Source organism: Rhizobium pisi, from assembly GCF_003938655.1.
Taxonomy (GTDB): Bacteria; Pseudomonadota; Alphaproteobacteria; order Rhizobiales; family Rhizobiaceae; genus Rhizobium; species Rhizobium pisi.
The window spans coordinates 1-55,630 of record NZ_RJJT01000014.1 but is presented as its reverse complement, the minus strand read 5'-3'; the positions used below and the strand labels follow the sequence as shown (position 1 = coordinate 55,630).

The following is a 55,630-nucleotide window of genomic DNA, read 5'->3' as shown; positions in this document are numbered from 1 at the left end:
TACGCAAAACAATAAGCCGACCCTATCGCTCGGCTATCCAGAACGCCGTTGCAAGCCTTGCGCCCGCGCGAAAGCCCGGTTTTGCTCTTGCGCTCGGCCAAATCCGGCCTAGATTTGCGCGGACCTTCCCAAGGCTTTCACCTCTCTCCCAAGGTTTTCACATGAAGTACAATTCACTAGGCCGCACCGAGATTTCCGTTTCAGAGATTTGCCTTGGCACGATGACCTGGGGTTCGCAGAACAGCGAAATCGACGCCCATGCGCAGATGGATTATGCCGTCGAAAAGGGCGTCAATTTCTTCGATACCGCTGAAATTTACCCCACAACCCCGGTTTCGGCCGAAACGCAGGGCTGGACCGAGGACTATATCGGCAGTTGGTTCAAGAAGACCGGCAAGCGTGGAGATATCGTCCTCGCCACCAAGGTCGCCGGCCGTGGCCGTGATTATCTGCGCGGCGGCGAAGGCGCGGATGCGAAGAACATCCGCCTGGCGCTCGAGGCCAGCCTGACGCGGCTGAAGACGGATTATGTCGATCTCTACCAGGTCCACTGGCCGAACCGCGGCCATTTCCATTTCCGCCAGAACTGGAGCTACAACCCCTTCAAGCAGGATCGCGAGGCGGCTGCCGCCAACATGCTCGACATTCTGGAAACGCTGGGCGCATTGGTGAAGGAAGGCAAGATCCGCGCGATCGGCCTTTCCAACGAAACCACCTGGGGCATACAGAAATATCTGACGCTCTCTGAACAGAAGGGCCTGCCGCGCGTTGCCAGCGTCCAGAACGAATACAATCTGCTCTACCGCCACTTCGACCTCGATCTTGCCGAGCTTTCGCATTACGAGGACGTCGGGCTGCTCGCCTATTCGCCGCTCGCCGGCGGTATCCTGACCGGTAAATATGTCGATGGCATCAGGCCGAAGGGCTCGCGTGCCTCGATCAATCACGACATCGGCGGCCGCCTGCAGCCGTTGCAGGAACCGGCGACCAAAGCCTATCTGCAGATCGCCGCAACATACGGCCTCGACCCGGCGGCAATGGCGCTCGCCTTCTGCCTCTCGAGGCCCTTCATGGCCTCGGCCATCATCGGAGCGACCTCGATGGAGCAGTTGAAGATCGACATCGGCGCGGCCGACCTGGCGCTTTCAAGTGATGTTCTGGCAGAGATCGCCAAGGTGCACCGGCAGTATCCGCTGACGCTTTGATCGCATTCTCGTTGCACCTGCCCGACGCCGGCCATCGGCCTGCATCGGGCTCGAATGTCCGAATGCGCTTGCCTTTCGCGCAAAAATCCGTATAAGCCGCGCTGTTCGTTGACCCGGTCTTCTGGCTGGTGGCTGAACGGAGGGCCGGTTTCCATTCGGAAATCGTTCGGAACGGAAGCGTTCCAGCCTCCCGTGTCTCCGCTCTCGACCGTCTCGGAAACGCTTTTCTTGCCTGGGCCAGCCCAATCAGGAGCAGTCGTTGAGGCTTAGCCGCCGAATATCGGGTTGAACCAAACGCAAGAAAGGCAAAGCTGTCATGGCTCTTTATGAACATGTATTCCTTGCCCGGCAGGATATTTCCGCTCAGCAGGTCGATGCCCTCGTAGAACAGTACAAGGGTGTGATCGAAGCTAACGGCGGTAAGGTCGGGCGTATCGAGAACTGGGGCCTCAAGTCCCTCACATACCGCATCAAGAAGAACCGCAAGGCGCACTACGCCCTGATGGACATCGATGCACCGGCTGCTGCGATCCAGGAAATGGAACGCCAGATGCGCATCAGCGAAGACGTTCTTCGCTACATGACCATCGCTGTTGAAAAGCACGAAGACGGCCCGTCTGCCATGATGCAGAAGCGTGACCGCGACGACCGTGGCCCGCGTGAAGGCGGCGACCGTGGCCCGCGCCGCGAATTCGGCGATCGTGATCGCGGCCCGCGTCCGCCGCGCGAAGGTGGCTTCGGCGACCGTGAAGACCGTCCGCGCCGTCCGCGCGAAGACCGTGTATAAGGGAGATCTGAGATATGGCTGAAACTTCCTCCGCTCCGGTCCGCCGCCCGTTCCATCGCCGCCGCAAGACTTGCCCGTTCTCCGGCGCAAACGCACCGCGGATCGACTACAAGGACGTACGTCTGCTGCAGCGCTACATTTCCGAGCGCGGTAAGATCGTTCCGTCCCGCATCACGGCCGTTTCCCAGAAGAAGCAGCGCGAACTCGCCCAGGCGATCAAGCGCGCCCGTTTCCTCGGCCTGCTGCCCTACGTCGTCGCCTGATCGGCTGACGTAACCACCTTTGAGGGAAGGCATTCGTGCCTTCCCTTCTCCCTTTCGCGATGGGCGCGGATCGGAACTCCTAAAACCCATGTTGAGACGTTTCAGAATTCGATTCCGGAACATCCTCTAACTGCTTGATGAAGCAGGACAGCGACCTTGAAACGACCGAACCTTAGAACGCTGCTGATCGGCGCACTTGCCGGATTGACTGCCGCCCTGCTGGTGCTGGGCGCGAGCGTGCAGCCGTCGTTTTTCAGCGCGCTTCTCTACACTGCCTCGGCGCTGCCGATCCTGCTCGTCGGCCTCGGCTGGGGCAATGCCGCCGCAATCTCCGCCGTCGTCACGGCGGCAGCGCTCGGCGCAGTTTTCATCTCTCCTTCCTTTGCGCTGATCATGACGCTGGTGACGCTGCTGCCGGCCGGCTGGCTCAGCCATCTCGCCAATCTGGCGCGTCCCGCCTCCGAACTTGGCGGCCCCGACCATCTGCTTGCCTGGTATCCGCTTTCCGATATCCTGCTGCATCTCTGCGGTCTTGTGACGATCGCCGTCATCGTCATCGGTGTGATCATCGGCTACGGGCCCGAGATCACCGATCCGATCGTCGATCTGCTAATCGCCTCGGTCAAACAGCAGCAGCCGGAATTCTTGCCCGATCCGGCGGCGACCGCGCAGACCAAATCGCTGATCCTGCTGATGCTGCCGGCCGTGCAGGGCGGCATGTGGGTCAGCATGCTGTTTGCCGCCTATTATTTCGCCGTGCGCATCGTTGCAGCGTCCGGCCGGGGCCTGCGCCCGCGCGAGGACATTCCCTCATCGCTGCGCATGAACCGCAATTCGATCTTCATCTTTCTGGCAGGGCTTGCTGCCTGCTTCTTCGGCGGCGTTCCGGCGCTGGTCGGCGCCACCGTGATCGGCACCTTCGGCGCGGGTTTCATGCTCTCCGGCTTCGCCTCCCTTCATTTCCGCACACGCGGCAAGGATTGGCGCATACCGGCTCTCATCCTCTGCTATCTGGCTTCGATGCTCATGCTTCTGCCAGTTTTCCTCATCCTCGTCCTGGGTCTCAGCGATACGCGCAAGGCGATCGCGCTGACCCCGACGAAAGATGCCGATGCCCCCAAACAATCCGATACGAAAATCTGAGACACAAGAAAGGAAAAGAAAATGGAAGTCATCCTTCTCGAACGCATCTCCAAGCTCGGCCAGATGGGCGAAACCGTAAAGGTTCGCGACGGCTTTGCCCGTAACTACCTGCTGCCGCTCGGCAAGGCGCTGCGCGCCAACGCAGCAAACAAGACCCGCTTCGAAGCCGAGCGCGCGACGCTCGAAGCCCGCAACCTCGAGCGCAAGTCGGAAGCCCAGAAGGTCGCCGACGTTCTCGACGGCAAGTCCTTCATCGTCGTGCGTTCCGCCGGCGAAACCGGCCAGCTCTACGGTTCTGTCGCTGCCCGTGACGTCGTCGAGATCCTCGCTGCCGAAGGCTTCAACATCGGCCGCAACCAGGTTCACCTCAACACGCCGATCAAGGCGATCGGCCTGCACAAGGTCGAGCTGCAGCTGCATGCCGAAGTCGAAATCCACGTCGAACTGAACGTTGCCCGTTCCGCCGAAGAGGCAGAGCGTCAGGCCAAGGGCGAAGAACTCACCTCGGTCGACGCAATCTACGGCGTCGACGAAGACGCGCTGCGTCCTGAGGATTTCTTCGATCCGGAAGCCGACGGCGTCGACGAAGACGAAGCATAATTCTCGCCGGAGTCATCCGCGACAGGAAAGCCCGGCCACCGCGCCGGGCTTTTTCGTTTCCATCCACCTGACAGGAGGCAGCCGTAGGTTGGTTTTTTTAAAGGGGATTTGGGGATGTTTTTGCTGCGGGTCTGATGTCGTCGCGCTAGACTATGCTTCTCCGGAACGGATGGGCGTGAGTCGCGCCAAACCGTGTCGTGCGGGTGACACTGCCAGTATTTCTCCTTTTCGTCGCCCGGGACTGTGGAGAAGTCGAACAATGGGCACAGCGTTCAGTATTTAGGCAAAGCGAGCCCCCGCCCCTTTCGCGGGCCCTTGATTTTCTCCATCCGGAATTGCAAATCCGGAGTTGGAAAAAACAGAACGGATGATGATGAACGACGCCGCTCGAAAGATTGCAGCCGTTGCTCCGTCGGAGCAGCATTATCGCGAAGCACCCAACAACATTGAAGCCGAGCAGGCGCTTCTGGGTGCCATCCTCATGAACAACGACGCCTATTACCGGGTGTCGGACTTCCTGAAGCCGATCCATCTCTACGAGCCGCTGCACCGGAAGATCTTCGAGGTTGCCGGCGATATCATCCGCATGGGCAAGATCGCCAATCCGGTGACGATCAAGACCTTCCTGAAGGCCGACGAGAAGGTCGGTGACATGACGGTTTCGCAATATCTGGCGAGCCTCGTCAGCAATGCCGTCACCGTCATCAATGCCGAGGACTACGGCCGGGCGATCTACGATCTGGCGCTGCGCCGAGCGCTGATCACCATCGGCGAGGACGTCGTCAACATCGCCTATGACGCGCCGCTCGACATGCCGCCGCAGTCGCAGATCGAGGATACCGAACGCCGCCTCTTCGAACTGGCGGAAAACGGCCGCTACGATGGCGGTTTCCAGTCCTTCAACGATGCCGTGGCGCTCGCCATCGACATGGCGGCTGTCGCCAAGGAACGCGACGGTGGGCTTTCCGGCATTTCCACCGGCATCCATTCGCTCGACTCCAAGATGGGCGGCCTGCAGCGTTCGGACTTGATCATCCTTGCCGGACGCCCCGGTATGGGCAAGACATCGCTGGCAACAAACATTGCCTACAACATCGCGGCCGCCTACGAGGGCGAAGTACAGTCGGACGGCAGCATGAAGGCCAAGAACGGCGGCGTCGTCGGCTTCTACTCGCTCGAAATGTCGTCCGAACAGCTCGCCACCCGTATCATCTCCGAGCAGACGGAAGTCTCCTCCTCGAAGATTCGCCGCGGCGACATCAACGATGCCGATTTCGAAAAGCTCGTCGCCTGCTCGATGATGATGCAGAAGGTGCCGCTTTACATCGACCAGACGGGCGGCATCTCGATTGCCCAGCTTTCGGCGCGGGCGCGCCGCCTCAAGCGCCAGCGCGGCCTCGACGTGCTCGTCGTCGACTACGTGCAGCTGATGACCGGCTCGGGTAAGTCAAGCGACAACCGCGTCCAGGAAATCACTCAGATCACCACTGGCCTGAAGGCGCTCGGCAAGGAGCTCAACGTACCGATCATCGCGCTGTCACAGCTCTCGCGCCAGGTGGAAAGCCGTGACGACAAGCGTCCGCAGCTCTCCGACCTTCGCGAATCCGGCTCGATCGAGCAGGACGCCGACGTCGTGCTTTTCGTGTTCCGCGAGGAATATTACGTCAAGAACCAGGAGCCGCGCGATCCCCACGATCCGAAATATCCGGAATGGGAAGCACTGTTCGACAAGGTGAAGGGCACGGCCGACGTCATCATCGCCAAGCAGCGCCACGGACCGACAGGCACGGTGAAGCTCGCCTTCCAGGCGGAATTCACGCGGTTTGCAGATCTCGCCGATCCCTCTTTCACACAGTACGAGGAACATTGACGCGGTTTTCCGGGTCAATATCCCTTTAGAAACCTGCGGCCCGCAACAGGGCCACGGTCGCGACGCCGAGGGTTACGCTGGCAAGCATCGGCAGCCGGCGGGCGGCGAGCGCCGTTGCGGCGCATGCCAGTGTTTCCGCCCAGCCGGTCGCAAAGGCGGTCGGGGCTATTACGGCCATCAGCACCGCCGGTGGGATCGCCTCGATTGCCGTTTTCCAGCGCTCGTCCAGCTTTATATGACGGATGAGGACGAGACCGCTGATGCGCGTGGAAATCGTCGCAAGCGCCATCGCGAGGATGGCAAGCAGGGTATTGATATCGAGCGTCATGCGGCCTGCTCCCGTACCTTGCCCTTCCAGAGGGCCATCGCCAGTCCGGCCAACGCGCCGGCTGCGATATACCAGACGCCCGGCACGAAATGATGGGTGGCAACGGCCGCAACTCCGCTCGCGGCCAGGATGGCGCCCGTTTCCGGCCCCTTCCAGAAGCCCATGACCAGCACGACAAAGACGGCAGGAAAGGCGAAGTCGAGACCGATGACCGCCGGATCGCCCAGAAAGGCGCCAAGCAATGCGCCTGCAAGCGAAGAACCGACCCAGGCGGCGTAAAACGGCGTGACGATGCCGGCATACCAGGCCGGCGTCAGCGTTCCACTACCGGCGCGGAACTCCGCCATGGCCCAGAGCTCGTCGGCAAGGAACAGCATGGCGGCATAGCGTCTGATGGTGGAGAAGGACTGCATCTTCGTGCCGATGGAGGCGCTCATCAGCACGTGGCGGATGTTGACCAACAACGCTGCGAAGCCGACGCCGATCCAGCTTGCCGGATGCGTCCATATGTCCATTGCCACGAACTGCGAGCCGCCGGCAAAGACCAGCGCGCTCATCAGCGTTGTTTCCAAGGCCGAAAGACCTTTGGTGGCGGAAACCGCGCCGAAAACCAGACCGATCGGAATCACGGCGATGACAAGCGGAAAGATGGCGCGTATTCCGGCAAGAAATTCGCCGGCCGGCCGGCTTTGCTGCAACATGGCAACCTCCTGATTGAGATCGCCAAGCAGTAGCCCAGCATGACATGGCCGTATTGAACGAAAGTGATCAGCCCGTGCGGAATTGACCGGGCGTTACGCCCGTGCGCGCCTTGAAGTGCCGGGTGAAATGCGCCTGATCGGCAAAACCGCACTCAAGTCCGATATCGGCCGGCATGCGCCCCTGCCGCAGCAGCCGGCGAGCCACCTGTACGCGCCGGTCCGTCAGGAAGGCATGCGGCGTGATGTGGTATTCCTTGCGGAAAGCGCGGATGAGGTGAGCGCGGCTCAAGGCCGCCACTCCGGCCAATTCCTCGAGCCCGACGTCGCTGTCGAAGTTCTCGATGAGGTATTCGCGGGCGCGGGCAACGGCGCTTCGCTCCTGCGTATCGACAGGCACGACGATGGTGCTGCCGTGACGCGCAAAGATCGCCGCCAGCACCGTGAACATGCTTTCATCGGACTCCAGCGCACCGGCGCCCCTTTCGAGCGTGCGATGGGCGGCATGAAAGGCATTGGCGAGCTGTGGATCGCGCGGAAGCCAGCCGGAAAAGGACGGTGTCGCGTGGAACGCCCTGCCCGTCACATCTTCCAGAATATCGATGAACAGCTTCATGTCAGGATAGATCATGCGGTAGCGATATCCCTCGCCGCCGGGGGTGCCGTCATGAATGACGCCGGGATCGATAAGATAGAGGTCGCCCGGGCCGGTTTCCTCCCGCCTGCCGCTCAGCGTGGCGATCTGGCTGCCGCTTTCTATCGCGCCGATGCTGAATGTATCGTGCGCATGCGGCGCATATTCATGCGTGAGGAAGGTGGCGCTCAGGCACTCCATGTCGCGAAAGCGGCTGTCCCGCCAGAAGCGGGCCGATTCCACATTGGCAAGCGGCATGGCCTCCGCCGCTTCTTTCTGCGATACGTTCTGCATCCGGCGAGATTAGCGCGGAAGGCGGCATGCGTCTTGAACAAAAGTGATCATGCAGGCTTCAAACGGCGGTATGTGATCGCCGGCGCTTTCCCTTCGTCACAATGCTCTTTAGACTGGGTGAACTGGTTCTCCCTTCATTTCTTCACGGCGGTTCATGACAGATTTTCCTATCCCCTTCGAAGACGACGATCTTTTCGCTTCCGCAGGCCTGCGGCTGACCGTCGACCTGACGGCACTCACGGAGAACTGGCGCGACATGGCGCGCCGCTCGGGTGCCGCGCGCGCCGCAGCCGTCGTCAAGGCGGACGCCTATGGCATGGGGATCGAGGATGCCGGCGAAGCCCTCTATCTCGCGGGCGCGCGGGATTTCTTCGTCGCGACCGTCGACGAAGGGGTGACGCTTCGCCTTTATGCGCCCGAGGCGCGCATCTTCGTGCTTTCGGGCATATGGCCGGGCACTGAGCGGCGCTTCTTCGACAACGATCTGGTGCCGGTGATTTCCTCCGACGAACAGCTCGCCTTCTGGATGGCGGTGCTTGCCGATTACGGCGACTACCCCTGCGCGCTGCATGTCGATACGGGCTTCAATCGGCTGGGACTGCGCATCGACGATGCGCTGGCGCTCGCCGACGACGTCTCGCGGCCGGCGAGCTTCGCGCCTGTACTCGTCATGAGCCATCTCTCCTGCGGCGACGATCCCACCCATGCGATGAACCGGCGACAGCTCGAATCATTCCGCAGGGTTAGCGCCGCCTATGAAGGCATCGATTCAAGTCTTGCCGCCTCGGCCGGCATCTTTCTCGGCGAGGACTACCACTTCGACCTGACCCGTCCCGGCATCTCGCTCTATGGCGGCGAAGCGGTCAGCGGCATGGCGAACCCGATGCGGCCGGTCGCGACGGCGGAAGCGCGCATCATCCAGGTGCGCACCGTCGAGGCGGGTGAGACCGTCAGCTACGGGCGGGCGCTGCAGCTTCATCGCGAAAGCCGGCTGGCGGTCGCCTCGGCCGGTTATGCCGACGGCTACATGCGCAGCCAGTCGAGCGGCGGCGTGCCGCTGCGCCAGGTGGTGTCGCAGGGCGGGCAAGGCTTTATCGCCGGTCACAAGGTGCCGGTCGCGGGCCGGATCACCATGGATCTGACCATCTTTGACATCACCGACCTGCCTGAGAATGCGGTGCGCTCCGGGGATTATGTCGAGCTGTTCGGCAAGAACATGGCCCTCGACGAGGTAGCGCGGGCGGCCGGCACGATCGGATACGAGATCCTGACAAGCATGGGGCTGCGCCACGAGAGGCGCTATGTAGCCGAGGAGTAGGGTTCGCCTATCAGCGGCTGCTGAGAGCAAGGCGGACGCCGAGCGCCACGAAAAGCGCGCCCAGACCACGATCGAGCCACAGACCGATCCTTTGATTGTTCCGGAGTGCGTCGGCAAGCCGCCCTCCGAGCAGGACGAGCGGCGGTTCGATGAAGGCAGCAACGACGATAATGAGCCCGCCATGGAGCATGAGCTGGGCCCATGTCGGCCCTGCCCCTTCGACGACGAACTGCGGCAGGAAGGCAAGGAAGAAGATCGCCACTTTCGGATTGAGCAGCGACACCAGGATTCCCTGCCGGTAGATCTTCGCGATCGGCATTTTTTCGCCGGCAGCTTTTACCAGGCCACTCCCGCCGCTGGCGCGCAACGCCTGGATGCCCAGCCAGACGAGATAGGCGGCGCCGATCCATTTGACCGCGGAGAAGGCGGCGGCGGAAGCGGCAAGCACGGCGGAGAGGCCGAGTGCGGCCATCATTACATGCAGACACGCGCCGGACCAGACGCCGAACAATGCGGAAAAACCGGCGCGTTTTCCGCTTTTCATCGTGTGACCGAGGATGAAGGCGATGTCGGGACCGGGCGAGAGGTTGAGCAAAACCGCCGCCGACAGAAATGCAAGCCAATGCGTGAGCGAATAATCGAACATCTTCCACCGTTCCGGATGAGCAGAGACAAAGGATAGGCACCGGCGCACTGATGGGGAAATCATTAGTTTTGATCCGTCGTGATAGCCATTATCTCAAGCACCACAATGATTCGATGAAGCGGCGTGTCTGCTTCACTCGGGAACCCGGACTGAAAGAGTAACTGATGGCGAAGGCCAGGACACAATTCATCTGCCAGAATTGCGGCACGATCCATAACCGCTGGGCCGGCAAATGCGAGAACTGCGGCGAGTGGAACACCATCGTCGAAGAAGACCCGATGGGCGGGATCGGCTCCGGTCCGGGCAAGACGCCGAAGAAGGGCCGGCCGGTGGCGCTGACGGCGCTGTCGGGCGAGATCGAAGAAGCGCCGCGCATCCACACCGCCATGTCGGAACTCGACCGGGCGCTCGGCGGCGGCTTCGTGCGCGGGTCGGCGGTGCTGATCGGCGGCGATCCCGGCATCGGCAAATCGACCTTGCTGATGCAGGCGGCAGCCGCCCTTGCGCGGCGTGGCCACAAGATCATCTACGTCTCCGGCGAGGAAGCCGTGGCGCAGGTCCGGCTGCGGGCGCAGCGCCTTGCAGCGGCCGATACCGACGTGATGCTGGCGGCCGAGACCAATGTCGAGGATATTCTGGCGACGCTCGCCGAGGGCAAGCGGCCGGATCTCGTCATTATCGATTCGATCCAGACGCTGTGGAGCGAACTGGCCGAATCCGCGCCGGGAACGGTGACGCAGGTGCGCACCGGCGTGCAGGCGATGATCCGCTTCGCGAAACAGACGGGGGCCGCCATGGTGCTCGTCGGGCATGTGACCAAGGACGGGCAGATCGCAGGCCCGCGCGTCGTCGAGCACATGGTCGATGCCGTGCTCTATTTCGAAGGCGATCGCGGGCATCACTACCGCATCCTGCGCACCGTCAAGAACCGCTTCGGCCCGACCGACGAGATCGGCGTCTTCGAAATGTCCGACGGAGGCTTACGCGAAGTCGCCAACCCGTCGGAGCTCTTCCTCGGCGAGCGCAACGAAAAATCGCCGGGCGCCGCCGTCTTTGCCGGCATGGAGGGCACCCGCCCCATTCTCGTCGAGGTGCAGGCGCTGGTGGCGCCGACTTCGCTCGGTACGCCGCGGCGCGCCGTGGTCGGCTGGGACTCTGCCCGTCTGTCGATGATTCTCGCGGTGCTGGAAGCCCATTGCGGCGTGAGGCTCGGCCAGCACGACGTCTACCTCAATGTTGCCGGCGGTTACCGCATCTCCGAACCGGCGGCCGATCTCGCCGTCGCCTCGGCGCTCGTTTCCTCGCTTGCCGGTATTGCCCTTCCCGCCGATTGCGTCTATTTCGGCGAAGTCAGCCTGTCGGGCGCCATCCGGCCGGTTGCGCACACCGGCCAGCGCCTCAAGGAAGCCGAGAAGCTGGGGTTTTCTGCAGCGCTGCTTCCATCCGCCTCCGCCGAATTGCCGAAGGGCTCCGGCGGGCGCTGGAGCGAAGTCGAGAGCCTGCCGGATCTGGTCGCGCGCATCGCCGGGTCGAAGGGAGCGCTGCGTGTGGAAGACGAGGTTTGATCCTTTCATTGCCAAGATTGGTAATGATATAGGAGGCACACGATAAGGCACGACACGGCCGCCAAGCGGCAGTCCTGGAGTTGAATTTACATGCCCATTACGATTTTCGACGGTATTGTCATCGGCGTCGTGCTCTTCTCCGCCGTGCTGGCGATGGTCCGCGGCTTTTCGCGCGAGATCCTTTCGATTGCGAGCTGGGGCGGTTCGGCCGCCGCCGCTTATTACCTCTATCCCTACCTGCTGCCCTACGCGAAAAAATACACCGATGACGACCGCATCGCGACCGTCGGGTCGGCAGCGGTCGTCTTCCTTATCGCGCTCATCGTCATCTCCTTCATCACGATGAAGATCGCCGATTTCATCATCGACAGCCGTGTCGGCGCGCTCGACCGCACGCTCGGCTTCCTGTTCGGGGCAGCGCGCGGCGTGCTGCTGCTGGTCGTCGCTGTGGCCTTTTGGAACTGGCTCGTCGACGTCGACCACCGTCCGGCCTGGGTCAATAACGCGAAGTCGAAGCCGTTCCTGGATTCGATGGTCGTGAAGCTGAAATCGGTTCTGCCGGAACAATTTGCCCAGATGATCCCGGCAAGCATCCGTGATAAGCTTCAGCCGCAGGCACAGGGCGAAGGCGCCACCCCGCCGCCGGCCGATCAGGCTCCGGCGGAAGACGCGCCGACCGCGCCTGCCGACGGTGCACAGCAGCCGGCGAATTGACACAGTGTTCAAGAGCTTGACCCGCCTTAAGGCAATCGCCATTTGAGCGGGACGTGAAATGAGGGTCCGGCCGGGCATTCCAGCTCAGCCGGGCTTAGCTATTTCTGGAAATGCCGATCCATTCTTGTGAGAGCAGAGGCCCGCAGAAATGAACCAGTCCCATTCCTTCCCGACCGACGATCCGCTCGACGGAGATACACTGCATGAAGAATGCGGCGTTTTCGGAATTCTGGGACATCCTGATGCAGCGGCGCTGACGGCCCTCGGCCTGCATGCCCTGCAACATCGCGGGCAGGAAGCGGCAGGCATCGTCTCCTTCGATGGCAAGCGCTTCTACCAGGAGCGCCATATGGGCCTCGTCGGCGACCACTATACCAACCCTGTGACCCTCGCCCGCCTGCCGGGCGGCATGTCGATCGGCCATACGCGCTATTCGACGACAGGCGAAGTGGCGATGCGCAACGTGCAGCCGCTCTTTGCCGAGCTTGAGGAAGGCGGCATTGCCATTGCCCATAACGGCAACTTCACCAACGGCCTGACGCTGCGCCGCCAGATCATCGCGACCGGCGCCATCTGTCAGTCGACCTCCGATACCGAAGTCGTCCTCCACCTCATTGCCCGTTCCCGCCACGCCTCCACAACCGATCGCTTCATCGATGCCATTCGCCAGATGGAGGGCGGCTATTCGATGCTTGCCATGACGCGCACGAAGCTGATCGCCGCGCGTGATCCCACAGGTATCCGCCCGCTGGTCATGGGCGAACTCGACGGCAAGCCGATCTTCTGCTCGGAAACCTGCGCGCTCGACATTATCGGCGCCAAGTTCATCCGCGACGTGGAAAACGGCGAAGTCGTCATCTGCGAAATCCAGCCTGACGGGTCGATCAGCATCGATGCGCGCAAGCCCAGCAAGCCGCAGCCGGAACGCCTCTGCCTGTTCGAATATGTCTATTTCGCCCGGCCGGACTCGGTCGTCGGCGGCCGCAACGTTTATACGACGCGCAAGAACATGGGCATGAACCTCGCCAAAGAATCGCCCGTCGATGCGGATGTGGTCGTGCCGGTACCGGATGGCGGCACGCCTGCTGCTCTCGGCTACGCGCAGGAAAGCGGAATTCCCTTCGAATACGGCATCATCCGCAACCACTATGTCGGCCGTACTTTCATCGAGCCGACACAGCAGATCCGCGCCTTCGGCGTGAAGCTGAAGCATTCCGCCAACCGGGCGATGATCGAAGGCAAGCGCGTGGTGCTGGTCGACGATTCCATCGTGCGCGGCACGACCTCGCTGAAGATCGTGCAGATGATCCGCGAGGCCGGCGCACGCGAAGTCCATGTCCGCGTTGCAAGCCCGATGATCTTCTTCCCTGACTTCTACGGCATCGACACGCCCGATGCCGAAAAGCTGCTGGCAAACCAGTATGCCGACGTCGAAGCCATGGCCAAATATATCGGCGCGGATTCGCTCGCCTTCCTGTCGATCAACGGTCTTTATCGCGCCGTCGGCGGCGAGGATCGCAACCCGGCCCGCCCGCAATTCACCGATCACTATTTCACCGGTGACTATCCGACCCGGCTGCTCGACAAGAACGGCGAGTCCATGGGCAACAAGATTTCGATGCTTGCCAGCAACGGCTGAGCCGCTTCCACTTTGACTTTCCCTTGTGCGGGGCCTATTGCGCCCCTCACCTTTCCAAGTACATCCGGAACCGGGACAGATGAACATCAATCTTGAAGGCAAGATCGCGCTGGTCACCGGCGCATCGCGCGGCATCGGCTATTTCACGGCCCTCGAACTCGCCAAGGCCGGCGCGCATGTGATTGCCTGCGCTCGCACCGTCGGTGGCCTGGAAGAGCTGGACGATGCCATCAAGGCCATTGGCGGCTCCGCGACGCTGGTCCCCTTCGATCTCGCCGACATGGAGGCAATCGACCGTCTCGGCGGTTCGATCTTCGAGCGCTGGGGCAAGCTCGACATTCTCGTCGCCAATGCCGGCGTGCTCGGCGTCATCTCGCCGATCGGCCATATCGAGGCGAAGGTCTTCGAAAAGGTGATGAACATTAATGTGAACGCCACCTGGCGTCTCATCCGCTCGGTCGATCCGCTGCTGACACGCTCGGATGCCGGCCGCGCCGTTATCATGTCGTCGGGCGCCGCACACAAGTGCCGCCCCTTCTGGAGCGCCTATTCGGCTTCCAAGGCCGCTGTTGAAGCGCTGGCGCGCACTTGGGCCGGCGAGACCCAATCGACGCCGCTGCGCATCACCAGCGTCGATCCGGGCGCCACACGCACCGCCATGCGGGCGCAGGCCGTTCCCGGCGAAGACCCGATGACGCTGCCGCATCCTTCCGAAGTGGCAAAGGCCATTCTTCCCCTGCTCGGTCCCGGCGTGACCGAGACCGGCAAGCTGTTCATCGTGCGCGAGAACAAGCTGGTGGATTACCGGCTGCCGGCTTGAGCGACTGGACGTTTCTGTGACGCGAACGGCAATGTTGGAAATGGCTCAGCAACTCCCTTGACCAAACCTCGATCCCGCGCCATAAAACGCGTCATGAAAACGGTTACCTGCATTATTTGCCGGAAGATTATTCGCTAGCCCAAAGCTGGCCTGGCCGTTTTCGTCTCCCAAATGTCCAAGATGCGAAACGCCCCGGCCTGCCGGTGGTGGTATTTTTCTGCATGTGCATTTTAGGAGAGTGAAATGGGCGGCACGCCGGAACTGAAGCTGTACAACACGCTGACGCGGGAGAAATCGGTGTTTTCGCCGATCGATGCCGAAAACGTCCGCATGTATGTGTGCGGCCCGACGGTCTACGATTACGCCCATATTGGTAATGCCCGGCCGGTCATCGTCTTCGATGTGCTGTTCCGCCTGCTGCGTCATATCTATGGCGAACAGCATGTCATCTATGCCCGCAACATTACCGACGTCGACGATAAGATCAATGCGCGGGCGCTGAGGGACCATCCGGGCCTGCCGCTCAACGAAGCGATTCGTGCGGTGACGGAGAAGACCGAGACGCAGTTTCACGCCGATGTCGCTGAACTCGGCTGCCTCGAGCCGAATGTCGAACCGCGCGCCACCGACAATATCGAGCAGATGATCGAGATCATCGAGAAGCTGATCGGCAACGGCCATGCCTATGTCGCATCAGGCGAAGTGCTGTTCGACACCAAATCCATGGCCGATTACGGCCAACTTTCGAAACGCCCGCTCGACGAGCAGCAGGCCGGCGCCCGTGTCGCCGTCGATGCGCACAAGAAGAACCCTGGCGATTTCGTGCTCTGGAAACTGTCGAGCCACAACGAGCCCGGCTGGGAAAGCCCGTGGGGCCGTGGCCGGCCCGGCTGGCATATCGAATGCTCCGCGATGAGCCGGCGTTATCTCGGCGATATCTTCGATATTCATGGCGGTGGGCTGGACCTGATCTTCCCGCATCATGAAAACGAGATCGCTCAGTCGCGCTGCGCCCACGGCACCGAGGTGATGGCGAATGTCTGGATGCATAACGGCTTCGTGCAGGTCGAAGGCCGCAAGATGTCGAAATCCGAAGGCAATTTCGTTACCATCCACGAGTTGCTGCACACGCAGACTTTCGGCGGCCGCAAATGGCCGGGCGAGGTGCTGCGTCTGGCGATGCTGATGACGCATTATCGCGAGCCGATCGATTTTTCGATCAAGCGACTGGAAGAGGCCGAACGTCTGCTCGCCAAATGGCCGGTGACTGAAGCCGGCGATGCCATGCCGGACGAGACCGTGCTGACTGCTCTCGCCGACGACCTCAACTCGGTCGCGGCGGTGCAGGCATTGCACGCGCTGGCGCAAGCTGCCCATACCGATCCCGCCGCGGGCGCGGCATTTGCCGCAACAGCCGCCCTCCTGGGTCTCTTGCCGAAAAAGACGGAAATCGACGCAGCCGTCGCATCCGCAGTCGATGCGCTGGTCGCCATACGTCTCGAAATGCTGAAGGCGAAGAACTTCGCTGAGGCCGATAAGATCCGCGACGAACTGACGGCGAAAGGCATCCAGCTGAAAGACGGCAAGGATGCGGTGACGGGCGAGCGTGTGACGACGTGGGAGCTGAAGCGGTGAGAGCGGCATATTGGGATAAGACCCCTCCCCAACCCCTCCCCACAAGGGGGAGGGGCCACTGTGCCGCACGGCTCCGAAGCGACTTCACTGCAACCGCAAACATTCGAGGTGGAAGCGAAGGCAGCGCCACGAGAGAGCCCTCCCCCTTGTGGGGAGGGTTGGGAGGGGTCTTGGCACCGAGCCCGGAATCTCAAGGGAGGACTAGTCGATGAATACATACACCGGCGGCTGCCAATGCGGGGCGATCCGGTTCCGAGTGCGCGGGACGCCATCGGATTCCTCGATCTGTCATTGCCGCATGTGCCAGAAGGCGTTCGGCGCCTACTACGCGCCGCTGGTTTCCGTGCGCGGGATGGACTTCGAATGGACACGGGGCCAGCCCAAGAAATTCCGCTCTTCCAATTTCGTCGAGCGCGGTTTCTGCGGCGACTGCGGCACGCCGCTGACTTATGAGGCGCCGGATGGAATGGCTGTTGCCGCGGGCGCCTTCGACGATCCGTCACAACTGCCGCCCACCATCCAGTGGGGCGTGGAGGGCAAGATCGACTTCGTCGATCATCTGCACGAACTACCCGGAGAGCGAACCGAGGCGGATCTGACTGCAGGCTCCTTCCTGCACGAACTCGTTTCCTATCAGCATCCCGACCACGATACGTCGGTCTGGCCGCCGGAGGATCGCGCGTGACTGAGACAGCAGCACAGACGGGCGGATGCCAGTGCGGCGCGGTTCGTTATCGCGCGCGCGGCGCACTCGGTTATCCGCATATCTGCCATTGCCGCATGTGCCAGAAGGCCGCCGGCAACTATTTCCTGCCGCTGGCAGCGGCCATGCGCAAAGATTTCGAACTGACGCGCGGGGAACCCAAGTGGTTCCACTCCTCCGATCTCGTGCGGCGCGGCTTCTGCGGCGATTGCGGCACGCCGCTGTTCTACGATATTCCGGAAACGGACTTCATCAACATCACCCTCGGCTCACTGGATGATCCCGACGCGGTCCGGCCCGTGATGCAATCCAACACCGGACGCAAGATGTCCTGGTTTCACGCCATCGACGGGCTGCCGGTGGAGGCGGAGCCTGAAACGCCGGACCGCGAAAACGCGATCGCGGCAAGCAATCATCAGCACCCGGATCACGACACGAAAAGCTGGCCACTCGGAGAAAGCCCATGACGGATAAGATCAGAACAGGCGGCTGCCAATGCGGCGCCGTGCGCTTTCGCGTATCGGGCAAGCTCGGGCGGCCATCGATCTGCCACTGCCGCATGTGCCAGAAACAGTTCGGCGGCTTCTTCTCCGCGCTCGTCACCGCACCCGAGGAAGGGATGGAATGGACGCGCGGCGAGCCGAGCTATTTCCAGTCCTCCGTCAATATCGAGCGTGGCTTTTGCGGGGATTGCGGCACGCCGATGACTTATCGCCATCCGGGCGGACTGGAGCTTGCGATCGGCACCTTCGACGACCGCAGCGATCTCGCACCGCAGATCCAGGTCAATTATGATGCCCGCCTGCCCTGGGTCGAGACGATCTTCGACGCGCCTGTTCACAAGGACCCGGATTTCTACGCGCGGCAGGAGGCGATCATCTCCTTCCAGCATCCTGATCACGATACGGCCGTCTGGCCCGCAAAAGGCGTGAAGATATGACTGAAGTGCTACGCACGCTCTATCCCGAAATCGAACCCTATGCCTCCGGCCATCTCGATGTCGGCGATGGTCACGTGATCTATTGGGAGCGCTCGGGAACGCCGGGCGCCAAGCCTGCCGTCTTCCTGCATGGCGGCCCGGGCGGCGGCATCTCGCCGGCGCATCGCCGGCTTTTCGATCCGGCTCTCTACGATGTCATGCTCTTCGACCAGCGCGGTTGCGGCAGGTCGACGCCGCATGCGGAGCTCAACGCCAATACGACTTGGCACCTCGTCGCCGATATCGAGCGGCTGCGTGAAATGGCCGGCGTCGGCACATGGCAGGTGTTCGGCGGCTCCTGGGGTTCGACGCTGGCGCTCGCCTATGCCGAGACGCATCCGGAGCACGTGTCCGAGCTCATCCTGCGCGGCATCTATACGCTGACCAAAGCCGAGCTCGACTGGTACTATCAGTTCGGCGTCTCGGAAATGTTTCCTGACAAGTGGGAGCGCTTCATCGCTCCCATTCCGCCTGCCGAGCGGCATGAGATGATGCATGCCTATCATCGCCGCCTGACGCACGAAGACAGGAACGTGCGCCTGGAGGCCGCGCAGGCCTGGAGCATCTGGGAGGGCGAAACGATCACCCTTCTGCCGGAACCTTCCACGAGCGGCAAGTTCGAGGAGCCGGAATTCGCCTACGCATTCGCGCGCATTGAGAACCATTTCTTCGTCAATGCCGGCTGGATGGACGAAGGGCAGCTGATCCGCGATGCCGGAAGGCTCAAGGACATCCCAGGTGTCATCGTGCATGGACGCTACGACATGCCCTGCCCGGCAAAATACGCCTGGCTGCTGCACAAGGCCTGGCCGAAGGCTGAGTTTCACCTGATCGAAGGTGCGGGCCATGCCTATTCGGAGCCCGGGATTCTCGATCGGCTGATCCGGGCGACGGACAAGTTTGCCGGGAAGCAAAACTGATTGTTGGTGTCGGGGCAGCCCCTCATCCGCACTCCATAACAACCCGCTTGGCGGGAGGAAACGACATGAAAGAACGCATCTACCTCTTCGACACGACGCTCCGGGACGGGCAGCAGACGCCCGGAATCGACTTCTCGGTCGAGGACAAGATTGCGATCGCCGCCATGCTGGACGAGTTCGGCATCGACTACGTCGAGGGCGGATATCCCGGTGCAAATCCGACCGATACCGCCTTCTTCAGCGAGAAGCGCACCAGCCAGGCCGCCTTCGTCGCCTTCGGCATGACGAAGCGGGCGGGCGTTTCGGTCTCCAACGATCCCGGCATTGCCGGGCTGCTGCAGGCAAAAAGCGACGCTATCTGCTTCGTCGCCAAGAGCTGGGACTACCATGTCGCAGTCGCACTCGGCTGCACCAACGAAGAAAACCTCGAATGCATCGCCGAAAGCGTCAAGGCGGCGGTCGGCGCAGGCAAGGAGGCGATTGTCGATTGCGAGCATTTCTTCGACGGTTTCAAGGCCAATCCAGCCTATGCGCTCGCCTGCGCCAAGACGGCCTATGAGAGTGGCGCGCGCTGGGTCGTGCTCTGCGACACCAATGGCGGCGCGCAGCCGCCGGAGGTGCGCGCCATCGTCGAGGCGGTGATCGCCGCGGGCGTTCCCGGCCGCTGTCTTGGTATTCATGCGCATAACGATACCGGCCAGGCGGTCGCCAATTCGCTCGCTGCCGTCGAAGCAGGCGCCAGGCAGATCCAAGGCACGCTGAACGGTATCGGCGAGCGCTGCGGCAATGCCAATCTGGTGACGTTGATCCCGACTCTCGCGCTGAAGAGTGCCTACAATACACGCTTCGAAACAGCGATCGACGAGGAGCGGCTGCTCAACCTCACCCGGCTCTCGCATGCTTTCGACGAGCTGCTCAACCGCTCGCCGGACCACCAGATGCCTTATGTCGGCGCCTCCGCCTTTGCCACCAAGGCCGGCATCCACGCTTCCGCGCTGATCAAGGACCCGCGCACCTATGAACATGTGCCGCCCGAAAGCGTCGGCAATTTCCGCAAGGTCATGGTTTCAGACCAGGGCGGCAAGGCGAATTTCATCAATGCGCTGAAGCGGCGCGGCATCATCGTCGCCAAGGACGATCCGAAGCTCGATCTGTTGATCTCGATCGTCAAGGAACGTGAATCGATCGGATATGCCTATGAGGGAGCGGATGCGAGCTTCGAGCTCTTGGCGCGCCGCACGCTCGGCACGATCCCCGAATTCTTCACCATCGAAGGCTTCCGCGTCATGATCGAGCGCCGCTTCGACAGTCTCGGCCGTGTGAAGATCGTCTCCGAGGCGGTGGTCAAGATCACCATCGACGGCCAGACGCTGATGTCGGTTGCCGATGCCGAAGGCCCGGTCAACGCGCTCGACCTCGCGCTGCGCAAGGATTTCGGCAAGTACCAGCATGAAATCGACGATCTGGTGCTCGCCGATTTCAAGGTGCGTATCCTCAATGGCGGCACGGAGGCCATCACCCGCGTGCTGATCGAATCTACCGACAGCGATGGTGTGCGCTGGTGGACGGTCGGCGTTTCCGAGAACATCATCGACGCCTCGTTCCAGGCGCTGATGGATTCGGTCATCTACAAGCTGATGAAGAACCGGCAGCTGGCGGGCAAGATCGCGGCGGAATAAGTCTGTTCCGCCGGTTCCGCGTGGGAGGGTGATGCCGACCTTTGCCGCCATCGCCTCGTTCCGCTTCAGATCCTCTTACCCTTCATTCAACGAAATGAATTGGCCTATTCACGGCGCTTAAGCTAGGCCGGATCAGAAGAAGAACAAAGATGGAAACACTCGATGTCGACCGATGCATCCGTTCCGTTGGCTAAGAACGAAGACAGTCCGCGCGGTTTCGCCTTCGCGCTCACGGCCTATCTGCTCTGGGGCTTCCTGCCGATCTACATGAAGGCGCTGGCGCATATTTCGCCGGCCGAGGTGATTGCGCACCGCATCGTCTGGTCGCTGCCGCTGGCTGGCATCGTGCTGATCGTGCTCGGACGCACTGGGGATATCCGCACAGCACTCCGCTCGCCGCGCATGCTGGCGATGGCGGCGCTGACGGCATCGCTGATCACCGTCAATTGGGGCACATACGTCTGGGCGATCGGCGCCGGCCATTCGCTCGATGCGGCACTCGGCTATTTCATCAATCCGCTGTTCAGCATCTTCCTGGGATCGGTTCTCCTCAAGGAGAAGCTGCAGTCGCTGCAAATCGCGGCGATCGCGCTTGCAGCGCTCGCCGTCGTCGTTCTCGCATTCGATAGCGGCGGCATTCCGTGGGTGGCGCTGACGCTGGCGATCTCCTGGGGTTTCTACGCCCTGTTCCGCAAGACGCTGCCGCTCGGGCCGAACCAGGGGTTCTTCCTCGAAGTGCTGCTCCTCAGCGGACCGGCCCTCCTCTACATCCTTTATCTCGAATTCGGCAGCGGCCAAGGCCATCTCTATCGCACCGGCTTTGCCGACACGGCCTTGCTGCTCGGCTGCGGCCTCATCACCGCCGTGCCGCTGATGATCTACGCAAACGGCGCCAAGCTTCTGAAGCTCTCGACGATCGGTATCATGCAGTATATCGCGCCGACGATGATCTTCCTGATCGCCGTCTTCGCCTTCCACGAGCCACTCGGCACAGCGCGCATGATCGCCTTCCCGCTGATCTGGGCGGGGCTGTTCCTCTATAGCTGGTCGATGCTGCGGACAAGCCGCGGGCGCTGAAGCCGCGGGTCGTCACCAGCCCGCCTACATCTTCGAAATCACCTCGTCCTCGCCGTCACGATCGGCAGCAAGCTGGGCGGCCTGGGCCATGATTGCCGGAATGATGCCGGAGACCTCGTCGACGATTAGCGGCTGCACCCGGTGGGCGGTGTGCAGGAAGCCTTCATCGGTCATATGGCGCATCAGTTCCATCATCGGATCCCAGAAGCCGTTGATGTTGGCAAAAACCATCGGCTTCTCGTGGCGGCCGAGCTGCGCCCAGGTCATGATCTCAACGATCTCCTCCAGCGTGCCGATGCCGCCGGGTAGTGCTACGAAGGCATCGGAGCGCTCGAACATCGTGTGTTTGCGCGCGTGCATGTCAGGGGTTACAATAAGTTCGTTCAGCTGACCGAGCGAGTGGCGAGTCGCTTCCATGTCGATCAGGAACTCGGGAATGATGCCTGTGACCTGACCGCCGCCTGAAAGCGTCCCGCTGGCAACCGCGCCCATGATGCCTTTGGTTCCCCCGCCATAGACGAGGCGCAGGCCGTATTCGGCGATCTCTCTTCCGAGAGCACGCCCGGCCGCCATGTGAGAGGGATCGCGTCCCGGCCTGGAGCCGCAGTAAACGCAGATGGATCGAATCGATACAGATTGTTCGGTCATGAGGGCAAAACAACTATTCCATTTCAATGCAGTCAAGAAAATTGAGTGAAAAGCAGCGTGCCTAGCTTGCCTAATTGCTTTGAATGCTTGTGGAAAGCAACGGGAATCGCTAGCAATTTTGGTTACTACGGCAAATTGCCGCCTTGGGAGACATAATGATGAAGAACCGTGCCGGCTTGCTGGCCCTTGCAGTCCTCGTAATCGCAATCTTACTGATGGTGTTTTTCGTCATGCCGCGCATCGGCGGGGATGCAGCCAAAGTCGGCGACGCCATCAACCAGGCGAGCACGGACCTCAAGAACACGGTTAACGAGTCGGCAAAGACATCGCGCTCCGCTGTAGCCGACTCGGCTGCGGTTGCCGATCAGGTGAGCCGCCTCACCGCCAGTGCGGGCACTTCACTCAGCGAACTCAGGACACTGTTTGCCGACGGCAAGGGGCCCACTGCGGACGTGCTCACCGCCTCCAAGACCAAGGCAGTGGGCGCGTTGAAGACGCTAGCCGATTTCATAATCCCCGAAGGGCTCGATCCCACGACCCAGACCCTTGCCGCGAAGGCCAAGGACGGCGCGACCAAGGCGCTTGCCATCGTGCAGTCGCTGCCTGAGAATGTCGCCGATGCGCTTGCCGCGATCGCCAAGGCCGAGGCCGCGCTGGCCGGCGCGCCCGAACCTGCCGCAGCGGCTGCGGCAGCGAAGGATGCCGGCCCGAAGCTTCCGGCCTTCGACGTGCTACGCGTCGAGCCCGACGGCTCGACCGTGATTGCCGGCTCGGCCGAACCGAACGGCAAGCTCGAGGTGCTCGACGGCGAAAAGGTGGTGACCACGGCCAATGTCGATGCGAGCGGCGATTTCGCTGCCGTGCTTGACGATCCGCTTCCGGCGGGCGACCACCAGCTTGTGCTCAAGTTCACCGGCAAAGACGGCAAGAGCACGCTTTCCGAAGAGGTCGCGACCATTTCCGTGCCGAAGGACGGCAATGGCGCCAACCTGCTTGCCATGGTTTCCAAACCCGGCGCGGCGAGCCGCATCATCACCGCGCCGAAGGGCGGAACCGAAGTCGCCGACGCCTCCAATCCGGCGTCGCCGCCTGCGGACAAGCCGGCAACGAGGGAAACCTCGGCTGCGCCTGCACCGACCGGCGAACTGGCACTGCAGACGCCGGGCCTGCCCGATGCCTCCTCGGGCAACGCCCAGCCCACCATTCCCGGCACGGCCGCACCCGACAAGACAGTCGCGCCCGATGTGATGGTCAATGCCGTCGAGATCGAAGGCAACAAGATCTTCATTGCCGGAACGACACGCTCCAACGCTAAGGTTATCGGTTATGCCGACGACAGCCTCGTCGGCCAGGACACGGCCGGCTCCGACGGCCATTTCGTCATCGACGGCGTCGTGGCGCTCTCGGTCGGCGACCACAAGATTCGCGTCGATGTCGTCGATCCCGCCGGCAAGGTGATCGTGCGCGCTTCGGTGAACTTCAACCGCCCGGCGGGCGATCAGATAAGGGTTGCCGCGCAATCCGTTCCAGCCGAGGCAAGCAGCGGCTCTTCGCTCGTGCCGCTTGACGAAGGCGAGCTCGGCAAACGCAAGGCCGAGGCCGGCAAGGCCTTCGGTCTGCTGAAGGGGCTGTTTGCCGACGGCAAGCAACCCGGCGCCGAACAGCTTGCGGCAGCACGCTCGGCAACGGAATTCGCGCTACGCTCGGTCGCGGACTTCCGCCCGGCGGTCGATGCCTCCGACGCCTTCAAGCAAGCCTCCGGCTCGGCCTCGCAGACCGCCGCCAAAGCGCTGAAACTGATACAGGGTCTGCCCAGGGATGAGAAATCGGTCGGCGCTTCGCTCGACCAGCTCGGCGCAATCATCGCCGAACTCACCGCGACACCTGCGCCGGCGGCACCGGCTGCAAATGAGGCGGCCAGCAACGAGCCGAAGACGATCGAGCAAGCGCCGCTGACGGCAAACAACGCGGCGGTCATCATTCGCCGCGGCGACACCCTGTGGCAGATTTCGCGCCGCACCTATGGCCTCGGCGTTCGCTATACGACGATCTACATCGCCAACGAGGACAAGATCGTCGATCCGGATCGCATCCGCCCCGGCCAGATCTTCGGCCTGCCGAAGGATGCATTGCCGAACGCCGAAGAGCTGCACCGCAAGCGCCTTTCCGGCCAGCACCTCTAGGCTTCAAAAACAGCATGACGGGGCCGGGCGGCATAACCGCCCGGCTTCTCTTTTCCTCAACCCCGCAACTGTTGTATTCGTCGATCCGGCACCCTATCTGGCGATGGCGCCTGCGGGTTGCGGGAAGCGCTTTCGGGCACGCTCCGGGCTCGTGCTTTTGACGGCATAGAAGCGCCGCAACCGCGGCAAATTTCATCCGGGCTGGAGACACCCATGGCAAACGGCAAGACAGTCTCTGAATCCCACCTGCTGCGGACGCTTCTCAACCTCTGGCCCTATATGTGGCCGGCTGGTCGGGCAGATCTCAAGATGCGCGTCGTCTGGGCCTCGGTCTACCTGTTGATCTCGAAGTTCGTGCTGCTGCTCGTCCCCTATTTCTTCAAATGGTCGACCGATGCGCTGAACGGCAGGATGGATCTCGCCGGCACCGTGCCGCCGCTCCTTGCCGGTGCCATCGCGCTTGTCATCGCCTATAACGTCACCCGGCTGATCCAGCTCGGCCTCAACCAGCTGCGCGACGCGCTTTTTGCCAGCGTCGGGCAGCATGCGGTGCGCCAGCTCGCCTTCAAGACCTTCGTGCACATGCATGAACTGTCGCTGCGCTTCCATCTGGAGCGCAAGACCGGCGGGCTTTCGCGCATCATTGAGCGCGGCACCAAGGGCATCGAGACGATCGTGCGCTTCACGATCCTCAATACGGTCCCGACAGTCATCGAATTCTTGCTGACGGCAGTGATTTTCTGGTGGGGCTATGGCTTCTCCTATCTCGCCGTCACCGCCTTCACGGTCTGGGCCTATATCTGGTTCACGATCCGCGCGTCCGACTGGCGCATTGCCATCCGCCGGTCGATGAACGACAGCGATACCGACGCCAACACCAAGGCGATCGACTCCCTCCTCAATTTCGAGACCGTCAAATATTTCGGCAATGAGGAGATGGAGGCCAAGCGTTTCGACAAATCGATGGAACGCTACGAGAAGGCGGCGACCGAGGTCTGGACCTCGCTCGGCTGGCTGAACTTCGGCCAGGGCGTCATCTTCGGCATCGGCACGACCATCATGCTGGTGCTGTCGGCGATGGCCGTTCAGCGTGGCGAGCAGACGGTCGGCGATTTCGTCTTCGTCAATTCGATGCTGCTGCAGCTTTCCGTGCCGCTCAATTTCATCGGTTTCGTCTATCGCGAAATCCGCCAGGGGCTGACCGACATCGAGCAAATGTTCGACCTTCTGGAAGTGAAGGCCGAGGTCAAGGACGCGCCTGACGCGGCCGAGCTTCGGATCGGCCAGGGCGCGATCTCCTTCAAGGACGTGCACTTCTCCTATGATCCAGCCCGTCCGATTCTGAAGGGCATCTCCTTCGAGGTGCCGGCCGGCAAGACGGTCGCCGTCGTCGGCCCGTCAGGTGCCGGCAAATCGACGCTGTCGCGCCTGCTCTATCGTTTCTACGATATCCAGAGCGGCGCAATCACCGTCGACGGCCAGGATATCCGCACAGTGACACAGAAGAGCCTGCGGACAGCCATCGGCATGGTGCCGCAGGACACCGTGCTCTTCAACGACACGGTCGCCTATAACATCCGCTACGGCCGCACATCGGCGAGTGACGGCGAAGTCTTTGCGGCCGCCGAAGTGGCGCAGATCGCGCATTTCATCGAGATGCTGCCCGAAGGTTTCGAGACCAAGGTCGGTGAACGCGGGCTGAAGCTTTCGGGCGGCGAGAAGCAGCGCGTGGCGATCGCCCGCACCATCCTTAAGGCACCGCCGATCCTGATCCTCGACGAAGCGACATCGGCACTCGACACGACGACGGAACGGGAAATCCAGACAGCACTCGACGTGGTTTCGAAGAACCGCACGACGCTTGTTATCGCCCACCGGCTTTCGACGGTCATCAGCGCCGATGAGATCATCGTGCTGAAAAGCGGCGAGATCGCCGAGCGCGGAACACATGCCGTCCTTCTCGAAAAGAGCGGCCTCTATGCCTCGATGTGGAACCGCCAGCGCGAGGCGACGCAAGCCGAGGAGCACCTGAAGCAGGTGCGCGAAAGCGACGATATGGGCGTGATTACGCGGCTTGCCCCGGCAAGCTGAGTGGGCAGCGCCGGCTTTTATTGTTCAGAACCCCGGCGCGGGAACCAGGGCCAGGGCGACAGCATTGCCCCGGAGACGGTTTTTCGCTAACCAGCAAAAAACGACAACGCAAGGAGACCGGCAGCCATGAGCCTGTTCAACACGGTTCGCAACACGATCGTCCCCGTGCATAAGGAGGGTTATCCCTTCGTCGCCGCCTTCTTCGTCGCATCGCTGGTCTTGGGCTGGATCTTCAAGCCGCTCTTCTGGGTCGGCATGATCTTCACGCTCTGGTGCGCCTATTTCTTCCGTGATCCGGAGCGCGTGACCCCGCAGGACGACGATCTGGTGATCTCTCCTGCCGACGGCAAGGTCTCGGCGATCCAGATGGTCACCCCGCCGGCCGAGCTCAACCTCGGTTCCGAGCCGATGCTGCGCATCTCGGTCTTCATGAACGTCTTCAATTGCCATGTGAACCGGGCGCCGATGCGTGGGCGCATCGTCAGCATCAATTACCGCTCCGGCAGCTTCGTCAATGCCGAACTCGACAAGGCAAGCGAGGACAATGAGCGCAACGGGCTGGTGATCGAAACCCGCCATGGACAGATCGGCGTCGTCCAGATTGCCGGCCTCGTCGCGCGGCGTATCCTCTGCTGGGCCAATGCCAATGAACCGTTGGATGCCGGCGAGCGCTTCGGGCTGATCCGTTTCGGTTCGCGGCTCGACGTATTCCTGCCGGCAGGTGCCGCGCCGCGCGTCGCGCTCGGCCAGACGGCGGTTGCCGGAGAAACTGTTATCGCCGAATTCGCCTCGGCCAAGGGTCCCGTCATCAGCCGCCGCAGCTAGGAACGCCGATATGGAAACGCCCTTTCCACCCTTCGAGCCCAATGGACCTGATGATTCCGCCCGCGGCCCGCGTTTGCGCGAAATCCCGCTCCGGCTCGTCTTTCCGAACCTGATCACCATTCTGGCGATCTGTGCGGGGCTGACCGGCATCCGGCTCGCTTTCGAGAATCGCTACGAGCTCGCTGTCGCCATGGTGCTGCTCGCCGCCTTCCTCGACGGCATCGACGGGCGCGTGGCGCGGCTGATGAAGGCGACCTCCAAGTTCGGCGCACAGATGGATTCGCTTGCCGACATCGTCAATTTCGGCGTGGCACCCGCCCTCGTCGTGTACGTCTTCGCGCTCGACCAGGCGCGCTCGCTCGGCTGGATCGCCGCGCTGATCTATGCGATCGCCGCCGGGCTTCGCCTTGCCCGCTTCAACGTCATGGCCGAACGCGAGAACAAGGCGAGCTGGCAGTCGGAATATTTCGTCGGCGTGCCGGCGCCGGCCGGCGCCATGCTGGTGCTCTTGCCCGTCTATCTCGGCTTCCTCGGGCTTGAGACCGACCGCACCTTCGCCTTCATCTCGTCGATCTACACCGTCGCCATCGCCTTCCTGCTGATCAGCCGGTTGCCGGTCTGGTCGGGCAAATCGGAAGGCAATCGGCTGCGGCGCGATCTCGTGCTGCCGATGATGCTCGGCGTCGTGCTCTATGTGGCTCTGCTGATGAGCTACACCTGGGAAGTGATGGTCTTTACCGTCGCCGCCTACCTCATATCGCTTCCCTTCGGCGCACGGAAATGGCGTCGAAAATACGGGACGCTGACGATCGAGGAACCCGGCGTCGGCGACGACGATATCGGCCGGCATATCTAGAGCCCTTCCCCCGGGAAGGCGCTGTCTTAACTTCTTCAGTAAGTATTAACCAACGTAGGCTTCAGTTAAGCCTCGCGAATTATGGTGCGCGTTTACAAATCCTGATGGGACGCGTCTCTGTTTTGTCGCTATCTGCGACGAAACAACAAATTATAAAATACCCAGGGAAGAACCACGTAAGGAGAGTATCGTGACCTCGAAGAAGAGCAGTGCCGGTGAACAGCAGGTGGCCAAGCCTGATCTCGCCGCCAACTACCGCCCAGTCGGTTTGAAGGCCGTTGCCGCGGCGTCGTTGATGGCGAAGAACAAGCCGGGAAGCGTCAAGAAGTCCGCTTGAAGCGTTGCGCGTCAAGCCGGAATCACGTGCCCTTCGGATCCGGCTCCATGCATCTCGTCATCCCAAACAAAAGTGCTTTTGGGTGACATGCGTTAGGCACAGCTGACGAAGAAATAAGGGGACTTATCGCCGAAAGCCTCATGGCGATGCCGATCATGCCGTCCCAACCCGCCACGCGGCAGGTCTGGCGAAGAGTGATCCAGAGCCCGATCCCCAACTTACCCTCGAAGAACATTACGAACGAAGCGATTACGGCGCCGAGTGAAAAGCGGCGGATACAGTTTCAGAAGAAGCTGAGCTGGCCGTCATCCGGCCTTTGCTTTTCAGGCGCCTTTGGCGGCTTTTCGATGACGACCGGTTCCTGCAGGTCAGGTCCCATATTGGCGACCTTGTTGACATTGTCGGAGACCGGTATCGCCTCGAAGAAATCCTCCTGGACGGGCTGCATCAGGTCGACCACCTCGCGGGGCTCCTGCGTCTTGCAATCGAGCCAGCGCGTGAAATCCTCCGGTTTGATGACGACGGGCATGCGATCGTGGATCGCTGAAATGCCGGAATTGGCCGCGGTCGTCAGGATCGCGCCGGTATCGACCTCGGAACCGTCGGCCGAGGACCATGTCTCCATCAGCCCGGCAAAGGCGATAACCCCGCCCCGGCGCGGCCTGATCCAGTAGGCCTGCGGCCGCTCGCCGCTTTCCTTTGACGGACGATGCCATTCATAAAAGCCGGAGGCCGGAATCAGCACACGGCGATGGCGCATGGCCGCGCGGAAGGAGGCCTTGCCGATCGCGGTCTCGGCGCGGGCGTTGATCAGCAGCGGGAACTCCTTCGGGTCCTTGACCCAGGCCGGCGTCAACCCCCAGCGCACGAGCACGGCGCGACGGTCGGCCAAGTTGCTGCCCCGCTCCCTGCCCTCACCTGAAATGACGACGAGGATCGGCTGCGTCGGCGCGATGTTGTAGCGCGCCGGAAAGTCGTCGAGATCGAGCCCGGAGAAGACCTCGCTCACGTCGGCGCTGGAGCTTGTCAGAGCGAAACGTCCACACATCGGCCTGTCTTTGCATCAGGCTTACCTCCGGTCAAGACACCTTAGCCTCTCGGTCCAAAGAGGATGACGCTGGCGCCGGCAAGGCAGATCAGCGCGCCGCCGACATCGTAACGGTCGGGCACGCGAGCTTCGACCAGCCAGAGCCAAAGCAGCGAGGCGAGGATGTAGATGCCGCCATAGGCGGCGTAAGTGCGACCGGCGGCCTCGCTCGGCACCAGCGTCAGAAGCCAGGCAAAAAGCGCGAGCGACACCATGCCCGGCGCCAGCCACCCGATCGGCTTTTCAAGCTTCAGCCATGCCCAGAAGGCGAAGCAGCCGGCAATCTCGAAAACGGCGGCGAAGGCGTAGATGAGGTAGGTCACGGAAGCACCTTTCGAATCCCGCCATAACTATCCTCACGAAAACTGGGTAAGCCAAGCCGCCGCGGCATGCAAATATCGGCTCATCGGATAGGATGGGCGGCGATCAAAGCAAGAGCAACGTCATGACCTTCACCGCCAAAGCCGCCTCCTCCGCCATTCTCGAACGCGACGGACGATTCCTTCTGGTGTTGCGGCGCAATCCGCCTTCCGCCGAGATGTATGCCTTTCCCGGCGGGCGCGCCGAGCCTGGCGAAACGCCGGAGCAGACGGCGCTGCGGGAATTCCACGAGGAAACCGGTATCTCGGTGCGCAATCCGCGACTGTTTTCGACATATGACCTGAAGACCCACGCCGCCGACGGCAGCGTCAGCAGCCATTTCCTGCTGTCGGTCTTTCGCGTCGATGCGGATAGGGATGTAGTCGCGCAAGCTGCCGACGATGCCGCCGCCCTCGGCTGGTACACTGTGGAGGAAATCCGACGGCTGCCGGTGCCGCAGAGCGTGCTCGAATGCGCGGAGCGACTGGCGAACGGCGAATAGAAGTGGAAATTTAAAAGGGCGCCTTGTTGCCGTCATGCTCAACGTATCAACTAGGAGGCATGATTCCCGTTCGGCGCGTTTTCCTGTCCCTGCTCGTCCTGGCCGGCCCTACGCTGGCTCAAGGCAAGAATGCGCCGCCCGCGCTGGTAGAGGAAACTGCGCCGCCTCCCGCCGTGATCGTGCCTTATGACGACAAGCTGGCGCGGTTTGCCGAGGTGCTGGGCTCGGTTCATTATCTGAGGACGCTCTGCAAGGCGCCTGATGGTGACGAGTGGCGAAAAGGCATGCAGCAACTGCTCGATTCGGAGACTAACAACGAGCCACAGCGCAAGGAAAAGCTCACTGCAGCCTTCAATCGTGGCTATCGCGCCTTTGCTTCGGTCTATACGGATTGCACCGCAGCGGCCATCGTGGCAGAAGAGCGCTACCGTAACGAAGGTGCAACACTCGCCACAGAAATTACCTCGCGCTTTGGAAATTGACGTTTAATTAACCTGTTTTCGCATGCGGACGTGTCGTTTTGGGAAAAGGCTGTTAGTGTTGTTAACGGTGCAGTAAGACATGAGAAGTTCTGAGGAAAAACCAATGGAAGCAAGCCTCAACGACATCGACGACATGATCGTCCACGAAAAGATGCAGGCGGCTCTGGAGTACCAGAACGAGGCTTGGGCCGACGGAATGGCCGACGGAATCGAGCCTGAAATCATCGCTGATGCCGCCATTGCGCATGCGCTGCGCGAGACAATCAGATTGCATGGGGAAAACAGCGCCGAAGCCCTGCTTGATTCGCTGCGCGACCGCATGCTTGCCGGCGAATTCTCCGCCAACCGCACCCTGCAATAACCGATATCAGAGAGTTTGATGCGCACCGGTAAAGAGAAAGTTTCGCGAATTCCGCTCGCGCCGGTGCTGCTTGCGTTCAGCCTCGCCGCTGGCAATGTTTTCCTGGCGCCGGCAGCCTACGCGCTTTCCGAACTGCACAAGATCCCCGGCCAGGCCAACGACGCCCCCGCAGCTCCGGGAAGCGCTCAAGGGCAGAGCCAGCCGCAGGGCGGCGCAACACCCAACGTTCCCATGGCCGATCCGCTGGTCAAGAGCCAGAACAACCAGAGCGTCGACAAGACACCGGGTGCTGAGGAGAATAATTTTAAGCCCGTCGAGGTCATCTACGACATCAGCAAGGCGCCCGAACCGGTTCGCAAGATGCGCGAGCAGATCGTCGAAGCGGCCGCCTCCGGCGATCTCGAAAGGCTGCGGCCGCTGATGGGCACCGGCACTGACCAGACGCAGGTGACCGTGGGCGAGCCGACCGACGATCCGATCGGCACGCTCAAGGATCTCTCCGGCGATCCCGATGGAGACGAGATTCTCGCCATCATGCTCGACATCGTCTCGACCGGCTTCGTGCATGTCGGCCAGGGCACAGCAGACGACATGTATGTCTGGCCCTATTTTGCCGAGAAGGATCTGAAATCGCTGACGCCGCCCGAACGTGTCGAGCTGCTGCGCATCGTCACCGCCGGCGATCTCTCCGACATGCAGGAATTCGGCGGATATAATTTCTACCGCCTCGGCATCACGCCCGACGGCAAATGGAAGTTCTTCACCGCCGGCGACTGACGCCTATCTCGCTTGCGCCTTTTGCCTGCTGCGTGGCGCTTGCGATCCATCTTGCAAAGACATACCTCTGAGCGATAACCAACGCGACAGGTTCCGCCATGCCAGACGTATTCCTGAAAGACCGCTCATTACTCATTGTCAGCGGTGCGGAAGCTCAATCCTTCCTGCAGAACCTGATCACCACCGATATAGTTTCGCTTGAGCCCGGCGTGGCACGGCCCGGAGCACTGCTGACGCCGCAAGGCAAGATCCTGTTCGACTTCATGATCTGGCAGGACGGCGACGGCTACACGATCGAAACGGATGCCGGTCAGCGCGACGGCCTGCTAAAGAGGCTGACGATGTACAAACTGCGTGCCGCCGTTATCGTTGCGCCGCTTGCCGAAGAGGGTATGACCGTTTCCTGGGGCAATGAGGTCGGTGGTGCCCAAGATGCCGCGGGCAACCAAGGTGTCCGGGACAGTCGCTTCGCCAAGGCGGGCGTTACGCTGACCCGTCGGGCGGGAAGACACGGCGACGACGCGGAGATGCTTTACGATGCGCTGCGCATCAGCCTCGGCATCGTGACATCGGGACCGGATTTTGCCCTGCAGGACGCCTTTCCGCATGACGTGCTGATGGACCTGAACGGCGGGCTCTCCTTCAGGAAGGGTTGCTATGTCGGCCAGGAGGTCGTCTCGCGGATGCAGCACCGAGGCACCGCACGCCGGCGCGTCGTCACTGTATCCTGCGCAACGGCCCTGCCGGCGACGGGAACTGAGATCACGGCCGCAGGCAAACCTGTGGGAACGCTCGGTTCGGTCGAAGGCGGCAGCGGACTGGCGATCGTGCGCATCGACCGCGCCGGCGCGGCGATGGCGGCCGGTACGCCTTTGCTGGCCGGCGAAACACCCGTTTCGCTTGTCCTGCCGGGATGGTCCGGCCTTGTCTTTCCCACCAGCGCCGACGAGGCCAGCGCGTGACACCGGCGAAAGCACCGCGTGCCTGGCAACGCATGCTGTCCGGGCGCAGGCTCGACCTCCTCGACCCATCGCCGCTCGATGTCGAACTCGCCGACATCGCCCATGGGCTTGCGCGCGTTGCCCGCTGGAACGGCCAGACCTCAGGCGATCATGCTTTTTCGGTGGCGCAGCACAGTCTCGTCGTCGAGGATATTTTCCGCCGCTTCAACGGCCCCCGGCCGGAGGAATGCCTGATGGCGCTGCTGCACGACGCGCCTGAATATGTGATCGGCGATATGATTTCGCCGTTCAAATCGGTGGTCGGCGGCGGCTACAAGACGGTGGAAACGCGGCTGGAAGCCGCCGTGCACCTGCGCTTCGGCCTGCCGCCGCATCCCTCACGCGACCTCAAGGAGCGGATCAAGAAGGCCGACACGATCGCCGCCTATTTCGAGGCCACCGTCCTCGCCGGCTTCACGCCCGCCGAAGCGCAGAAATTCTTCGGCCAGCCGCGCGGCATCAACAAGGATATGCTGATGATCCAGCCCCTGCCCGCCGTGGAAGCGCAGCGGCTGTTTTGCGAACGCTTCGCGGCGATCGAGGCCGAGCGGAGGATGGAATCGTGACCTTCATCGTCGTCTCACCGCTGTCTCGCATTGCCGAAATGGCGGTGCGCCACAGGGCGCGCGACATGATCAGCCTGATCGCCAAAGAGCAGGCCTTCCACCGGCCGGGCGTGATCGCGGCCGATCGTCATCTGACGTTGGCAATGAACGATATCGCCTTCAAGGGCACCGGCGGCCTCGTGGCGCCTGATGAGACGCATGTGCGCGGGATTATCGACTTTGCCGCGTCGTGGCGGCAGGACACGCCGCTGCTCATCCATTGCTGGATGGGCGTGTCGCGGTCGCCGGCAGCGGCCCTGATCGCAGCACTTTCGCTCGCACCGGATCAGAGCGAGGAAGCACTGGCGCAACGGCTGAGAGCCGCCTCGCCTTTCGCGACGCCGAATGCTCGCCTCATCGAGATCGGCGATGCCCTGCTCGGCCGCAGCGGCCGGCTGGTTGCGGCTGTGCGGGCGATCGGGCGCGGTGCGGACGCCGATGGCAACGCACCTTTCGTGCTGGCGATTCGGGATGTTGCGCACGGCTGACACCGCTGCCATCCGTTCCATCTGGCCCTCGACGCAGAAACAAGCGGTCCATGGAAGGAGGCAACCAATCCTCCTCACCACGCGCACTGCGGCGGCAAATCAAATCAGACGGCGCGCCGGCAGCGAGACTGCTGGATTATTGAATGACGCCGCAGGCAAGTCTTTCACCGGCATCACCTGACGGCTGGCTGCGGTAATCATCCGAATTGGCGTGCACCATCAAAGCGCGGCCACGGATGCCGTCGGCCTTGCCGTCGAGCGTCACCATAGTATCGAAGATCTGCGCCCTCAGCATGCCGTCCTGTCCGACATATTGGTTGGGCATGTCGCCGGGGTGCGGACCCTTGGCGGCAAGAATGCCATGCTCCGCCTTTTCGGGATTGAAATGACCGCCGGCCGATTCATGATGGGTCGCCGCGTCGCAGCGGCCGGTCTCATGAACATGGAAGGCCACCCATTTGTTCGCCGGTAGCCCCGATATCTCGACTTCGATCAGGACGCCGCCATTGGCAGCAGCCGTCAACTGTGCGCGGCCGTCTTCCTTGCCGTCCTTGTCGACGAAATTAGCGATCGCCGTCTGCTTGTCCTGGGCGCCCGCTGGAAATGCGACTGCAAGCAGGCTCAGCGCGGCGACAGTGCACATGGCTTTCATGGAGATCTCCTTCCGTCCGGTTGTCCTCTTGAACGTGCCAGCCCGGGAGGTGTTCCTGCTATCGAACGTCGCAGGACGCTCTGGGAGCGTAGCCCTTGCGAAGATCATTCTGTTTTCAAGGTTATGCGCAGCGGTATCGAACAAGAAAAGCCGGCCAGACGGCCGGCTTGCAGAGCACCTCAATCGAAACGCCGCTCAGGCGACGGCGTCGAAATCGAACTGGCCGTAGGTATTGCGGTAAAGATCGTCCGACTGATCGCCTGATGTGGGCGCGGTCTGCTGCAATGGATAGGGAACGGCGATGCTGTTGGCCGTGCCGCCGTTACGCGTATCCATCATCAGCGCAACAAGGCTGCCGGAGAATTTCGGCTGCGTCACATCCCTGGTCTTGTCGTCAGCCAACAGTTCCTTGATGATGCCAGGCCTCTCGTCGGCAGCGCGCTCGCCGCGGCTGAGCACGCCATCGCCATTGGCGTCGAGCCGCGATAGCGTCGCCAGATACGCGTATGAAGTGTCCGAAACGGATGTAGTGCGGGTCATACAAACCTCCAGCCACCGCCCTTTGCCGGTGGTGTTTGTACGCAATACGAAGGTGATAAAATCAGGTGTTGAATCGCTGGTTAAACTGATTTGCGCAGTGCGTCAATAAACTGTTAACTTCCCATTAACGATGATTGACAAAGCGTAACCGAACGCCGCTGACCCAGTCTTCCACCTGCGGCAGCCGAGTTCATCAACCGGCATGTCAGCGCTTTTACATATATAAAACAAACGTCTAACGACGTTTCGCGGCCGCTGCGCTGCAACCGAATATTAATACGGCCCATACAAGATGGGCTCTACAATTTACCACCAGACAGTTCAGCCTGTAAAAAAGCAATTTCTACATTCATTTTGGAAAGGTTTTTCCATGTCAGTCACGATGAGGCACGTCCATCAACCGAAGACGCCTTCTGCCGTCGCGGCCATCCTTGAAGACGCACCCGCATGAAAGCCGAAGTCCTCTTCTGGCAGCAATGCAACCAGGCGGTCACGGACGATGGATCGATCGACGCAGAACGTCTCATGGAACTCGTGATCGCGACCTATCGCGGCCACGAAAGGGACTACGCCGAAATCGAGAGAAGCGCGGAAACACTGCTGAGGGAAAATCATGCGTTGAGAGGCAATGTTTCCGCCATCACGCAGACATTCGACGAACAGAAGAAACTCTTCGAGATCGTTCTCAACAATCTGCCCCTCGGCCTCAGCGTCTTCGACGCCGACCAGCGGCTGAGCCTATCCAACCCCCGCTTCCCTCAGCTCTTCGGCCTGAGCCGGGAAGATGTCGCCCCGGGCACGACGATCGCCGATCTCATCGGCAAAATACGCGGCACGGAGAGCGTTGGCGCAAAACGCCGCCGGCGGAGCAGGAAACCTTCCCCGGCAACTGCAAAAAGCGGCAGTCTTCGCCGGCGCGAATGGTTGATGGAGGATGGCCGCATCATCCAGAGCATGGTGACGATCCTTTCCGACGGCAGCAATATCGCCATCCACGCCGATATTACCGAGGATCGAAAAGCGGCCGAGCGCATCACCTATCTCGCCCACCACGACCCGCTGACCGGCCTTCCGAACCGCATCCATTTTCGTGAGCAGGTCGATGCGGCACTCGCCGAGCGGAAACCGGATGAGCCGGTCGCCCTCGTGCACCTCAATCTCGATCGGTTCAAATCGATCAACAACACCATGGGCGTTTCGGTCGGCGACAAGATCCTGCAGCAGGTCGCCGAACGCATCCGGGCCTCGGCCGGCGCGGAAAGCACCCTAGCACGCCTCGGTTCGGACGAATTCGCCATTCTGCAGACGTGCGGGCAGCAGCCATGGAGCGTGACCGCGCTGGCCGACCGGATCCGCCGCGAGCTTTCCGAGCCATTCCTCCATGGCGACAAACAGGTGGAACTCGGCGTCTCCATGGGTATCGCAATCGCCCCTGACGATGGCGAGGAAACCGATATCCTGCTGAAGAATGCCGCCGTGGCGCTGTCGCACGCCAAGGCGGACGGACGCAAGCGCGAGCGCTTCTTCACCAGTGAGATGGAAGCGCAGATGCAACTTCGCCACGCGCTGGAGGCAGATCTTCGAGCCGCCGTGGAGAATGAGGAATTCGAGCTGCATTACCAGCCGCTCTACGACCTTTCGCTGCAGCGCATCTGCGGCTTCGAAGCCCTGATCCGCTGGAATCACCCGATTCGCGGTCGTGTCCCGCCGATGGAGTTCATTCCGCTTGCGGAAGAGGTCGGCCTCATCGTCGATATTGGCCGCTGGGTTTTGCACCGCGCCTGCAACGATGCAGCGCAATGGCCGGAGAGCATCAAGGTCGCCGTCAACGTTTCGGCGATCCAGTTCAGCGGCAGCGACCTGACGCAGGATGTCAGCGAGGCGCTTGCCGCCGCCTCGCTGACGCCCTCGCGGCTTGAGCTCGAAATCACCGAGAGCGTGCTCATGGAAAATCTCGGCGAGGTGCTGCCGATCCTGCATGCGCTGAAGGAGCGTGGCATCCGCATCTCGATGGATGATTTCGGGACTGGCTATTCCTCCCTGAGCTACCTTTCGAGCTTTCCCTTCGACAAGATCAAGATCGACAAATCCTTCGTCAACGACATCGTCGATAACAAGGAGGCGCATGCGATCATGCACGCAATCATCCTGCTCGGCGATGCACTCGGCATGCGCGTCACCGTGGAGGGCGTCGAAACGGCCGCACAGCTGGCGCTGCTCGAACGCGAGGAATGCGACGAAATCCAGGGCTATTACATCAGCCCGCCGCGACCCGCGCGTGACGTGCCCCATCTTCTCTCGCTGCCGCCGAAGAATGGCACGTGACGGCGCCTTCTCAGGACCAGGGCCAAGATCGCGCTTGATTGCGACTCGCGCGGCAAGCCGCTACACAATCGGCTCCCAACAACAGGTGGCGCGATGTTCGAGGCCGAAGCCTTCCTTCCCCATGAAACGCTCGCAGCGGCGCTGATCCCTTATGCGGCCGAAGGCAACGACGGCTCGCACGACCTTGCCCATATCCTGCGTGTCTTCAGGAACGCCATGCGCATCCATGCGGGAGAAGGCGGAGACGGACGGGTTCTTGCCGCTTCCGTCATTCTGCACGACTGTGTCTCCGTCGAGAAGAATTCGCCGTTGCGGGCACAGGCATCGGCGCTGGCGGCGGAGAAGGCATCGGCGATCCTGGCGAAACTCGGCTGGGGCAACGGGGACATCGAAGCCGCGGCCCATGCCATCACGGCGCATAGTTTCTCGGCCGCGGTGGCGCCGCAGACGCTGGAAGCGAAAATCCTGCAGGATGCGGACCGTTTGGACGCTATCGGCATGGTCGGCGTCGCGCGCTGCTTCTATATCGGCGGGCGGCTGGGATCGGGGCTCTACGATCCATTCGATCCGGCAGCGGAGAACCGTTCACTCGACGACAAGCGTTATGCCATTGACCATTTCCAGACGAAGCTGTTCAAACTGGCGGACGGATTCCAGACCGAGACCGGCCGCAGGCTGGCGGCCGCGCGCGACAAGAGCCTGCGCGACTTCCTCTCGGCCTTCATGGATGAAATCTAGGAGAACGGCATGCGTGTCAGCGACCTCTTCATCTACCCGCTCAAGAGCGCCCGCGGCATTGCGCTGCCCGCCGCCGACATCGACGCCTATGGGCTTCCCGGTGATCGGCGGGCGATGATTACCGATGCGCAGGGTCATTTCATCACCCAGCGCGAACTACCGGATCTCGCCCGCATCGAGGTACGGCCGGAGCCGGGCGCCTTCCGGCTGCTGATGCAGGGAAAATCTGACATAGCGGTGCCGCCGCCGGAGCCCGAAACACGCATGGAGGTGACCGTGTGGAAATCGACCGTCAGCGCCGCCGTTGCCGATCCCGAGAGCAACCGGCAGCTTTCCGAATGGCTCGGCCGAGAGGTGCAACTGGTCTTCTTCGACGGGCAAGCACGGCGGATGGCGAATGCCGAATGGGCTGGCGACGGCACGCCCGTTACCTTTACCGACGGCTACCAGATCTTGGTCACCACGACCGGCTCGCTAAAGGCGTTGAACGCAGACCTCGCCGCCCACGGCGAAGGCAGCGTCGGTATGGACCGCTTCCGCCCGAACATCGTCATCGATACCGACGAAGCCTGGCCGGAAGACCAATGGGCGGCAATCGAGATCTCCGGCATCCGCTTCGATCTCGTCAAACCCTGCTCCCGCTGCATCATGACGACGCAGGACCAGTTGACCGGGTCGCGTGACGTGGCAAACCCGATGCCGGCCATGGGCCGCATCCGTATGTCGGCCGACCGGCGCGTGCCCGGCCCGCTCTTCGGCTGGAACGCCACGCCGCGCGGCGGCGGCAGGATCACGATCGGTGACGCCGTCCACGTCGTCGAAGAGAGACCGGAAGGCTGGGCGCTCAAACGTCGCGCCGCGGCCTGAGACCGTCAGACCCCGGCGAGCGCGGCATCGATCCCCGCCATAGCATCGGCTGACAGCGGCCCCTTTTCCAGCGCGCCGACATTTTCCTCCACCTGGGCGACGGTGCGGAAGCCCGGAATGGGAAGGGTGCGCGGCGAGCGCGCCCAGAGCCAGGCAAGCGCTCCTTGGGTCAGCGTGCGGCCGCCCGATGTTAGGAGATCGCGGACAGCATCAAGCCTTGCGGCAAATTCGGGCGCCATGCGCCCGCCCTTGAAATAGACCATCCAGTCGAGCGCCGCGCCCCGGACATCTCTCGCGCCCACCGCCTTGTCGGCGGTGAATTTGCCGGTCAGCAGCCCCATGGCCAGCGGACCGCGATTGATGGAAATCAGGCCTTCCTTCTCGATCAACGCAACCATCTCCGGCACGGCCTCGAAGACGTTCATCGTATGCTGGACCGAGACGTAGCCTTGGCGGCCGGCATGACGGGCGGCACGATCGGGAGAATCCGTGCTCCATCCGAACGCATCGATCTTGCCTTCGGCGCGCAGCGCTTCGAGCGTATCGAAGACGGCATCCGACTGTTCCGCCGGAAAGTCATTGATATGGAATTGCAGGAGATCGAGACGGTCGCGCTTGAGGCGACGCAGCGAGGTCTCGATCGAACGGCGGATGAAGGCGTCGTCGGCGAAAGCGCCGGTCGCCTGCTTCGTCTCCGGATCGGTGGCGAAGCCGAACTTGGTGGCGATGACGATTTCGCCGCGATTGCCGATTGCCCGACCGAGCACTTCTTCCGAATGACCGGCACCATAATTCGAAGCGGTGTCGAAGAAGCGGATGCCGAGTTCGATGGCACGATTGATCGCTTCCACCGATTCATCGTCGTCGACATCGCCCCAGCCGAGCGGCGTGTCGCCGGCGAAGAACGGGCCACCGATCGCCCAGCATCCCATGCCGAGACGCGGAATTTCGCGGCCGTTCCAGAGCGTGATCGTTGTCGATGATGCGGGCTTGGTCAGCATGGGATCCTCCTCGATTGGCAGTCACCAAGACATAGGAAGCGCTTGTGAATGGGTAAACCGCCAAATCCGAAGGATGTTTTGCAGCCGCAAAAAACGAATGTCAGGCGGATATGCCGTTCGGGCTCGAAAGCGTCCGTGAGGCTGGATTAAGCGCCTTGAGCGCCGCCTGAACGAAGCCCTCCCGGGCTGCGGCCGCCTCGATGCCGCGCGGCTCATAGACATGGCGATGCAGAAAGAATCCCGTCAGACGGAATGCGGCTGAAAGGCTGTCGAAATCGGCCGCGTGGTTGCCTTCGACGCCGAGGAACGGCGGCAGAAGCAGCATTTTGTCCGCCCAGGGGGCGCCGGCGCTGCGGCTAACGGCGCGGCCGGATTTGGGCGAGACATAGGCGAGATCGGAACGGGCGCCCGTCGCGGCGCATTCGGCAAGATCCAGGCCATAGCCGAGATCGTTCAGCACCGCGAGTTCGAAACGCACGAAAAGCTCGCCCGCATCGGCCGGATTGTGCAGGTGATCGAGAATGACTTCCAGCGCATCGAAGAGATGCGGATGCGGGTCACGCTCCGGCAGCAGCCGCAACAGAGCGCCCATCGCCTGGACGCCATAGACGGCTGTCGCCGTTTCCATCAGGCGGGCGGCGCGCAGCGTCACCGGCTCGACGCGGAATTCACCGAGATGTTCGTCAAGCCGGGCACGCCAGATGACCTCCACCGCATTGCCTGGCTGCAGCACCGGCTGCATGGCGCGCGAGCGACCGGAACGCACCAGGCCGAGATGGCGGCCGCGATCACGCGTCATCACCTCGGCGATGACGCTGGTCTCGCCGTGGCGCTTGACGCCCAGAATGATCGCATGATCCTGCCACTGCATCGAAAGAAGTCCTTACGGATGACGAATCCATCCTAATGCAAGGGCTGCCTGATGTCATGGACCCCTTCGGCCCGAGTCAGGCGGCGGCCGGGCCGCGTCAGGCAGCGGCCGGGAAAAGCTTCTGCAGGAATTCGCCCATCGCCTTTTCGTCGAAAGGCTTCACGAGAAGCGGTATATGCTGCAGGTCGGGTGGGAAGTCGCGCGGATCGGAATAGCCGCTGACGAAGCCGAAAGGGATGCCGACATCAAGAAGATGACGAGCAAATCCGAAGCTCATGCCCTCGCCCAGATTGACGTCGAGAAGAGCGAAATCATAGGTCTCTGCAGCGATTGCGGCTCTGGCCTGTTCCAGACTGCCGACGATATCGATGCTCTCGACACCTGCCAGGTGCAGAATATCTTCTGCCTCCATCGCGATGATCAGACTGTCTTCAAGAACCAGAACACGGATTGCGCTCATGATTCCATGCCCTTCGTCGGGCGCTTGCCGCAGCGCCCAGGCCATTTCGCCAACATCATTGCTCTCTGGTATCCGCATGGCACGCTATCGGTGAATTCCGCCACTATTTCTAAATGGAACATTTTCCGCCCGGTCGAGAAGAATCAAAATCGGAGGAAAGACGACAGCGAACCTTATGTTGCCGCCTGCTAATGCGCATTTAAAAAAGACATGGTGGTGGACCGATTGTCTAGATGAAAGGACGCTTGCCCTCTCCAAGCCCTTCCCAGCCGGCGATCGCCATCAACTCCTCGCCATTCAGCACCTCACAGCCGCGCTCCTGCCAACGGATCAACCCGCGTTCGCTGATCTTTTTCAAGGTCTTGTTGGTGTGCACAATGGAAAGACCGAGTGTGTCGGCAATGTGCTGTTGGGTGATGGGGATGAATTTGCGGCCGTTGAAGAGATTGAGCTGCCGGCCACGCTCGAAGAGGAAGGCGATCAGGTAGGCTGCTCGTTCTAGCGCGGTGCGACGGCCAACGCTCAGGAGATGTTCATCGAGAATGCGCTCTTCGCGCGCGGCAATCCAGGTAATGTCGAATGCCAGCGAGGCGTGGTTGTTATAGAGCGTCATCAGCCTGTCGCGCTCGAAGACGCAGAGGGAAACGGGTGAAAGTGCTTCGACGGAATGCTGCATCTCGCCCATGATGGTTCCCTGGAGGCCGATCAGGTCGCCGGGCATGATGTAGTTCAGGATCTGGCGACGGCCGTCCTCCAACATCTTGTAGCGGAAGCCCCAGCCGGCGAGCACAGTGAAAAGATGAGCGCTGTGCGCGCCCTCGACGAGGATGGTGGCGCCGGCATCGACGGCAAGCTCGCCCTTCTTGAAGCGGGAGACGAATTCAAGTTCGTTGCGGCTGAACTCCCTGAAATGCGGCAGGGGCCGCAGAGGACATTGCTCGCAAGGGGTCTTGAAAGAATGGATGGGTTTCGACGTCGCCATACCTGCCCTTGCGGTCGCAGAATCGGCGTTCCACCATTGGCGCACCGTCGAGCAAGAATGCGCGAGGGTATGGATTCGTTCCGCAACGGGCCGGATTTTTTCCAAGGAAACAAAGGGCTGGCGTCTGCCCGGTGAAATCCCTGCCGTGGCTATTTCGGGAAATCGAGACCCATTTCGCGGAACCGCTCGGGATCGTCGCCCCAATTCTCGCGGACCTTGACGAACAGGAAGAGATGAACCGGCTGCTCTAATATCTCCGACAATTCCTTGCGAGAAGCGGTCGAGATCGCCTTGATGGTTTCGCCGCCCTTGCCGAGGGCGATCTTCTTCTGGCTGTCGCGCTCGACATAGATCACCTGCTCGATGCGCACCGAGCCGTCCTTGCGTTCTTCCCACTTTTCCGTTTCGACATGCGAGGAGTAGGGGAGCTCCTGGTGCAGGCGCAGAAACAGCTTTTCGCGGGTGATTTCGGCGGCGAGCTGGCGCATCGGCAGATCGGAGATCTGATCTTCCGGATAGTACCACGGTCCCTCGGGAAGCGTGCTTGAGAGATAATCCATGACATCGTCGCAGCCGGAGCCGTTTTCGGCAGAGATCATGAAGGTGCGCTCGAAGGTGATCTTCTCGTTGGCGGCCGCTGCCAGCGCCAGCAGATCCTCGCGGTTCACGCGGTCGATCTTGTTGAGCACCAGGATCTTCGGCTGATGGACTTCCTTCAGGCCTTCGAGAATGGCTTCGGCATCGCCGCGCAGGCCGCGCTCGCTGTCAATCAGGAGCATGATCAGATCGGCATCCTTGGCGCCACCCCAGGCCGAGGTCACCATGGCGCGGTCGAGCCGGCGGCGCGGCTTGAAGATGCCGGGCGTGTCCATGAAGACGATCTGGGCATTGTCGTGAATCGCGATACCGCGGACGATCGCGCGCGTCGTCTGCACCTTGTGGCTGACGATCGAGACCTTGGCGCCGACGAGGCGGTTCACCAGCGTCGACTTGCCGGCATTGGTCGGCCCGATCAACGCGACGAAGCCCGAATGCGTCGGGCCACTGGTTTCGGCGGCGGCTTCCGCCGCGATATCTTCTTCTTGTGTCATCGTCCCGTCAATTTCCGGCAGGCGACTGCTGCCAAATGCCTTCGCGCTCGAGCATCTTCGTCGCCGCGACTTGTTCGGCGGCACGCTTCGACCGCTCTACGCCGGTTTCGGGCTTAATGCCAGCAACTTCCACCGTCACCTTGAAGCGCGGATCATGATCCGGCCCGCTGCGTTCATCAACCCGGTAGATTGGAGTCACGCCGAATTTCGCGTGCGACCATTCCTGCAGCTCGGTCTTGGCATCGCGCTTGGCGCCGTCGGCCCGCACCGCCCTGCCCTGCCAGTAGCGCAGGATGAACCGGCGGGCGACTTCGAGGCCGCCATCGAGGTAGATCGCGGCGATCAGGCTTTCTACGACATCGGCGCGCACGTTCATCATGCGCTTGCCGGTCAATTTCTTCACATCGGCACCGGTGCGGATATAGAGGTGAAGGTTGAGTTCGTCGGCAACCGCAGCGCAGGTTTCTGCACTGACGAGCTGGTTGAGACGAACCGAAAGCTCGCCTTCCCCCGCCGCGCCGAACGTTCGGAACAGAAGCTCGGCGATGCAAAGCCCGAGGACCCTGTCGCCGAGGAATTCCAGCCGTTCGTAATTGCCGCCCTTTTCCGTACGGGCGCTGGCATGGGTCAGCGCGCGATCGAGGCGTTCCTTTTCGGCGAAGTCGTGACCGATCAGGGCTTCAAGCTTTGCGCGGTCGGCCGCAGAAAGCGTCTGCGCCTTGCTCATTCAACGACCTTGAAGAGGCGGTCCCAACGCATGTTCGTCGGCCACTTCCAGATTTCGCGGAAGGAAGTGTCGTTGCCTAGCGAGAAGAATATGACGCTGGCGCGGCCGACAAGATTTTCGGCGGGTACAAAGCCGACGTCGAAGCGGCTGTCGAGCGAGTTGTCGCGGTTGTCGCCCATCATGAAATAATGGCCTTCCGGTACGATGAACTCGCGGGTGTTGTCGCCGCGCGATACAGGGGACTGGTCGAGCGTATCGTAGGTCTTGCCGTTGTCGAGCGTTTCGCGGAAAACCGGCACGTCCTCGCCCGGATCGAGCTTGTAATCCGAGGTGAAGCTGCCGTCCGCCACCTTGGGCACCGGCTTGCCGTTGACGTAGAGAACGCCATCGGTGACCTGAATGTGATCGCCCGGCAGGCCGACGCAGCGCTTGATGTAATCGACCTCGGGATTGGGCGGAAAGCGGAAGACGACGATATCGCCGCGCTTCGGATCGGAGCCGAACAGGCGACCGCTGAAGATATCAGGCGAGAAGGGCAGTGAATATTTCGAATAGCCGTAAGCGAACTTATTGACGAAGATGTAGTCGCCGACGAGCAGCGTCGGCATCATCGAACCGGACGGGATTGTAAAAGGCTGGAAAAGCACGGTTCGGATCACCATCGCCAAAATCAGCGCCTGGATGATGACTTTGATGTTTTCCCAGAGGGCGTTCGGCTTGGTTTCGACTTTTTCGGACACGCAGTCTTATTCCTTCAAGACGCCGCGGAGGCGCAATTCTTTCTGTGGTTCTCTCTAGCGGCTTCGGTCGGTTGCGGCAATGGCGACAACATCAAAAGCGACGAGAGGTCGCGATCAATCGCTCCCGTGGTCTCGATCAAACGCTCTCGGGCAGCGCCTCGATAATAACGAAGGCCTGCGCCAAGGGATAATCATCCGTTATTGTCAAATGAATGGCGGGCCTGTGGCCCGCGGGCAGCATCGATTCCAGGACGGCAGCAGCCGCGCCTGACAAAACCATGGTCGGCTTGCCGCTCGGCAGGTTGACCACGCCCATATCCTTCCAGAAGATGCCTTGCGCTATGCCGGTGCCGAGCGCCTTGGAGCATGCCTCCTTGGCAGCGAAACGCTTGGCATAGGATGCGGCGCGGTTTGCGCGCCGATCGGAACGCGCGCGCTCGATCTCGGTGAAGCAGCGATGCGTAAAGCGCTCACCGAAGCGCTCGATGGACTTCTCGACACGGCGAATATCAATCAGATCGCTGCCAATGCCGATGATCATGCCGGAACCTTCCGTTGCTTAAAATTCTGCATCGGGCTCATACGCTCGGTATGTCGCTGGCCGGATCGGCAAGGCGCAGGCGCGCCCTCTCCATCAGCCGCGTACGGCGGCGCGTCTGAAAACCCCTCACCGTGTAAAACGTCAGTGCATAGAGCGCAACGGCGGTGACGATCCCCGGCGGAATGGCGCCGAGCAGCATCGGCTCCAGCACCGGCTTCCACAGCTCCATGAAGTTCAGCTTATGAAACATGGCGGCAAGATCCACCGCCTGACCGGCCAGATGATCCTCGCGGCTCAACAGCAGATGGCCGATCTCCCAGGTAATGCCCCAGATGAACGGATAGGTCAGCGGATTGCCGAAGGCCGCGCAGCCGAGAGCGGCCGCCACCATATTGCCGGAGAGAAAATAGGTGATGACGAATGCCATGATGAAATGAACGCCGATGAAGGGCGTCCAGGAGACGAAGACACCTGCGGCGACGCCGGCCGCAACTGCATGCGGCGAGGCGCTCAGGCGCAGGATGCGCATTGTCAGATAGCGGATCGGGCGAAGGAAACCTTTACGGGGCCATAAGAGCTCCCGCATCTTTTCCTTAAATCCCGCAGGTTTGCGACGGCGAAACAACATGGCGCGTATTTAGTGTAGCGCATACGGCCATGACAAGAGCGGCAAATGCTACCGTTTGAAAAACAAGCCGCTGATTCTCTCTTTATCGAGGAACCTCTTCACGTCGAGGGGCGTCCGTTATGCATAACGTCCCTCACTCATTTCAAGTATACTCTCAGTATCAGCGATTGCGGAACAGACCGCGGTCGACCTGGCGCTGACGAAACTCGAGATCGATGCGATCGAACGAGCCATTGAGATAAGCCATTTCACGTTCCTGCGTGGTCGGAGCGCGCAAGGCGCGAGCGAATTTCCTGATAGGGTCAAACATTATCTTGTCTCATCTTCTGTGCGTGTTTCGATGACCAGAAGATAGTACCGGCAAAGGTTAATTACCACCACCGCAACATGGAGACAGCCATGCGCCCAGCGCATTGCTTGCCTTTTTGACGTGCCGTTTTGACCATTAAAAGATCACAAAATGTGCAATCTTTCAGTCGAGCCCATGAAGGATCTAAAAAAGCTTAGTCGTAGAGCCGCCGGACCGTGGCGATGCAGTCCAACTCTTTCATCTGGGCGAGCAGTTGATTGAGCTGGCGCAGGTCCCAGACCTCGACTTCGATCATCATCTCGGTGAAGTCGGCCGCCACCCGCACAGTATTCAGCAGGCGGATATTGACGTCGAGGCCCGCAACCGTCTGGGCGACCTTGGCCAATGTGCCGGGTTCATTCAGCGCGTTCACCATGATGCGGGCCATGAAGCGCGACTTGTTGGCCTCATCGAGATCCCAGCGGACGTCGATCCAGCGGTCAGGCTGATCGTCGAAGCGCTGCAGGCTCGGCGACTGGATCGGATAGATGGTGATGCCGTTACCCTGATCCATGATGCCGACGATGCGGTCGCCGGGCACGGCACCGGTCGTCGCGAACTTGACGTCGACATTGCCGGACAGGCCGCGGATCGGCCCGATCGCGGCATCGGCGTCGATATCCGCGTGGCCGCCGTCGACCCCGGCTTTGGTCTTGCCGGGGATCTTGAAGATCATGCCGGCCGCACTGCGGACATTGAACCAACCGTCGTCGCCGGAGGGCTTCACGGTGACGCGCTCGTCCTGATGATCGGGATAGACGGCGCGCAGCACGTCGAGCGAGGACATCTCGCCGCGGCCGACGGCGGCGATCGCATCCTCGACATCCTTTTGGCCGAGGCGATGCAGCGCCGGCTTCATCGCCTCGCGCGAGAAGATCTTGCCGGCCCTGTCAAAGGTGCGCTCCAGAATACGGTGGCCAAGGCCGGCATATTGTTTACGGATCGCCATGCGGGTGGCGCGGCGGATGGCAGCGCGCGCCTTGCCGGTCACGACGATTTCCTCCCAGGCGGCAGGTGGAACCTGCACGCCGGAGCGGATGATCTCGACCTCGTCGCCATTTGCAAGCCGCGTGACCAGCGGCATGATGCGGCCGTTGATCTTGGCGCCGACCGTCGTATCGCCGATATTGGTATGCACCGCATAAGCGAAATCGATCGGGGTGGCCCCGCGCGGCAGCGCGATCAACTTGCCCTTCGGCGTGAAGCAGAAGACTTGATCCTGGAAAAGTTCGAGCTTGGTGTGCTCAAGGAATTCTTCCGGACTATCGCCCTCGGCGAGCGCCTCGATCGTATGGCGCAGCCAGGAATAGGCATTGGATTCGCGAGAGAGTATGTCGCCATCGGCATTGCTGGCGCCGTCCTTATAGAGCGCGTGCGCGGCGATGCCGAATTCGGCGATTTCGTGCATGCGCTTGGTGCGGATCTGCAGCTCGATGCGCTGGCTGGAGGGACCGACGATGGTGGTGTGCAGCGAACGGTAATCGTTCTGCTTCGGCGTCGAGATATAGTCCTTGAAGCGGCCCGGCACGACGCGCCAGCGCGTGTGGACGATACCGAGTGCACGATAGCAGGAAGGGATGTCCTCGACGATGAGACGGAAACCGTAGACATCGGAAAGCTGCTCGAAGGAAAGCGACTTCGACTGCATCTTGCGAAAGACCGAATAGGGCTTCTTCTGCCGGCCCTTGACATAGGCGCTCGTCAGGCCGCTTGCGACCAGCAGATCCCGCAGTTCGGCCTCGATCTTCTTGACGATGCCCTCGTTGCGCTTCGAAAGCTCTTCCAGTCTCTTGGTGACGGTCTCGTAGGCTTCCGGGTTCATATGGCGGAAGGAGAGCTCTTCCAGCTCCTCGCGCATGTCCTGCATGCCCATGCGGCCGGCCAGCGGCGCATAGATTTCCATCGTCTCCTCGGAAATGCGGGCGCGCTTGTCTGCCGACATATGATCGAGGGTGCGCATATTGTGCAGGCGGTCGGCAAGCTTGACGAGCAGCACTCGCACGTCGTCAGAAATGGCAAGCAGCAGCTTGCGCAGGTTTTCTGCCTGCTTGGCTTTCTTGGTGACGAGATCGAGCTTCTTGATCTTCGTCAGGCCTTCCACCAGACGGCCGATATCCTCGCCGAAGAGTTCGTCGATTTCGGCACGCGTCGCCGTCGTGTCTTCGATCGTGTCGTGCAGAAGCGCCACCGCGATCGTCGATTCATCGAGATGCATGTCGGTGAGGATGGCGGCAACCTCGAGTGGGTGGGAAATATAAGGGTCGCCGCTCGCGCGCTTTTGCTGGCCATGCTTCTGCATGGCATAAACATAGGCTTTGTTCAGCAGTGCTTCATTGGCATCGGGCTTGTATTGCTGAACCCGCTCCACGAGCTCGTACTGCCGCATCATTCCAAAGCCACTCCGATAAAAATAAAAGCGCGCCAATCAACGATTGGCGCACACATGGGCAATAATATGCCTAAGCAATAAAGGCGCAAGATTGACGATTGGTAATCGTCGTTCTTTTGCATCGCAGGAAACTTTTCCGGATCGCTCGATGCGACCGAGGATCGGCATGCGCGCTTAGTAGTCGTCGCTCTTTTCCGGCGGCACAAGGCCTTCGATGCCAGCAAGCAGCTCTTCTTCCGACATCTGGTCGAAAGTGATCGTTTCGGGCAGGTCATCCTGCTCCTCGCTGTCGGCTGCGGCCACGCCGCCGGCGGCGATCATGCTTGCCGGATCGGGCTCGGGCTCGTCGACTTCGACATGCTTCTGCAGCGAATGGATCAGATCTTCCTTGAGGTCATCAGGCGAAAGCGTCTCGTCAGCAATTTCGCGCAGGGCCACAACAGGATTCTTGTCGTTGTCGCGATCGATGGTGATCGAGGCACCCTGGGAAATCAGCCGGGCGCGGTGGCTGGCGAGCAGAACCAGCTCGAAGCGGTTCTCCACCTTGTCAATGCAATCTTCAACTGTGACACGGGCCATTGCCTGTCCTTTGCGGTCGTCATTTCGGGATTAGCACGCCCGATACAATTAAAACCGGACAAATACAAGTTTTTCGTTCCTGTTGCCCTCGTCTTTGTCCGCGCCTGATCTAAATTTCCATGGAGAAGGTCACAATTCTACCGATGGTTGCTTGGAATATGCCGAATCGTGCCCTAAATCTTTCATATATGAATAATTCATAAAGTAAGGATCAGATCGAAATCACAGCACAAGCCATTGTTTTTATTGAGTTCTGTGTCGACGGATTTCGATTGCTCTCATTGGATTGGTAAGCGATGTTTGACCCACGCGAAAAAATTGCACTCTTCATTGACGGCGCCAACCTCTACGCTGCATCAAAGAGCCTCGGTTTCGACATAGATTATCGCAAGCTTTTGAAAGCATTCCAGAAACGCGGCTATCTGCTGCGCGCTTACTATTACACCGCCCTGATCGAGGATCAGGAATATTCGTCGATCCGGCCGCTGATCGACTGGCTCGACTATAACGGCTATAAAGTCGTCACCAAGCCCGCCAAGGAATTCACAGATTCCATGGGCCGCCGAAAGATCAAGGGCAACATGGACATCGAGCTCGCGATCGACGCCATGGAACAGTCCGAAACGGTCGATCATCTCGTCATATTCTCCGGCGACGGCGATTTCACGAATCTTGTCGAGGCGCTGCAGCGCAGAGGCCGTAAGGTCTCGGTGATCTCGACCATGGCGACACAGCCGCCGATGATCGCCGACGACCTGCGCCGGCAAGCCGACCATTTCATCGATCTCTTGTCGCTGAAGGCTGAAATCGGTCGCGATCCCTCGGAGCGCGCGCCACGCCCGGCCGAAGTCGCCCCGGCGAGCGATTTCGAAGACTAAGCGATTTTACGCTTTGAAGCCGACGTGCCTGTCAAAGCGCGGCCGGCTTCTGCATTTCAGGACAGGCGGTACGACGCAGCGGCGTGGCGGCAATCATGACCGATACGCCTAGCCATTGTCCTTCAGCAGGCGGCTCTTTTGCCGGTTCCAATCGCGCTCCTTCTCGGATTCGCGCTTATCGTGCAATTTCTTACCCTTGGCGAGCGCCAGCTCCATCTTTGCCCGGCCGCGATCGTTGAAATAGATCTTCAGCGGGATCAGCGTCATGCCTTCGCGGTTGACGGCGGAACGCAGGCGATGGATTTCGCGCGCCGACAGCAGAAGCTTGCGGCGGCGGCGCGGTTCGTGGTTGAAGCGGTTCGCCTGCAGATATTCCGGCAGGTAGGAATTGATCAGCCAAATTTCGCCGTCTTCATCCGAGGCGTAGGATTCAGCGATATTGGCCTTGCCCTCGCGCAACGACTTGACCTCCGTGCCCTTCAGCACGAGGCCCGCCTCGTAGGTATCGATGATCTCGTAGTTGAAACGGGCTTTGCGGTTTTCGGCCACAACCTTGTTCACCACGCGCTGGCTGCCTTTGGGGGCCATGACGACATTCCATTATTTCAGAGCACGATGCCGAAAAATGTGAGCGGTTTTCGGGCGACCCATGCTCTATTTCTTTAATGTAGATCCGGATGATTTTAGTCCTTTCAGGCCTAAAATCCGGATCCAAGGCGCTAGAAGTCGCGCCCTCATTCCGTGCCCCTTATGTAAGGGGGTGGTGCTGCCTTGTGAAGACGATCGCCCGGGTCAGTTCAGCAAGCCTGCATGGCGCATGGCTGCGTCAATCGCCGCTTCCGTTCCCGGCTCCAGCGTCGAAAGCAGCGGCGAGCGAACATTGCGGCTCATGCGACCAAGTCTGGAAAGTCCATATTTGGCGCCGCAAAGACCCGGCTCCATGAAGATCGCCTTGTGCAGCGGCATCAGTCGATCCTGATATTCCAGCGCGCGAGCATAGTCGCCAGCCAGCGTCGCTGCCTGGAAATCGGCGCAGAGGCGCGGGGCAACATTGGCAGTAACCGAAATGCAGCCGACGCCGCCATGGGCGTTGAAGCCAAGCGCCGTCGCATCTTCGCCGGACAATTGCCGGAAATCGTTGCCGCAGGTGATGCGCTGTTCGGAGACGCGCTCGATCTTGCCCGTGGCATCCTTGACGCCGACAATATTCTTATGCGCCTTGGCGAGCGCGCCCATCGTTTCCGGCGTCATGTCGACCACCGACCGGCCCGGGATGTTATAGATATAGATCGGCAGATCGACGGCCTCGGCGATCGCCGAAAAATGCGCGATCAGGCCTTTCTGCGTCGGCTTGTTGTAATAAGGGGTGACGACCAGCACGGCGTTCGCGCCAACCTTTTCAGCATGCTGGGCAAGCTCGATCGCCTCGCGCGTATTGTTCGAACCGGCGCCGGCCATAACGGGAACGCGTTTTGCGGCGACTTCGATGCAGAGTTCCACGACCCGCTTGTGCTCGGCATGCGACAAAGTCGGGGATTCGCCTGTTGTGCCGACCGGAACGAGACCGCTGCTGCCTTCCTTGATCTGCCAGTCGACATGCGCGGCGAAGCTGTCTTCGTCGAACAGTCCGGCATCCGTGAAGGGAGTGACGAGGGCGGGAATGGACCCATTGAACATGCAAAGCTCCTCACGACCAAATCCTTGCTTCGGCCGCATTCCATGAATATGAGTTGCGCACCATAGAGCGCCGAAATCATCGCGACAAGCGCGCAGAGTTCGGTTTAGGGCAATTCCGATAGCAGATGTGAATGAATTTTACCTGCAACGGTAAGGTTTCGTTAAGATGCCTCTAGCCAAATGGCAGGGCGTGTTTTCGTTGCGAGATCCCGGATGAAGAAAGCTGTCCTGATTCTGTCCGCCTTCGGCCTCGTCGCCGCTGCGTGGGGCAGCGCCGCGTCGCCGCTTCCCGGCGAAAGCACTCCCGTGCCCGATGTCAAGCCGCTCGGCTTCATTCCCGAGACAGCCATACCGGAATCGATCACCACAGGTGCCATTCCACGCAATCCGGCAATCGCTCCTGTCAACAGCGACCTGAAAGCCGGCCTCGATGCGCTTTCCGACAAGAACCCGCAGTTGGCGGTTTCGATCCGGGACAGCATGCGCGACGGCACACTCGACCGCCATATCCTCACCTGGGCGATCGCCGTTTCCGGGCTGAAGGGCGTTCCTTCCTATGAAATCGCCAGCGCGTCGCAGGAACTCAAGGGCTGGCCGGGCCTTTCGCGGCTGCGATCCTATTCCGAGCGCGCCCTCTATGATGAAAACCCCGCCCCTTCCGCCGTGCTCGCCGCCTTCGGCGATACAGCACCCGAGACGGTACAGGGCGCCGTCATCCTCGGCCGGGCGCTGGTTGCGACAGGCAAGCAAGCACAGGCAGCCAAATATATCCGCAAGGTCTGGCGCGGAGAAGCTCTCGACAAGCCGACGGAGGACAAGATCCTCCTCGAATTTTCCGCTCTGTTGACGCCTGCCGACCATAAGGCGCGGATGGACTATCTGATGTATCGCGGCCGGGTGGCGCAGGCCAAGCGCTTCGGTGACATGGGCCAGGCGCAGTCACTCTATAAGGCCTGGGCCGCCGTCGATGCCAAGGCGGGCAATGCCGGCGTGCTGCTCAATACAGTCGATGCGAAATGGCGCAGCGATGCCGGCCTGCTATTTGCGCGGATCGAATATCTGCGCAAACAGGACAAATATGCCCAGGCGGCAGCGCTTCTGGAGCAGATGCCGCGCGAGCGCAGCGAACTCGTCAACTCCGGCGAATGGTGGAACGAGCAGCGCATCGTCAGCCGCGGCCTCGTCGACCAAGGGCAGTTCAAACCTGCCTATCGCATCGTCGCAAACTATGCCGCAACGAGCCCGACGGATATCGTCGAGGCAGAGTTCCACGCCGGATGGTACGCACTTCGCGGCCTGCAGGACGCGGAAACGGCGGAAAAACATTTCCGCAAGATCCTCGAGACGTCCAACGGGCCGATCTCGGTTTCCCGCGCCTGGTATTGGCTGGGACGGGCCGCAGAAGCCGGCGGCCCCGGCAAATCAAGCGAATTCTATGCGAAGGCCGCGAATTTTCCCGGCACCTTCTACGGTCAGCTCGCGGCCGAAAAGTTGGGACGAAAGACGTTAAACGTCACCTATCCCTCACCGAGTACGGCCGACCGGCAAAGCTTCCAGGCACGCGAAGCCGTGCAGGCAATCGCCCGGCTGGAGGCAGCAGGCCATGGATGGCGGGCCGACATCCTCTATCTCGCGCTGGCCGACCAACTGCAGAGCCCCGGTGAATTGGCGATCCTTGCTGCACAGGCCGAACAATCGGGCGACCATCATCTCTCGCTGCAGGTCGGCAAGGTCGCGTATGGACGCGGCATCGATGTGGCGGCACTCGCCTTCCCCGTCGGGGTGATCCCCGCGAACGCCAATATTTCGGGCTCCGGCAAGGCGCTTGCCTACGCCATCGCCCGACAGGAGAGCGCCTTCAATCCGGCTGCCGTTTCGGCAGCGAATGCGCGGGGCTTGCTGCAGCTTCTGCCGGGAACGGCCCAGGCGGTGGCCAAGCGCCACAACATCACCTATTCGAAGGACAAGCTGACCGCCGATGCCGGCTATAACGCGACACTCGGCGCGCATTATCTCGGCGAGCAGATCGACGCCTTCGGCGGCTCCTATATCCTCACCTTCATCGCCTACAATGCAGGGCCGAAGCGCGTGCCGGAATGGATTGACCGCTACGGTGATCCACGCGGCAAGTCGATCGACGAGATCGTCGACTGGATCGAGCGTATCCCCTTCCCCGAAACGCGCAACTACGTGCAGCGGGTGATGGAGAATTACGAAGTCTACAAAGCCCGCCTCGGTCAGCCGACCGATATCGAGCGCGATCTCATCGGCGGACGCAGCGCCTCCTGAAGCTGTTTGGCGCGGCTCGAAAAGCAAGCTACATCTTCGAGATCAAACAGATCTCGAGGAATGCGATGCCGGATACTTACGCAAGCGACTTCCAGGAACGATTTTACACGTCTTCCGATGGGCTGAAACTTTACGCCCGGGACTACTGGCCTGAAGACGCAGCAGGGGCCGTCGGACGGCTGCCGGTGATCTGCCTGCCGGGTCTGACCCGCAATACACGGGATTTCCATCCGCTTGCGCTGCTTCTCTCCCGGGACACAATGATGCCGCGCAGGGTAATCGCGCTCGATTCGCGCGGCCGCGGAAACTCGGCTTGGGATGAGAACAAGGCGAACTACAATCTCGCCATCGAAGCGGGCGACGTCATTGCCGCCTGCGCTGCGCTGGGCATCGAGCGCGCCATCTTCATTGGCACCTCTCGAGGCGGCCTGATCCTGCATCTTATCGCGGCAACACGGCCGGATCTTCTCGAGGCCGTCATCCTCAACGATATCGGACCGGTGATCGAGGCCGAGGGGCTGGCGCGGATCCGCGATTACCTCAACAGCGGCAGGAGACCGGCGGACTGGTACGAGGCGAATGCTATGCTGAAGGAAATTCACGGCGCAGCGTTTACTGCACTTGGAGACCCAGATTGGCGCGAAATGGCGCACGCCCTTTACCGTGATGTCGACGGCAAGCCGGTCGCAGATTTCGACCCGGCAATCGCCGAGGCGCTAAAATCGGTCGATTTCACCCAGCCGCTGCCTGATCTCTGGGTACAATTCGAAAGCTTGAACCGATTACCGCTCATGCTGATCCGCGGTGAAAATTCGTCGTTGCTCTCGAAGGAGACAGCGAATGAAATGGCCCGCCGGCATCCAGGTCTGGTTCTGCATACCGCGCCAGAGCAAGGGCACGCGCCGCTTCTGCATATGGGGAGCATTCCAGCTGCTATTCAGGATTTTCTCACCGGTTACCGATAGGCGTCGCTTTTCGTGCTTTGTCTATCGAAACAGTTGCTCAAAAGCAGAAAGCCCGGCTCATAAGCCGGGCCTTCCGTATTGCCTAATCAGATCAGATTAGAACGAACGCTGCAGACGGAAGTAGCCCGTCGTGGAGTCGTCGCCATCATCCGGATCGAGGTACTGAACCGAAGCCTTGGCGTAGAAGTTGTCGACGATCTGGTAATCAACCGTCAGACCGA

General features: G+C 61.2%; 58 protein-coding genes and 2 pseudogenes. 36 read left to right on the top strand and 24 right to left on the bottom strand.

What is annotated here, in order from left to right:
• The first annotated feature begins 161 nt into the window (after positions 1 to 161).
• The 6 genes from EFD55_RS20290 to EFD55_RS20265 all read left to right on the top strand — a co-directional run bounded on the left by EFD55_RS20290 (position 162) and on the right by EFD55_RS20265 (position 5,868).
• Entirely contained in the window at positions 162 to 1,205 is a 1,044-nt protein-coding gene (locus EFD55_RS20290) for an aldo/keto reductase (RefSeq protein ID WP_125846828.1), read from the top strand.
• A gap of 316 nt (positions 1,206 to 1,521) precedes the next feature.
• Positions 1,522 to 1,992, top strand: coding sequence for a 30S ribosomal protein S6 (gene rpsF / locus EFD55_RS20285; RefSeq protein WP_125846827.1), 471 nt, complete (start codon positions 1,522 to 1,524; stop codon positions 1,990 to 1,992).
• A 14-nt stretch (positions 1,993 to 2,006) separates the two neighbouring features.
• Entirely contained in the window at positions 2,007 to 2,255 is a 249-nt protein-coding gene (gene rpsR, locus EFD55_RS20280; protein ID WP_125846826.1) for a 30S ribosomal protein S18, read from the top strand.
• A 156-nt stretch (positions 2,256 to 2,411) separates the two neighbouring features.
• On the top strand, positions 2,412 to 3,398 hold the full coding sequence (locus tag EFD55_RS20275; protein ID WP_125846825.1) for a DUF2232 domain-containing protein: 987 nt from the start codon (positions 2,412 to 2,414) through the stop codon (positions 3,396 to 3,398).
• A gap of 21 nt (positions 3,399 to 3,419) precedes the next feature.
• Positions 3,420 to 3,998: a 50S ribosomal protein L9 gene (gene rplI / locus EFD55_RS20270; RefSeq protein WP_049733920.1), complete on the top strand. Its 579-nt coding sequence runs from the start codon at positions 3,420 to 3,422 to the stop codon at positions 3,996 to 3,998.
• A gap of 373 nt (positions 3,999 to 4,371) precedes the next feature.
• On the top strand, positions 4,372 to 5,868 hold the full coding sequence (locus EFD55_RS20265; protein WP_125846939.1) for a replicative DNA helicase: 1,497 nt from the start codon (positions 4,372 to 4,374) through the stop codon (positions 5,866 to 5,868).
• Between the two features lie 25 nt (positions 5,869 to 5,893).
• Here the strand turns inward: EFD55_RS20265 and EFD55_RS20260 are convergent, their stop codons facing one another.
• The 3 genes from EFD55_RS20260 to EFD55_RS20250 all read right to left on the bottom strand — a co-directional run bounded on the left by EFD55_RS20260 (position 5,894) and on the right by EFD55_RS20250 (position 7,786).
• Complete coding sequence (locus tag EFD55_RS20260; protein ID WP_125846824.1) at positions 5,894 to 6,196, bottom strand: AzlD family protein; 303 nt, start codon at positions 6,194 to 6,196, stop codon at positions 5,894 to 5,896.
• A complete protein-coding gene (locus tag EFD55_RS20255; RefSeq protein ID WP_125846823.1) occupies positions 6,193 to 6,897 on the bottom strand; it encodes an AzlC family ABC transporter permease in 705 nt (234 codons plus the stop codon). The genes EFD55_RS20260 and EFD55_RS20255 overlap by 4 nt, the downstream gene beginning before the upstream one ends.
• Before the next feature lie 67 nt (positions 6,898 to 6,964).
• Positions 6,965 to 7,786 carry an AraC family transcriptional regulator gene (locus EFD55_RS20250; RefSeq protein WP_125846938.1) on the bottom strand — a complete coding sequence of 274 codons (822 nt, stop codon included), beginning with the start codon at positions 7,784 to 7,786 and terminating at the stop codon, positions 6,965 to 6,967.
• Between the two features lie 190 nt (positions 7,787 to 7,976).
• On the opposite strand from EFD55_RS20250, the gene alr reads away from it, so the two are divergent.
• The gene (gene alr, locus EFD55_RS20245; protein WP_125846822.1) at positions 7,977 to 9,140 is read left to right on the top strand and encodes an alanine racemase; all 1,164 of its coding nucleotides are present in this window, start codon (positions 7,977 to 7,979) and stop codon (positions 9,138 to 9,140) included.
• A gap of 10 nt (positions 9,141 to 9,150) precedes the next feature.
• On the opposite strand, the gene EFD55_RS20240 is transcribed toward alr, so the two are convergent.
• Positions 9,151 to 9,786: a LysE family translocator gene (locus tag EFD55_RS20240; protein WP_125846821.1), complete on the bottom strand. Its 636-nt coding sequence runs from the start codon at positions 9,784 to 9,786 to the stop codon at positions 9,151 to 9,153.
• A 164-nt stretch (positions 9,787 to 9,950) separates the two neighbouring features.
• Here EFD55_RS20240 and radA point away from each other — a divergent pair, with 164 nt between their 5' ends.
• The 11 genes from radA to rarD all read left to right on the top strand — a co-directional run bounded on the left by radA (position 9,951) and on the right by rarD (position 21,517).
• Positions 9,951 to 11,351 (top strand): DNA repair protein RadA, encoded by a 1,401-nt coding sequence (gene radA / locus EFD55_RS20235; RefSeq protein WP_125846820.1) that lies wholly within the window; start codon positions 9,951 to 9,953, stop codon positions 11,349 to 11,351.
• Positions 11,352 to 11,441: 90 nt separating this feature from the next.
• Positions 11,442 to 12,065 carry a CvpA family protein gene (locus EFD55_RS20230; RefSeq protein WP_125846819.1) on the top strand — a complete coding sequence of 208 codons (624 nt, stop codon included), beginning with the start codon at positions 11,442 to 11,444 and terminating at the stop codon, positions 12,063 to 12,065.
• 148 nt (positions 12,066 to 12,213) lie between these two features.
• Positions 12,214 to 13,704: an amidophosphoribosyltransferase gene (gene purF / locus EFD55_RS20225; protein ID WP_125846818.1), complete on the top strand. Its 1,491-nt coding sequence runs from the start codon at positions 12,214 to 12,216 to the stop codon at positions 13,702 to 13,704.
• A 79-nt stretch (positions 13,705 to 13,783) separates the two neighbouring features.
• Entirely contained in the window at positions 13,784 to 14,524 is a 741-nt protein-coding gene (locus EFD55_RS20220) for an SDR family NAD(P)-dependent oxidoreductase (protein WP_125846817.1), read from the top strand.
• 243 nt (positions 14,525 to 14,767) lie between these two features.
• A complete protein-coding gene (gene cysS, locus EFD55_RS20215; protein ID WP_125846816.1) occupies positions 14,768 to 16,159 on the top strand; it encodes a cysteine--tRNA ligase in 1,392 nt (463 codons plus the stop codon).
• Positions 16,160 to 16,367: 208 nt separating this feature from the next.
• Entirely contained in the window at positions 16,368 to 16,844 is a 477-nt protein-coding gene (locus EFD55_RS20205) for a GFA family protein (protein WP_125846814.1), read from the top strand.
• Positions 16,841 to 17,329, top strand: a complete 489-nt coding sequence (locus tag EFD55_RS20200; protein WP_125846813.1) for a GFA family protein — start codon at positions 16,841 to 16,843, stop codon at positions 17,327 to 17,329. The genes EFD55_RS20205 and EFD55_RS20200 overlap by 4 nt, the downstream gene beginning before the upstream one ends.
• Entirely contained in the window at positions 17,326 to 17,802 is a 477-nt protein-coding gene (locus EFD55_RS20195; RefSeq protein ID WP_125846812.1) for a GFA family protein, read from the top strand. Before EFD55_RS20200 ends, EFD55_RS20195 begins: the two co-directional genes overlap by 4 nt.
• Entirely contained in the window at positions 17,799 to 18,761 is a 963-nt protein-coding gene (gene pip / locus EFD55_RS20190) for a prolyl aminopeptidase (RefSeq protein ID WP_125846811.1), read from the top strand. The genes EFD55_RS20195 and pip overlap by 4 nt, the downstream gene beginning before the upstream one ends.
• Positions 18,762 to 18,826: 65 nt before the next feature.
• The gene (gene cimA, locus EFD55_RS20185; RefSeq protein ID WP_125846810.1) at positions 18,827 to 20,440 is read left to right on the top strand and encodes a citramalate synthase; all 1,614 of its coding nucleotides are present in this window, start codon (positions 18,827 to 18,829) and stop codon (positions 20,438 to 20,440) included.
• 162 nt (positions 20,441 to 20,602) lie between these two features.
• Entirely contained in the window at positions 20,603 to 21,517 is a 915-nt protein-coding gene (rarD, locus tag EFD55_RS20180) for an EamA family transporter RarD (RefSeq protein ID WP_125846809.1), read from the top strand.
• A 24-nt stretch (positions 21,518 to 21,541) separates the two neighbouring features.
• Here rarD and EFD55_RS20175 read toward each other — a convergent pair whose 3' ends face one another.
• Positions 21,542 to 22,165 (bottom strand): LOG family protein, encoded by a 624-nt coding sequence (locus EFD55_RS20175; RefSeq protein WP_125846808.1) that lies wholly within the window; start codon positions 22,163 to 22,165, stop codon positions 21,542 to 21,544.
• 155 nt (positions 22,166 to 22,320) lie between these two features.
• On the opposite strand from EFD55_RS20175, the gene EFD55_RS20170 reads away from it, so the two are divergent.
• The 5 genes from EFD55_RS20170 (at position 22,321) to EFD55_RS33245 (ending at position 28,457) form a co-directional block, all read left to right on the top strand.
• Complete coding sequence (locus EFD55_RS20170; protein ID WP_125846807.1) at positions 22,321 to 24,348, top strand: LysM peptidoglycan-binding domain-containing protein; 2,028 nt, start codon at positions 22,321 to 22,323, stop codon at positions 24,346 to 24,348.
• 213 nt (positions 24,349 to 24,561) lie between these two features.
• Positions 24,562 to 26,439: an ABCB family ABC transporter ATP-binding protein/permease gene (locus EFD55_RS20165; protein WP_125846806.1), complete on the top strand. Its 1,878-nt coding sequence runs from the start codon at positions 24,562 to 24,564 to the stop codon at positions 26,437 to 26,439.
• Positions 26,440 to 26,565: 126 nt separating this feature from the next.
• A complete protein-coding gene (locus EFD55_RS20160) occupies positions 26,566 to 27,264 on the top strand; it encodes a phosphatidylserine decarboxylase (protein ID WP_125846805.1) in 699 nt (232 codons plus the stop codon).
• Positions 27,265 to 27,274: 10 nt separating this feature from the next.
• Positions 27,275 to 28,120, top strand: coding sequence for a CDP-diacylglycerol--serine O-phosphatidyltransferase (gene pssA, locus EFD55_RS20155; RefSeq protein ID WP_125846804.1), 846 nt, complete (start codon positions 27,275 to 27,277; stop codon positions 28,118 to 28,120).
• 190 nt (positions 28,121 to 28,310) lie between these two features.
• The gene (locus tag EFD55_RS33245) at positions 28,311 to 28,457 is read left to right on the top strand and encodes a hypothetical protein (RefSeq protein ID WP_165504818.1); all 147 of its coding nucleotides are present in this window, start codon (positions 28,311 to 28,313) and stop codon (positions 28,455 to 28,457) included.
• Positions 28,458 to 28,740: 283 nt separating this feature from the next.
• Here EFD55_RS33245 and EFD55_RS20150 read toward each other — a convergent pair whose 3' ends face one another.
• Together EFD55_RS20150 and EFD55_RS20145 are read right to left on the bottom strand one after the other, a co-directional pair.
• Positions 28,741 to 29,505, bottom strand: coding sequence for an SOS response-associated peptidase (locus EFD55_RS20150; protein WP_125846803.1), 765 nt, complete (start codon positions 29,503 to 29,505; stop codon positions 28,741 to 28,743).
• Positions 29,506 to 29,546: 41 nt separating this feature from the next.
• Positions 29,547 to 29,867 (bottom strand): YnfA family protein, encoded by a 321-nt coding sequence (locus EFD55_RS20145; RefSeq protein WP_125846802.1) that lies wholly within the window; start codon positions 29,865 to 29,867, stop codon positions 29,547 to 29,549.
• 122 nt (positions 29,868 to 29,989) lie between these two features.
• Here EFD55_RS20145 and EFD55_RS20140 point away from each other — a divergent pair, with 122 nt between their 5' ends.
• From EFD55_RS20140 to EFD55_RS20110, 7 genes are all read left to right on the top strand, one after another.
• The gene (locus EFD55_RS20140) at positions 29,990 to 30,406 is read left to right on the top strand and encodes an NUDIX hydrolase (RefSeq protein ID WP_125846801.1); all 417 of its coding nucleotides are present in this window, start codon (positions 29,990 to 29,992) and stop codon (positions 30,404 to 30,406) included.
• Between the two features lie 59 nt (positions 30,407 to 30,465).
• Positions 30,466 to 30,888: a TIGR02301 family protein gene (locus tag EFD55_RS20135; protein ID WP_125846800.1), complete on the top strand. Its 423-nt coding sequence runs from the start codon at positions 30,466 to 30,468 to the stop codon at positions 30,886 to 30,888.
• Positions 30,889 to 30,991: 103 nt separating this feature from the next.
• Complete coding sequence (locus tag EFD55_RS20130) at positions 30,992 to 31,249, top strand: hypothetical protein (protein ID WP_020920882.1); 258 nt, start codon at positions 30,992 to 30,994, stop codon at positions 31,247 to 31,249.
• An 18-nt stretch (positions 31,250 to 31,267) separates the two neighbouring features.
• Positions 31,268 to 32,026: a hypothetical protein gene (locus EFD55_RS20125; RefSeq protein ID WP_125846799.1), complete on the top strand. Its 759-nt coding sequence runs from the start codon at positions 31,268 to 31,270 to the stop codon at positions 32,024 to 32,026.
• Positions 32,027 to 32,124: 98 nt separating this feature from the next.
• Positions 32,125 to 32,988, top strand: coding sequence for a CAF17-like 4Fe-4S cluster assembly/insertion protein YgfZ (gene ygfZ / locus EFD55_RS20120; protein ID WP_125846798.1), 864 nt, complete (start codon positions 32,125 to 32,127; stop codon positions 32,986 to 32,988).
• Positions 32,985 to 33,593 carry an HD domain-containing protein gene (locus EFD55_RS20115; RefSeq protein ID WP_125846797.1) on the top strand — a complete coding sequence of 203 codons (609 nt, stop codon included), beginning with the start codon at positions 32,985 to 32,987 and terminating at the stop codon, positions 33,591 to 33,593. The genes ygfZ and EFD55_RS20115 overlap by 4 nt, the downstream gene beginning before the upstream one ends.
• Complete coding sequence (locus tag EFD55_RS20110) at positions 33,590 to 34,120, top strand: tyrosine phosphatase family protein (protein WP_125846796.1); 531 nt, start codon at positions 33,590 to 33,592, stop codon at positions 34,118 to 34,120. Before EFD55_RS20115 ends, EFD55_RS20110 begins: the two co-directional genes overlap by 4 nt.
• 136 nt (positions 34,121 to 34,256) lie before the next feature.
• Here EFD55_RS20110 and EFD55_RS20105 read toward each other — a convergent pair whose 3' ends face one another.
• Together EFD55_RS20105 and EFD55_RS20095 are read right to left on the bottom strand one after the other, a co-directional pair.
• Complete coding sequence (locus EFD55_RS20105) at positions 34,257 to 34,772, bottom strand: superoxide dismutase family protein (protein WP_125846795.1); 516 nt, start codon at positions 34,770 to 34,772, stop codon at positions 34,257 to 34,259.
• Between the two features lie 195 nt (positions 34,773 to 34,967).
• Positions 34,968 to 35,312, bottom strand: a complete 345-nt coding sequence (locus EFD55_RS20095) for a hypothetical protein (protein WP_125846793.1) — start codon at positions 35,310 to 35,312, stop codon at positions 34,968 to 34,970.
• Positions 35,313 to 35,759: 447 nt separating this feature from the next.
• On the opposite strand from EFD55_RS20095, the gene EFD55_RS20090 reads away from it, so the two are divergent.
• The 3 genes from EFD55_RS20090 (at position 35,760) to EFD55_RS20080 (ending at position 39,242) form a co-directional block, all read left to right on the top strand.
• Positions 35,760 to 37,637, top strand: a complete 1,878-nt coding sequence (locus EFD55_RS20090) for a putative bifunctional diguanylate cyclase/phosphodiesterase (RefSeq protein WP_125846792.1) — start codon at positions 35,760 to 35,762, stop codon at positions 37,635 to 37,637.
• A gap of 93 nt (positions 37,638 to 37,730) precedes the next feature.
• The gene (locus tag EFD55_RS20085; RefSeq protein ID WP_125846791.1) at positions 37,731 to 38,375 is read left to right on the top strand and encodes an HD domain-containing protein; all 645 of its coding nucleotides are present in this window, start codon (positions 37,731 to 37,733) and stop codon (positions 38,373 to 38,375) included.
• A gap of 9 nt (positions 38,376 to 38,384) precedes the next feature.
• Positions 38,385 to 39,242 (top strand): MOSC domain-containing protein, encoded by an 858-nt coding sequence (locus EFD55_RS20080; RefSeq protein ID WP_125846790.1) that lies wholly within the window; start codon positions 38,385 to 38,387, stop codon positions 39,240 to 39,242.
• 5 nt (positions 39,243 to 39,247) lie between these two features.
• Here EFD55_RS20080 and EFD55_RS20075 read toward each other — a convergent pair whose 3' ends face one another.
• The 12 genes and pseudogenes from EFD55_RS20075 to rpoZ all read right to left on the bottom strand — a co-directional run bounded on the left by EFD55_RS20075 (position 39,248) and on the right by rpoZ (position 49,600).
• Complete coding sequence (locus EFD55_RS20075) at positions 39,248 to 40,243, bottom strand: aldo/keto reductase (protein WP_125846789.1); 996 nt, start codon at positions 40,241 to 40,243, stop codon at positions 39,248 to 39,250.
• A gap of 100 nt (positions 40,244 to 40,343) precedes the next feature.
• Positions 40,344 to 41,114, bottom strand: a complete 771-nt coding sequence (gene recO / locus EFD55_RS20070; RefSeq protein ID WP_125846788.1) for a DNA repair protein RecO — start codon at positions 41,112 to 41,114, stop codon at positions 40,344 to 40,346.
• Positions 41,115 to 41,211: 97 nt separating this feature from the next.
• A pseudogene (locus EFD55_RS20065) lies at positions 41,212 to 41,696 on the bottom strand (response regulator).
• 107 nt (positions 41,697 to 41,803) lie between these two features.
• Complete coding sequence (locus tag EFD55_RS20060) at positions 41,804 to 42,556, bottom strand: Crp/Fnr family transcriptional regulator (protein WP_125846787.1); 753 nt, start codon at positions 42,554 to 42,556, stop codon at positions 41,804 to 41,806.
• 149 nt (positions 42,557 to 42,705) lie between these two features.
• Positions 42,706 to 43,647, bottom strand: a complete 942-nt coding sequence (era, locus tag EFD55_RS20055) for a GTPase Era (protein WP_125846786.1) — start codon at positions 43,645 to 43,647, stop codon at positions 42,706 to 42,708.
• Between the two features lie 7 nt (positions 43,648 to 43,654).
• Positions 43,655 to 44,374: a ribonuclease III gene (gene rnc, locus EFD55_RS20050; protein WP_125846785.1), complete on the bottom strand. Its 720-nt coding sequence runs from the start codon at positions 44,372 to 44,374 to the stop codon at positions 43,655 to 43,657.
• On the bottom strand, positions 44,371 to 45,114 hold the full coding sequence (gene lepB, locus EFD55_RS20045; RefSeq protein WP_125846784.1) for a signal peptidase I: 744 nt from the start codon (positions 45,112 to 45,114) through the stop codon (positions 44,371 to 44,373). The genes rnc and lepB overlap by 4 nt, the downstream gene beginning before the upstream one ends.
• Positions 45,115 to 45,250: 136 nt before the next feature.
• Positions 45,251 to 45,655 carry a holo-ACP synthase gene (gene acpS / locus EFD55_RS20040; protein WP_125846783.1) on the bottom strand — a complete coding sequence of 135 codons (405 nt, stop codon included), beginning with the start codon at positions 45,653 to 45,655 and terminating at the stop codon, positions 45,251 to 45,253.
• A 37-nt stretch (positions 45,656 to 45,692) separates the two neighbouring features.
• The gene (locus tag EFD55_RS20035) at positions 45,693 to 46,283 is read right to left on the bottom strand and encodes a DUF2062 domain-containing protein (protein WP_125846782.1); all 591 of its coding nucleotides are present in this window, start codon (positions 46,281 to 46,283) and stop codon (positions 45,693 to 45,695) included.
• A 160-nt stretch (positions 46,284 to 46,443) separates the two neighbouring features.
• Complete coding sequence (locus EFD55_RS20030) at positions 46,444 to 46,593, bottom strand: DUF3563 family protein (protein ID WP_125846781.1); 150 nt, start codon at positions 46,591 to 46,593, stop codon at positions 46,444 to 46,446.
• Positions 46,594 to 46,786: 193 nt separating this feature from the next.
• On the bottom strand, positions 46,787 to 49,021 hold the full coding sequence (locus EFD55_RS20025) for a RelA/SpoT family protein (protein WP_125846780.1): 2,235 nt from the start codon (positions 49,019 to 49,021) through the stop codon (positions 46,787 to 46,789).
• 174 nt (positions 49,022 to 49,195) lie between these two features.
• On the bottom strand, positions 49,196 to 49,600 hold the full coding sequence (gene rpoZ, locus EFD55_RS20020) for a DNA-directed RNA polymerase subunit omega (protein WP_003574261.1): 405 nt from the start codon (positions 49,598 to 49,600) through the stop codon (positions 49,196 to 49,198).
• Positions 49,601 to 49,896: 296 nt separating this feature from the next.
• Between rpoZ and EFD55_RS20015 the strand changes: the two genes are divergently transcribed.
• Positions 49,897 to 50,478 (top strand): LabA-like NYN domain-containing protein, encoded by a 582-nt coding sequence (locus tag EFD55_RS20015; RefSeq protein WP_003546927.1) that lies wholly within the window; start codon positions 49,897 to 49,899, stop codon positions 50,476 to 50,478.
• A gap of 108 nt (positions 50,479 to 50,586) precedes the next feature.
• Here the strand turns inward: EFD55_RS20015 and smpB are convergent, their stop codons facing one another.
• Together smpB and dapA are read right to left on the bottom strand one after the other, a co-directional pair.
• Entirely contained in the window at positions 50,587 to 51,066 is a 480-nt protein-coding gene (gene smpB, locus EFD55_RS20010; protein ID WP_125846779.1) for an SsrA-binding protein SmpB, read from the bottom strand.
• Between the two features lie 204 nt (positions 51,067 to 51,270).
• Positions 51,271 to 52,155, bottom strand: a complete 885-nt coding sequence (dapA, locus tag EFD55_RS20005) for a 4-hydroxy-tetrahydrodipicolinate synthase (RefSeq protein ID WP_125846778.1) — start codon at positions 52,153 to 52,155, stop codon at positions 51,271 to 51,273.
• 213 nt (positions 52,156 to 52,368) lie between these two features.
• Here dapA and EFD55_RS20000 point away from each other — a divergent pair, with 213 nt between their 5' ends.
• Together EFD55_RS20000 and EFD55_RS19995 are read left to right on the top strand one after the other, a co-directional pair.
• On the top strand, positions 52,369 to 54,444 hold the full coding sequence (locus EFD55_RS20000) for a lytic transglycosylase domain-containing protein (RefSeq protein WP_125846777.1): 2,076 nt from the start codon (positions 52,369 to 52,371) through the stop codon (positions 54,442 to 54,444).
• Positions 54,445 to 54,509: 65 nt separating this feature from the next.
• Positions 54,510 to 55,409, top strand: coding sequence for an alpha/beta fold hydrolase (locus EFD55_RS19995; RefSeq protein WP_125846776.1), 900 nt, complete (start codon positions 54,510 to 54,512; stop codon positions 55,407 to 55,409).
• Positions 55,410 to 55,505: 96 nt separating this feature from the next.
• On the opposite strand, the pseudogene EFD55_RS19990 reads toward EFD55_RS19995, so the two are convergent.
• Positions 55,506 to 55,630 (bottom strand): annotated as a pseudogene (locus EFD55_RS19990) (porin); the annotation flags it as partial.

Coding starts and splice junctions, on each gene's coding strand:
- EFD55_RS20250 (WP_125846938.1), bottom strand. CDS start 7,786: ATGCCGCTTGCCAATGTGGAATCGGCCCGCTTCTGGCGGGACAGCCGC.
- EFD55_RS20165 (WP_125846806.1), top strand. CDS start 24,562: ATGGCAAACGGCAAGACAGTCTCTGAATCCCACCTGCTGCGGACGCTT.
- EFD55_RS20085 (WP_125846791.1), top strand. CDS start 37,731: ATGTTCGAGGCCGAAGCCTTCCTTCCCCATGAAACGCTCGCAGCGGCG.
- EFD55_RS20130 (WP_020920882.1), top strand. CDS start 30,992: ATGGAAGCAAGCCTCAACGACATCGACGACATGATCGTCCACGAAAAG.
- EFD55_RS20060 (WP_125846787.1), bottom strand. CDS start 42,556: ATGGCGACGTCGAAACCCATCCATTCTTTCAAGACCCCTTGCGAGCAA.
- EFD55_RS20175 (WP_125846808.1), bottom strand. CDS start 22,165: ATGACCGAACAATCTGTATCGATTCGATCCATCTGCGTTTACTGCGGC.
- radA (WP_125846820.1), top strand. CDS start 9,951: ATGGCGAAGGCCAGGACACAATTCATCTGCCAGAATTGCGGCACGATC.
- EFD55_RS20025 (WP_125846780.1), bottom strand. CDS start 49,021: ATGATGCGGCAGTACGAGCTCGTGGAGCGGGTTCAGCAATACAAGCCC.
- EFD55_RS20030 (WP_125846781.1), bottom strand. CDS start 46,593: ATGTTTGACCCTATCAGGAAATTCGCTCGCGCCTTGCGCGCTCCGACC.
- EFD55_RS20140 (WP_125846801.1), top strand. CDS start 29,990: ATGACCTTCACCGCCAAAGCCGCCTCCTCCGCCATTCTCGAACGCGAC.
- EFD55_RS20265 (WP_125846939.1), top strand. CDS start 4,372: ATGAACGACGCCGCTCGAAAGATTGCAGCCGTTGCTCCGTCGGAGCAG.
- EFD55_RS20125 (WP_125846799.1), top strand. CDS start 31,268: ATGCGCACCGGTAAAGAGAAAGTTTCGCGAATTCCGCTCGCGCCGGTG.
- EFD55_RS20035 (WP_125846782.1), bottom strand. CDS start 46,283: ATGTTGTTTCGCCGTCGCAAACCTGCGGGATTTAAGGAAAAGATGCGG.
- rpsR (WP_125846826.1), top strand. CDS start 2,007: ATGGCTGAAACTTCCTCCGCTCCGGTCCGCCGCCCGTTCCATCGCCGC.
- cimA (WP_125846810.1), top strand. CDS start 18,827: ATGAAAGAACGCATCTACCTCTTCGACACGACGCTCCGGGACGGGCAG.
- EFD55_RS20290 (WP_125846828.1), top strand. CDS start 162: ATGAAGTACAATTCACTAGGCCGCACCGAGATTTCCGTTTCAGAGATT.
- EFD55_RS20105 (WP_125846795.1), bottom strand. CDS start 34,772: ATGAAAGCCATGTGCACTGTCGCCGCGCTGAGCCTGCTTGCAGTCGCA.
- EFD55_RS20195 (WP_125846812.1), top strand. CDS start 17,326: ATGACGGATAAGATCAGAACAGGCGGCTGCCAATGCGGCGCCGTGCGC.
- EFD55_RS20260 (WP_125846824.1), bottom strand. CDS start 6,196: ATGACGCTCGATATCAATACCCTGCTTGCCATCCTCGCGATGGCGCTT.
- smpB (WP_125846779.1), bottom strand. CDS start 51,066: ATGGCCCCCAAAGGCAGCCAGCGCGTGGTGAACAAGGTTGTGGCCGAA.
- EFD55_RS20230 (WP_125846819.1), top strand. CDS start 11,442: ATGCCCATTACGATTTTCGACGGTATTGTCATCGGCGTCGTGCTCTTC.
- EFD55_RS20015 (WP_003546927.1), top strand. CDS start 49,897: ATGTTTGACCCACGCGAAAAAATTGCACTCTTCATTGACGGCGCCAAC.
- EFD55_RS20000 (WP_125846777.1), top strand. CDS start 52,369: ATGAAGAAAGCTGTCCTGATTCTGTCCGCCTTCGGCCTCGTCGCCGCT.
- EFD55_RS19995 (WP_125846776.1), top strand. CDS start 54,510: ATGCCGGATACTTACGCAAGCGACTTCCAGGAACGATTTTACACGTCT.
- rarD (WP_125846809.1), top strand. CDS start 20,603: ATGTCGACCGATGCATCCGTTCCGTTGGCTAAGAACGAAGACAGTCCG.
- dapA (WP_125846778.1), bottom strand. CDS start 52,155: ATGTTCAATGGGTCCATTCCCGCCCTCGTCACTCCCTTCACGGATGCC.
- EFD55_RS20135 (WP_125846800.1), top strand. CDS start 30,466: ATGATTCCCGTTCGGCGCGTTTTCCTGTCCCTGCTCGTCCTGGCCGGC.
- EFD55_RS20220 (WP_125846817.1), top strand. CDS start 13,784: ATGAACATCAATCTTGAAGGCAAGATCGCGCTGGTCACCGGCGCATCG.
- EFD55_RS20095 (WP_125846793.1), bottom strand. CDS start 35,312: ATGACCCGCACTACATCCGTTTCGGACACTTCATACGCGTATCTGGCG.
- era (WP_125846786.1), bottom strand. CDS start 43,647: ATGACACAAGAAGAAGATATCGCGGCGGAAGCCGCCGCCGAAACCAGT.
- acpS (WP_125846783.1), bottom strand. CDS start 45,655: ATGATCATCGGCATTGGCAGCGATCTGATTGATATTCGCCGTGTCGAG.
- EFD55_RS20160 (WP_125846805.1), top strand. CDS start 26,566: ATGAGCCTGTTCAACACGGTTCGCAACACGATCGTCCCCGTGCATAAG.
- EFD55_RS20205 (WP_125846814.1), top strand. CDS start 16,368: ATGAATACATACACCGGCGGCTGCCAATGCGGGGCGATCCGGTTCCGA.
- recO (WP_125846788.1), bottom strand. CDS start 41,114: ATGCAGTGGCAGGATCATGCGATCATTCTGGGCGTCAAGCGCCACGGC.
- EFD55_RS20240 (WP_125846821.1), bottom strand. CDS start 9,786: ATGTTCGATTATTCGCTCACGCATTGGCTTGCATTTCTGTCGGCGGCG.
- rnc (WP_125846785.1), bottom strand. CDS start 44,374: ATGAGCAAGGCGCAGACGCTTTCTGCGGCCGACCGCGCAAAGCTTGAA.
- rpoZ (WP_003574261.1), bottom strand. CDS start 49,600: ATGGCCCGTGTCACAGTTGAAGATTGCATTGACAAGGTGGAGAACCGC.
- rpsF (WP_125846827.1), top strand. CDS start 1,522: ATGGCTCTTTATGAACATGTATTCCTTGCCCGGCAGGATATTTCCGCT.
- EFD55_RS20170 (WP_125846807.1), top strand. CDS start 22,321: ATGATGAAGAACCGTGCCGGCTTGCTGGCCCTTGCAGTCCTCGTAATC.
- EFD55_RS20150 (WP_125846803.1), bottom strand. CDS start 29,505: ATGTGTGGACGTTTCGCTCTGACAAGCTCCAGCGCCGACGTGAGCGAG.
- cysS (WP_125846816.1), top strand. CDS start 14,768: ATGGGCGGCACGCCGGAACTGAAGCTGTACAACACGCTGACGCGGGAG.
- ygfZ (WP_125846798.1), top strand. CDS start 32,125: ATGCCAGACGTATTCCTGAAAGACCGCTCATTACTCATTGTCAGCGGT.
- EFD55_RS20080 (WP_125846790.1), top strand. CDS start 38,385: ATGCGTGTCAGCGACCTCTTCATCTACCCGCTCAAGAGCGCCCGCGGC.
- rplI (WP_049733920.1), top strand. CDS start 3,420: ATGGAAGTCATCCTTCTCGAACGCATCTCCAAGCTCGGCCAGATGGGC.
- pssA (WP_125846804.1), top strand. CDS start 27,275: ATGGAAACGCCCTTTCCACCCTTCGAGCCCAATGGACCTGATGATTCC.
- purF (WP_125846818.1), top strand. CDS start 12,214: ATGAACCAGTCCCATTCCTTCCCGACCGACGATCCGCTCGACGGAGAT.
- EFD55_RS20090 (WP_125846792.1), top strand. CDS start 35,760: ATGAAAGCCGAAGTCCTCTTCTGGCAGCAATGCAACCAGGCGGTCACG.
- alr (WP_125846822.1), top strand. CDS start 7,977: ATGACAGATTTTCCTATCCCCTTCGAAGACGACGATCTTTTCGCTTCC.
- EFD55_RS20075 (WP_125846789.1), bottom strand. CDS start 40,243: ATGCTGACCAAGCCCGCATCATCGACAACGATCACGCTCTGGAACGGC.
- pip (WP_125846811.1), top strand. CDS start 17,799: ATGACTGAAGTGCTACGCACGCTCTATCCCGAAATCGAACCCTATGCC.
- EFD55_RS20255 (WP_125846823.1), bottom strand. CDS start 6,897: ATGTTGCAGCAAAGCCGGCCGGCCGGCGAATTTCTTGCCGGAATACGC.